Genomic DNA, 57,347 nt, shown 5'->3' with positions numbered 1-57,347 from the left:
GCCTTGATACGCCTGTGGTGGCGCCGCAAGAGTATGAAGAGCTTCCTGAACTCACTGAGGACATGCTGGCACGCGCGAAAGTCAACAAAGGGGGAAGACCCGTCTCACCCAACCCCCGCAAATTGATATCGCTGCGCCTGCCTGCCGATGTCATTGATCGCTGGAAGGCGACGGGTGCCGGTTGGCAGACGCGCATGGCGGAACGGTTGAACAAGGTTCATTGGCCTGAGTGATGGCTACGTAAAAAATGAGCAAGAAGCTATCACCAGAGCAAGTCAAGCTGTTGAGGCACATGATGAAAGACATGACCCATCGATAAACAACACTTCGACCAACTGGTCAAAGGCGTGAAAGAAATGAAGCGCCACATCGCCGGAAAAATCGTGCGCGGCGCCATTGTGGAAGAAGTGCCTACGCCTGATGTACGCGTCATCCGCGAGGCCGCTCACATCAGTCAAAGTCAGTTTGCCAAGTTGATTGGCGTGAACCTGCGAACCTTGCAAAACTGGGAACAACATCGCACGCGCCCGACCGGGCCGGCGAGAGCTTTGCTCAAGATTGTGGCGTCCAATCCCAAAGCTATTGAGGCTTTGCATACTTCATAACACAGGGGGTCGAAGGCAGCGAGAATGGGTGGCTTTTACGAAGGTCAAGTGGCGACGCAAAAATCAATGCGAGTAAGGACGACACAAATATGCGGTGGCTGACAGTTGTTTATACGTATTTGTGATTTGGCCAGTAAAAAAGCGCTTCTTCTCGCCTTTAGTTACTTATGCCAGCAATTCATATCACTACTGAAGACCTAGCGATTGCTTCTGCTGTTGCCGCAGTGTTTTCTGCCTTGTACGCTTGGCATAGCGCACGCATCGCAAAAAGAGCACTCGGGATTGTTGAGCAAGACCATATTGAACGTCATGCTGGTATTGCTGGATATCTTATTGATGGCGTGTCATGGGAGTCTGCAGAAACTGGAATATTTGTCGCGTTGGCCTGTTCGCTTTCAAACTCAGCCAGCGCTCCCAATTCCATAGCTCGTGTCGAATTACATCTTCATGTGTTCGATAGTTCAGGTGCCACCTCCACTGTAATTCTTAAACCAGTCAGTCGAGATGCACCTTTACTTTGGGAGTTGCCATCAATTTCCGTCCCTATTAACTTGCAGGCCCGAAGCACCTTATCCGGATGGCTGGTGTACCAAATTCCTCTGCGAGTTTCGCAAGCGTTGTCAATTGATAGATATGAGCTAGTTTTTTCAACTTCGACGGGAGAACGTATCACTCTCGAAACGTATCTTCTCAAAAGGATCGAAAATGCTAAAGGGTAAGCTTGATTCAAAGCGATTCGTTCCAATCGTGAGTGACGGTGGAATCGGGCATCCGGACATTGCGGACGGTCGAATAATCCCCGTTCTCGTAATTGACTGTGTCAATCACCCGCAGCTCTATGACCTTATCCTCATCCATGAGCACACACCTCCTGGCGACGTAATCATCAAGTGGGGACGTAATTTGTTTCATAAGAAGCACGCTTATTTGACGCTTGAATTCCAGCAGCCGGTAAAAAATAGCATAACTATTTGCTTCGCCCTTTCCAATCAGACCATCTTGGTGGACGGAATTATTAGGTCCCGAGGCGTGTACCTTCAACCCCTTCAGTCAGGATGCAAAGTGTCGGACGGCCTTCAAAAACCCAAAATTTTGATTGAGGTTCCGCCAAGCGCAACATTCCCTAGCTGGGACAAACTTCATCGCGCAGCACTACTAAAGAGATACGCTGGAACGGGTCTGTCAAACGCGCAACTTAAAGAGTTGGTTGAACAGCGCATGCAACACTCCGCGGAATTGTGGATGGCTCGAAGGTCAAAAATGCAAGGCGAGCCACAACAAGAAGCTTAAGAGGCGCAGTTCAGCAAGGGTTAAAGCAGTCCTAACCAGTACTCATCCCTGCTACATACGCCACCCGGCGTATAGCCCGTTCCCCCTCCGGTCTCCAGAATCACTTCATCGCTTCGTAAGTGCCCTCCAGCGGCTTTTGCAGAGCGAAAAATGATTGACCACCTACCGGAGAAGCTTCTCATGCAACGTCGATTTACCCTCAAGGCGCTGAGCGCCGCCTTCGCCCTGGCAGGCCTGTCTGTCCTGCCAGCCCATGCCCAGTCGGGTGGCACCATCAAGGTGGGCATTTTGCACAGCCTGTCGGGCACCATGGCCATTTCGGAAACCGTGTTGAAAGACACCGTGCTGATGGCGATTGACGAGATTAACGCCAAGGGTGGCGTGCTGGGCAAGAAGCTGGAGCCCGTGGTGGTGGACCCGGCTTCCAACTGGCCCCTGTTTGCTGAAAAAACCAAGCAGTTGCTGGGGCAGGACAAGGTCGCGGTGATCTTCGGCGCCTGGACCTCGGTGTCGCGCAAGTCGATGCTGCCCGTGCTCGAGGAAATGAACGGCCTGCTGTTCTACCCGGTGCAGTACGAAGGTGAAGAGCTGTCCAAAAACGTGTTCTACACCGGCGCTGCACCGAATCAGCAGGCGATTCCTGCGGTGGACTATTTGATGAGCAAGGAAGGCGGCGGTGCCAAGCGCTGGGTGCTGCTGGGCACCGACTATGTGTACCCCCGTACCACCAACAAGATTCTGCGCGCCTACCTGAAATCCAAGGGCGTGAAAGACAGCGACATCGACGAGAAGTACACGCCGTTTGGTCACTCCGATTACCAGACCATCGTGGCTGACATCAAGAAGTTCTCCGCCGGGGGCAAGACCGCCGTGGTGTCCACCATCAATGGCGACTCCAACGTGCCGTTCTACAAAGAGCTGGGCAACGCCGGCCTGAAGGCCAAGGACGTGCCAGTGGTGGCCTTCTCGGTGGGTGAAGAAGAGCTGCGCGGCGTGGACACCAAGCCGCTGGTGGGCCACCTGGCGGCCTGGAACTACTTCATGTCGATCAAGAACCCGACCAATGACGAGTTCATCAAGAAGTGGTCGGCCTACGCCAAGGCCAAGAAGCTGCCGGGCTCCGACAAGCCGCTGACTAACGACCCGATGGAAGCCACTTACATCGGCATCAACATGTGGAAGCAGGCAGTCGAGAAGGCCAAGTCCACCGATGTCGACAAGGTCATTGCCGCCATGGCCGGCCAGACCTTCAAGGCTCCGAGCGGCATCGTGAGCAAGATGGACGAGAAAAACCATCATCTGCACAAGTCGGTGTTCATTGGTGAAATCAAGGCCGACGGTCAGTTCAACGTGGTCTGGAAGACCCCCGGCCCCGTGAAAGCCAAGCCATGGAGCCCCTACATCGAAGGCAACGACAAGAAGCCTGACGAGCCGGCAAAAGGCATGAGCGTCGCCACCAAGTAAGAGAGCGCCACTCCAAAGCCCACACGGGGTTTGGCGGTGCAAGCCGCACCTGGTTTGCAGAAAACAGGTGCGGCTTTTTACTGTCGGGGCAGGGTTCTGGTCACGGGCTCGGGGTCATGGATTGCGGGTCAGGCCCGCAATGACAACTTCTTCTTTTTGTCATCCCGGACCCGATCCGGGATCCACGACCCCGGCCCCGCCCACAACGGAAAGGAAGGGTCGGCAACCCCACTCTGACCTGCTTCTTGCACTAACCCGGTGCAGGTTTATCAAGGAAGTTGCAGCCTGGGCGTAGCGGTAGCGGGCATTGGCTGGCTGCTGAGCCCACCCTACAGGTTCTTTCCATCATGATGATTCGCACACTTCTTCTATCTGCTACGTTATTTATAGCTGCCGGCGCGCATGCCCTGAGCGCGGACGAGGCAAAAGGCATGGCGCTGGGCGACACCGCAGCGCGGGTGCAAGCGCTGAACAAGGCCGCTGCCAATCCTGACGGCAAGACCGCAGCCTTCATCCAGGCGCTGGCGGACGATGCCGTCAAGACGGCAGGCGACAAGGTGTTTGTGATCAAGAACGACAAAGGCTTTGACCCGGTGACCGGCGCAGAGTTGGTGGTGCCCGCAGACGCGGAAGATGTGATCAACAACAACCTGATGCGCGGCGAGTTGGACAATGCGCTGGCCGCGCTCAAGCTGTTTGCCAGAGACCCGAAGGTGCGCGCCGACGCGATCAAGACACTCGCCAGCAGCAGCGAAGAATCACGTCTGCCGCTGATAGAAAAAGCCTATGCGCTTGAGGCCGTGCCCGCGTTGAAGGACCAGCTCGAGACGGTCAGGGCCACCATCCTGCTCGGCAGCAGTGACAAAACCAAGCGCCTTGAAGCTGCGGCGCGCCTGTCCGGCAGCAACAACCCGATCAGCAAGACCGTGCTGATCGCGCGCCTGGCGGAAGAGGACGACGCCGAAGTCAAAAGTGCGCTGCAGGCTTCGCTGCGCAAGGTCGAGTCTGCATTGGCCTGGGGCGACAAGCTGGGCGCTGTGTTCAGCGGCATCAGCCTGGGCAGCATCTTGCTGCTGGTGGCGCTGGGCCTGGCCATCACCTACGGCCTGATGGGCGTGATCAACATGGCGCATGGCGAGCTGATGATGATTGGCGCCTACGCCACCTACGTGGTGCAGGGCCTGTTCCAGAAATACCTGCCCGGGCTGTTTGACTGGTATCTGCTGGCGGCGGTGCCGGTGGCCTTTATGGCCTCGGCCTTGATGGGTGCGGCGTTGGAGCGCGGCGTGATCCGCTTTCTCTATGGCCGGCCGCTTGAGACACTGCTGGCCACCTGGGGCATCAGCCTGATGCTGCAGCAACTGGTGCGCTCCATTTTCGGCGCGCAAAACGTCGGGGTTGAAAACCCGGTATGGATGAGCGGCGGCGTGCAGGTGCTGGGCAACCTGTCTTTGCCCTTCAACCGGCTGGTCATCATCGGTTTTGCCATTGCCGTGTTGCTGGGCATGGCGTGGCTGATCAGCCGGACGCGCCTCGGCCTGTTTGTGCGCGGCGTCACACAGAACCGGCCGATTGCTTCCTGCATGGGCGTCAACACCGCGCGTGTGGACACCTATGCGTTTGCGCTGGGCTCGGGCATTGCCGGGCTGGCGGGCTGTGCGCTAAGCCAGGTCGGCAACGTCGGGCCAGACCTGGGCCAGGGCTACATCGTCGATGCCTTCATGGTGGTGGTGCTGGGCGGTGTGGGCCAGCTCGCCGGCACTGTTTATGCTGCGATGGGTCTGGGCATTCTGAACAAATTCCTCGAAGGCTGGACCGGTGCGGTGCTGGCCAAGATTGCGGTGCTGGTGCTCATCATCATCTTCATCCAGAAGCGGCCGCAGGGCATCTTCGCGATGAAGGGCCGGAGTGCGGAAGCATGAGTACACCCCAAGTTCCCGTTGTTCTTCCTGCCAAAGGCCCCATGCTCACCCGTGTCGGCTTGAGCGCTTTCATGGTATCGCTGCTGCTGGTCTGCGCGCTGGCCCCCGTGCTCAACCTGCTGGTGCCCGAAACCAGCATGTTCCACATGAGCACCTACGCGGTAGCCTTGCTCGGCAAGATCATGTGTTACGCCATCGTCGCGTTGGCCATGGATTTGATCTGGGGCTACACCGGCATTTTGTCGCTGGGCCACGGGCTGTTTTTTGCGCTCGGCGGCTATGCGATGGGCATGTACCTCATGCGCCAGATCGGCCGCGACGGCAACTACAAAAGCGATCTGCCCGACTTCATGGTGTTCCTCGACTGGAAAGAGCTGCCCTGGCACTGGACTTTCAGCGACAGCTTTGTGGCCACGCTGTTTTTGATTGTGCTGGTACCCGGCATCGTCGCCTTTGTCTTCGGCTACTTCGCCTTTCGCTCGCGCATCAAGGGGGTGTACTTTTCCATCATCACGCAGGCCATGACTTTTGCCGCCATGCTGCTGTTTTTTCGCAACGAGACGGGTTTTGGCGGCAACAACGGCTTTACAGACTTCAAGCGCATCCTCGATACGCCGATTGCCACACCCAGCATGCGCATGGGCTTGTTTGTGATCACCGGGCTGACCTTGCTGGGTTTCTTCCTGTTTGCCAAATGGCTGGTGCGCAGCAAGTTCGGCCGGGTATTGCAGGCGATTCGTGATGCCGAGACCCGCGTGATGTTTTCGGGCTACAACCCCATAAGCTACAAGCTCACAATTTGGACCATTTCCGCCGTGATGTGCGGCATTGCGGGTGCGCTGTATGTGCCGCAGGTGGGCATCATCAATCCGAGCGAGATGAGCCCCGCCAATTCGATTGAAATGGCGATCTGGGCGGCGGTCGGCGGGCGCGCCACGCTGATCGGCCCCATCCTCGGCGCCTTCATCGTCAATGGTGCCAAGAGCTGGCTGACTGTCGCTTACCCCGAGTACTGGCTGTACTTTCTGGGCCTGCTGTTTATTGCAGTGACGCTGTTTTTACCGAATGGCGTGGTCGGTCTGGTCAAAAAACTCAGGAAGGGAGGCGCTAAATGACCCCTGACCTTCTTGAGCAGGGCGCGCGCCGTGTTCAGCAACGCCTGGCGGCATTGGAGGCCAGCAAATCCAATACAGAGTCGGGCGGGCGCAACCCCAGTGGCGGGCGTATCGCCACCCCGGGCGAAGTAGACACCACCCACGGCAGAATTTTGTACCTGGAGGACGTGAGTGTCAGCTTTGACGGCTTCAAAGCCATCAACAAGCTTTCGCTCGATATCGCGCCGGGTGAGCTGCGCTGCATCATCGGCCCCAACGGCGCCGGCAAAACCACGATGATGGACATCATCACCGGCAAGACCCGCCCCGACGAAGGCACGGTATTTTTTGGCAGCACGATTGACCTGCTGCGCCACACAGAGCCACAGATTGCGCAACTCGGTATTGGCCGCAAGTTTCAGAAACCCACCGTGTTCGAGCAGCTCACGGTGTTTGAAAACCTCGAACTCGCCCTGAAGACCAACAAGGGCCATGAGCGTGATGTTTGGTCGTCCCTGTTCTTCAGGCTGGATTCCATGCAGAGCGACCGGCTTGCCGAAATCCTGGTGACGATCCATCTGGCCGACAGCGTCAACCGCATGGCCGGCAACCTGAGCCACGGGCAAAAACAGTGGCTGGAAATCGGCATGCTGCTGATGCAGGACCCCAAGCTGCTGTTGCTGGACGAGCCGGTAGCTGGCATGACCGACGAGGAAACTGCGCGTACCGCTGAGCTCTTTCTTACGCTCAAGGGCAAACATTCGCTGATGGTGGTTGAGCACGACATGAGTTTCATCAAGACGATTTCGGAAGTCGTCACTGTGTTGTGTGACGGGTCGGTGTTGGCTCAGGGGACGCTGGATCAGGTGCAGGCGGATGAACGGGTGATTGAGGTGTATCTTGGTAGATGAAGACGCCCCCCGGTGCGGCTTCGCCGCCTCCCCCCACTGGGGGGCGACCCCTGTGGCCCGGCGAAGCCGGTTCCACGCGGTCACTGGCTTAGGAGTACCTTGCGCATGCTGACTGTCAAAAACGTCAACCAGTATTACGGCGGCTCCCACATCCTGCGCGACGTCAGCCTCGAAGCCCATCCCGGCAAAGTGACGGTGCTGTTGGGCCGCAACGGCGTAGGCAAGACCACGCTGCTCAAGTCACTGATGGGCCTGGTGCCGATCAAGACCGGAACTATCGAGTTCGATGGCAAGCCCATCCAGAACGCCACACCGTATGAGCGCGCCCGCGCCGGTATTGGCTTTGTGCCTCAAGGCCGTGAGATATTCGCCCGCCTGACGGTCGAGGAAAACCTGTGCATGGGCCTGGCCTACAAAAGTGCCGGCACGCCGATTCCCGCCGAACTGTACGAGCTGTTTCCGGTGCTCAAACAAATGCTGAGCCGCCGTGGTGGCGACCTGTCGGGCGGGCAACAGCAGCAACTGGCGATTGCCCGTGCGCTGGCGGCCAAACCGAAGTTGCTGATCCTGGACGAGCCGACCGAGGGCATACAGCCCAGCATCATCAAGGACATTGGCCGCGTGATCCGTATGCTGGCTGACCGTGGCGACATGGCGATCCTGCTGGTCGAGCAGTACTACGACTTTGCTTCAGCCCTGGCCGACGATTACCTGGTGATGGAGCGTGGTGCGTTCATCGGACGCGGCCTGGGCAAGGACATGCAGGTCAACGGGGTGCGGCAGCTGGTGGCGATTTAGGGTGTTGTCATGCCGGACCTGATCCGGCATCCATACCGCATAAACCACCTGTCAGGATTAGTGCGCATGGATTGCGGGTCAAGCCCGCAATGACAAACGCCGCGCTCACTTCGATCTGAAAATAATTTCCTTCATGCGCTGAAGCCGGGGCGCTACCACCGGCACCGTCAGCATGGTGCTGGCAATCGCCATCAGCAGCAGGGCGGTAAACGTTTCATTGGTGATGATGCCTTTGTCCAGCAGGATGTTGGCAAAAATGATCATGATCAGCGCCTTGGTTTGCAGTAGCCAGCCGATGATCGCGCTTTCGCCCGGTGCCCACTTGAGAATCTTGCCGGCGATGTGAACACCGATGAGCTTGCCGGCCACAGAAGCCGCCAGCAGCACGGCGGCGGCCACAAACACTGCCTCGCCGCCGACCGACCAGTTGGTGCGCAGCCCTGTGCTCAGGAAGAACACCGGCATCAGGACCAGCAGCACATGATGCCGCAACATGTCCATGTGCTCCTGGTTGAACCACTCCGCGTCCATGATGGCGCCCGCCAGGAAGGCGCCCACCATGAAGTGCAGGCCCGCCCAGTCGGCGCCCAGCGCGCACACAATGAGCCAGATCAGTCCGGCGTACCAGCGGTCGCGCTCGGGCAGCCAGACCATGAGTTTGCGAAACAAAAAGCTCAGGAGCGCAAAAGCGGCCAGAAAACTGGCCTGCCTGCCGACCCTCTCCCAGTCCATCAGAACCAGCGCCAGCACGCCCCAGATGGCGATGTCGTCCAGGCTTGCATACCGCAGGATGCGCTGGCCAATCGGCTGGCGCAGGATGGCGAGTTTTTCCATCAGCAAAATCAGGATAGGCAGCGCGGTCACGGAACAGGCCATGCCCACACCCATGACGAATTGCCAGCGCATGCCCTGCGGGCCGACCCAGCCGTCGTATATCAACATGCCGGCAGCGGCCGCGCAACCGAACAGCAGCGGCATGCCCAGCGCCAGGCCAGCCGTGATGCTGCTTTCACGCCGGTGAGCCCATGCCTTTTTCAGATCCAGTTCTATCCCCGCGATCCAGACAAACACCATGACGGCCCACCATGCCACGCCGTTGAGTGACTGCACCACGGGCGCACTGAACACGAAGGCGTAGTAGTCGGGGTAAATCTTGCCGAGAATGCCGGGCCCCAGCAGGATGCCGGCAATGATCTGCACCACCACCAGAGGTGCGTAGTAATCGGTTTTGAAGAGGCGCCAGATCAGGTAAGGCACCGTGAAGATGATCGCCATCGCGATCAGGTAAATCTCCGTAGTGGTCATGGCCGCATGCATGGCTTCCCTCGCTGTTGTTTTTTAAGGCGCGGGTCTTGCGCCGGAGCTGATGGTAACCAGCCAGGCGGCGTGACGGGGGGGCGCCATCACGGCAGTCAGATCAGCGTCGCGCTGCCTGGTACAGCGGCATCACTGTCGGCAGCAGGGACTGGATCTGCTGTACCCGGCTGCTGTCGCTCGGGTGGGTGCTCAGGAAGTCGGGCGCGCCGCCGCCGCTGCTGCTGGCCGTGCCCATTTTTTGCCAGAGCGTCACGCCGGCTTGCGGGTTGTAGCCTGCGCGCGCCATCAGCTCCAGGCCGATACGGTCGGACTCCGTTTCGTGAGCGCGGCTGAAACGGCTGGCGACCAGCGCTTGGTAGGCGGCGCCGGTGATTTGTGATGCGCCGCCGCCCAGGCCCAGCAACTGGGTGCCGATGCCGATGGCGGTCTGTGCGGCGGTGGCCTGCGAGACCTGCTCGCGTGAATGTTCGCGCAGGGCGTGTGCAATTTCGTGGCCCATCACTACGGCAATTTCCTCGTCGCTCAGTTTAAGCTTGCGCACCAGGCCGGTGTAGAACATGATTTTTCCGCCGGGCATGCAAAAGGCATTGAGTTGTTCGCTTTCGACGATGTTGACTTCCCACTTCCATCCGGGGGCGTCGCTGCGGAAGACTGCGGTCTGGGGCTGGATGCGTGCAGCGACGGCACGAACCCGCGCCAGCATTGCCACGTCGGTATTGAGTGCGCCTTTGGCCGCTGCATCTGCCTTGAGTTTGGCGTAGGCCTGCTCGGCCATGGCGTTGAGTTCTGCGGAGGACACCAACAGTAGCTGGGAGCGGGAGGCGCCGACGGTGCCGCTTTCAGTGGTGCTGGAACAACCTGCAAACACCAGTGTCAGGGCCATCACAAGAGGGGTCAGCACGGAAGTTTTCATGGGTTCTCGCAGAAGGAAGTTGGCTGCAGGGCGGCCGCAGCCGGGAATGCCCATTGTGCGCAAGTCCGGCTCACAGCAAGTAGGACGCGCGAGCCAGACCTCGTAGGTACCAGCCTCCAGTTGGCGCTGTGGCTTGAAGGAATTTTCCGACACGGGCGCGCGCGTTTGCCTGTTGCCGCCAGGGTCGCGGCGCGTCTAGGATTAAGTTTCATTTTCAAGAACGGAACCCATCATGAGCATTCTCGGCAAAATCTTCGGCAAAATTTTTCCTTCGGCACGCGCTGAAACCCCGGCAGCCCCTGCAGACGCTGCCGGGTCATTGTCCCCTGAGGAGGCCGCAGCTGCATCAGCCGCGTCGGATGTGGCTTCGCGAGCCGCAGGCGCCGCTGCTGCGGCTTCCGCCGCGATGGCCGAGGTGGATGTGAAGGCCTTGCTGGATGACATGGCCAGCAAAAATGCGCAAAAACTCAACTGGAAGACCTCGATCGTCGACCTGATGAAGTTGCTGGATCTGGACAGCAGCCTCGGCGAGCGCAAGGAACTGGCCAAAGAACTCGGTTACTCCGGCGACCTGAACGACAGCGCCACCATGAACATCTGGCTGCACAAACAGGTCATGAACAAGCTGGCTGCCAACGGTGGCAAGGTGCCTGCCGAACTGCGCGACTAGGGCCTGTTCGCACTGTTTATGCAAGATGCGTTGCGAGTCAAAATGGTCATGCGCGAGGCGCAAAATGCAGCCGGGCTCGCGCCCGGCAAGGCTTTGCAACACTGCGCATGGTCATTTTGGCCGCAACCCGAAGGGAACGGGTGAAAACAACGCCACTCCGCGTTCCACTCCTAACCCAGACGCCCAGTCTGGGTGTCGTCGCGCGCCTTGATTGGCACTGTTTTCACCGCGTTCGCACTTGTATAAACGGTGCGAACAGGCCCTGAGCGCTCAGGCCGACCAGATGCGCGGACTGGGCGCCGCCTGATCCCATAAGTGCCGGCGCCAGCTTTTCCAAACCTGTTTGAGCAGGCCCATGGCGGGTTCGACCAGCGGCGCAAGCACGCGCACGACCACCACCTGGGCATCCGGGCTGGTGGCGCCTGCGCTATTGACCAGGGCGTGTGTCCCCATCACTTCACGCGCCACCTCCAGTGCCTGCTCGCGGCGTCCGCGGTCCAGTTTGCTGCCGCTGGCAAAAAACAGGGTGGCCATGCAACGCTGGCCGGCCAGCCCCAGCGGGCTGTCCATCAATAACCGATCATCCGCGCGGATGCGCGCCCGCTCCAGCCAGACGCCGGGCAGCTCGATGTGCTGGCAAAAACTGCCTTCAGTGAAGGGTTGGCTGGCGCTCGGCAAGCCCAGCGCGGTCACGTCCCAGCCCATCAGTTCAGCGCCGGGCGCCAGATCCAGTGTCAAGTGGTTCTCCGCCAGGCAGCCGCTGTAACACAGGGCCTCCATGGGCAACCATTCGGCGCGTGCACCGGCCTCCAGCCGGATGCGGGTGCGCTGCAGCGCGGTGTCACCGAGTGATTTGTAAAAGCGGGTGGCGCCAGGCGTGGTGATCAGGCCGTGGCTGCCGGTGGCGGCCGTGACCGCGATGTCCAAGGTGTCGCCGCCGACCAGACCGCCCGGCGGATGCACCAGCACGTTGTGGCAGACCGCGTCGCCTTCAGGGTACAGGCTTTGCAGAATGCGCAAAGGGCCGTCGTGGCGGAAGTGAGCGACTGTCTTGCCGGCTTGCAGCGAGTAGTCAAGGGAGAGCGTCGCGTTCCAGGCCATCGGTCGAGTTTAACTGCCGCTGCGGCAGGGATCGATGAGATAATTGCTATTAAATTTATAGCTGTTAGCCCAAGACTGGTATGGGCTAGAGGCATATTTTGCTTGAAAATATGGTGAAAAATGGATATTGACCCGGATGGGGTGGTCAGCCCGCAAGCCGGGGGGTGCCCGGCGGCAAGTAACTTTCTAAAGGCGACCCGAGGGTCTGGGTTCCTCCGCTGGGCTACGGGTAGCCTGCGGTGCTTGGTTCGGCCCGACGGGTGGGGACGAAGGCAGACATCCCAATACAAATACCGAACTCCCATCCGGAGTGCAGCAAGCGCGCAGCGCTTGCTGCACGGGAATCCCAATAGACCGTCATGTTTGCACGCGAGCGCAGCGCACGCGGCCACATGAGGTCCCCCGCCATCGCCCAGCGGGGCGAGGGAGGGGTCAGGGGAGGGAGTGGGGAGTTGGTTCCTGCCCGCAGAACGCAAACCGGGGACGCAGCGTGACGCTTGATAAAAAGTCAGGCCGTACGCAAACGCGGCGCTGGCAACAGTCCCGCATGTTGCCAGGCCCGATCCAGCACGGCGGGTGAGTGGGTCTCTTCCGGAATCAGCAGGTAGTCCTTCGCCCGCATGCTCCGGCCGACGCCGACGCGGCTGGTCAGCACGGTCATGGGAATGGCCAGCAACAGCGGCAGGCCGACCGGCAGTAGCCAGACCAGGGCGCGCACGTCGATGGCGGCGATGCCGAGGGCCAGCACCGCGATGATGCCGCTCATGGGCGCAAACCGCAGCAGCGCGTCGCGCCAGGGCACGGCGGCGGCTTCACGCGGCGGTGACTTCCAGTCCAGCTTGAGGCCAGTGATGGCCGCCATCACAAACAACGAGTGGGCCAGCATGCGGATCGGCGCCTGCAGCAGGGCAATCACGGTTTCCAGGGCGGCGCTGCGCAGCAGGCTGAAGCGCCCGCCAAAGGCCTGGGCCTCTCCCTTGAGCAGCACGGCAGCAATGCCAAGCACGCGCGGCAGGAACAGCATGGACAGCGTCCAGGCCCAGAGCGCGGCGAGTTCGGTCGGCACCAGCATCCAGTCCGTCATGATGTGGGAGCCCGACAGCCACAACGCCGTACCCAGCGTCAGGAAACACAGCCACAGCGGCGCCGACAGGTAGGACATGGCGCCGGTGCCGAACATCGCGCGGTGCACCGGGTGCAGGCCGGGTTCAGCGATCAGCCGCGAGTTCTGCAGGTTGCCCTGGCACCATCGGCGATCCCGCTGCAGTTCGGCCAGCAGGTCGGGCGGTTGCTGCTCGTAGCTGCCGACCAGGTCAGAAGCCAGCCAGACGTGGTAGCCAGCGCGCCGCATCAGCGCGGCTTCGACAAAGTCATGCGAGAGAATGCCGCCGGCCATACCGCCCGTGCCCTGGATGGGCGCGAGCGCGCAATGTTTCATGAAGGGTTCGACGCGCAGGATGGCGTTGTGGCCCCAGTAATGGGACTCGCCGAGCTGCCAAAATTGCATACCCAAGGTGAACAGACGGCCCGTCATGCGCGAGGCGAACTGCTGCGCGCGTGCATGCAGGGTCACATGGCCAATGGCCTGTGTGGCGGTCTGGATGATGCCGGCGCTAGGGTTGGCTTCCATCAGCTTGACCATGTTGAGCAGGCAGTCGCCGCTCATCACGCTGTCGGCGTCGAGCACGATCATGTAGCGGTAGTCCTTGCCCCAGCGGCGGCAGAAGTCGGCGACGTTGCCGGCCTTGCGGTGGGTGCGGCGCTGGCGCAGGCGGAAGTAGACCTCGATCAGTGGCTGGCCGGCCTGGGCCGCAAGCTGCATGCGCAACTCTTCCCAGGCGGCGTGTTCGGCCTGCTGGGTCACCAGGTTGTTGCTGTCCGACAGCACGAACACGTCGAAGGCGGTCGCGTGGCCGGTGGCGGCGACCGATTCGCAGGTGGCGCGCAGGCCCGCAAACACGGTGCGCACGTCTTCATTGCAGATCGGCATGATGATGGCCGTGCGGGCCGAAGCGTCCAGGCGGTCGCTGGCCACGCCGCGCGCGGTCAGCGCGTACTTGTCACCACGCAGGGTCACGTAAAAACCCATCAGTGCCGTCATGAAACCGGTGACGACCCAGGCCGACAGCAGGCCGAACAGCGCGATTTTCCCGTACTCAAGCCAGGCGTTGTCATAGTCGGGCTGCATGTCGGCAAACAGGGCGGTGGCAAAGGCGGTGCTCAGCACGGTGAGTGCCACCAGCACGGCGCGCCGGCGTTTGGCGGCGTGTTGCCACGGCGCCATCGCGCTGGCGGCGGGGGCCGGGCGCGCAGTGCCGGTCAGGCGCAGCAGGACAGCCGTGCCCAGGCTGTTCCAGAAGCCGCGCCAGGGGCGGGGGGCCATGGAGCTGCGGTTGATCGGCGGCGTGGTCACCGAATTGGGATGCCGTTCTTCGCGCAACCTGCTGCGTCGGTTCATGGCGGGTGGTGGCGCGTTGGGCACTAGGGGGTAACGAGGGTGGTCCATGTTTCGCTCACTGTGTGGTTGTCGTGTTGAAGAAAGGCGCGCAACTCAACCGGTTTGGCCGGGTTGATGCGTTGCACGCGCAGGGTCATGCGCCATTGGCCGTTGACCGGGTTGCGGTAGGCGTTGCTTTCAACGACGCGGCCGTTGGCGTCGCTGGAGACGACAGCGCGCACCGGCGCGTCGTCCTTGAGGGCATCAAGCGCCGGGCCGGTAAAGTCGATGACGTAGGAGATCGCTTGCTGCAGCGTCGACGCGTCGAGCTGGTTGAAACCGATGCCGCGGCGCGACTGCGTTGCCCAGCCATTGGGCGGGCGCTGCTGTTTGTCACCCTGCCAGGCCAGTTGGTAGGCGAAGTTGAGCGATTCGCCGGGTTGCGGCAGGCGATCTGGCACCCAGTAGGCCGCCACGTTGTCGTGGGTTTCGTCGGGTGTGGGGAGCTGCAGCAACTCGACCCGGCCAGGCCCCCAGTCACCGAGGGGCGTGACCCAGGCGCTGGGTCGCGACTCGTAACGTGCCTCGGTGTCCTCATAACTGCCGAACAGGCGGTCGCGCTGCATCAGGCCGAAACCCTTGAGGCCTTTCATGGCAAACGAGGTCGCCACTGGCGCTTTGGGGTTCTGCAGCGGGCGCCACAACCACTCGCCTTCGGTGCTGGCCATCATCAGGCCGTCGGAATCGTGGACCTCGGGCCGGAAATCGCCAGCGCGCGGCTGGCTCTCGCCGAAGAAAAACATGCTTGTCAGCGGCGCCAGGCCCAGCGTGGCAACGCGCGGGCCGGCGCTGATGCGCATGAAGACACGCGCATGCACCTCGGTCACGGTCTGCTCGCCGGGACGAATGTCGAAACGGTAAGCGCCGGTCATGCGCGCTGAATCGAGCAGCGCGTAGATGGTGATCTGCTTCGCGTCGACCGCAGGTTTTTCCAGCCAAAAATCGGTGAAACGCGGAAACTCCTCGGGCCGCCCTCCCGCGCCGGCGGTGTCCACCGCCAGACCGCGCGCCGACAGGCCGTAACGCTGACCAGCGCCCAGGGCGCGGAAATAACTCGCGCCCAGGAATGCCACCAGTTCGTCCTTGTAGGCGGGCGAATTCAGTGGCGTGTGGACACGAAATCCGGCGTAGCCGAGGTCGCCCCAGCGTGAGGGCTGCAGCTTGTTCTTGCCGAAGCTGAAGTCGCGCGCATCGTAGGGCAGCGGTTTGTTGCCGAGGGCAGACAGTTCATGGATGCGGACCGAATCGCTCTGGCGGCCCACATGGAAAAATTTGGCCTCATACGGCAAGCCGTCGGCGCGCCACAAAGCCTTGTCATCCTTGAAACGGATGTCACGCAGGCCGTCGTAGGTGAGGCTGGCCAGGTCTGCGGGCAGGGCCTGGCGCTCCGGCTGGTAGGGCGTCTGGGCGCGTTGCTGGGCGAGTTTGCCGACATCGTCCAGCGTCCAGGCCTGGGCAAAACCGGCGAGCAACAGGCCTGCCAACAGGACCGCGTTGCGGACGATCCGCGCCATGCGGGCGCGGGCTGAAACAGGGGTCAAAAGCAGAACCATGCGCTGACAAGGGCAAACCCTGTGCCAGGCAGGAAAAAACTAATTAAATCAATGACTTAAAAGCATTTGAAGCAAAACACCACGTGTGCAGCCTGAAAGATTGCGGGAAAACCCTTATTTTTGTCGCCGTCGAGCGACATTCTTTTTCCCGCCAAGAAAATTATTGTTTGAAATCAGGCACTTGGCCCTGTCGCTCATCAGCGACAGCCTCAGGGACAGTGGCGACAGATTCACTTTTGAAGTGGCTCGGCGTCAGTCCGTGTTTTTGCATCAGCCGGTAAAACTCGGTGCGGTTGCGGTCGGCCAGGCGGGCGGCGTCGGCGACGTTGCCGTCGGTCAGCTTGAGCAGGCCGACCAGGTACTCGCGCTCGAAGCGCTGGCGGGCATCAGCCAAGGTCAGCACCTGCACACTGGGCGAGCGCAGGGCGCGCTGGATTAGGGCCAGCGGGATCAGCGGCGTGCTGGCCAGCGCGCAGACCTGCTCGACCACGTTGTAGAGCTGGCGCACATTGCCCGGCCAGGCGGCGGTGGTCAGGGCCTTGAGCGCTTCCGGCGCGAAGCCGCTCAGGCGCTTGCCATATTTGCCGGCCAGCTTGACCAGGAAGTGGTTGGCCAGCAACGCAATGTCCTCGCGCCGCTCGGCCAGTGGCGGCAAGGTCAGCGTGACCACGTTGAGACGGTAGTAGAGGTCGGTGCGGAACTGGCCCTCGGCCATGGCAGCGTCCAGGTCGCGGTGGGTGGCCGACAGGATGCGCACATTGACCGGAATCGACTGGCTGGAGCCCAGCGGGCGCACCACGCGTTCCTGCAGCACGCGCAGCAGCTTGACTTGCAGCGCCAGCGGCATGTCGCCGATCTCGTCGAGCAGCAGGGTGCCGCCTTCGGCCGCCTGGAACAGGCCCTTGTGGTTGGACGAGGCATCGGTGAAGGCGCCCTTAACGTGGCCGAACAGCTCGGACTCCAGCAGCGCCTCCGGAATCGCGCCGCAGTTGACCGCGATAAACGGCTGGGCCGCGCGCGGGCTGGCCTGGTGGATGGCCTGCGCCAGCAGTTCCTTGCCGGTGCCGCTTTCGCCGCGCAGCATCACACTCGCATCCGAACGCGCCACCATCCTGGCTTCGGCCAGGGTTTCAGCCATGCGGCTGGAGCGGCTGACGATGCCGCTTTGCCAGGTTTCTTCCTGGCCGGCCCGCGTGGCGGGCGCCGGCGCGCTCAGCGCCAGGGCCAGGGCGATCTTGTCCAGCAGGGCCTTGCCGTCAAAGGGTTTGGTCAGGTAGGTGAAGACACCGCGTTCGGTGGCTTCGACGGCATCGGGAATCGTGCCGTGCGCGGTCAGCAAAATCACCGGCAGCGAAGGGTGGCGCGCGCGGATGTCTTCAAACAGTGCCAGCCCGTCCTTGCCCGGAAGCCGCACATCGCTGAGCACCAGCTGGGGCCGTGCGATGTCGAGCTGGGCCAGCGCGGCCTCGGCCGAGGCCACCGCGCTGACGCGGTAACCCGCCGCATTCAGGCGCATGGTCAGCAGGCGCAGCATGTCGGCGTCGTCGTCGACGACCAGAAGATGCGCGCCAGTGGCCGTTGCGCTCATGAGCCTGGCGGCCGGGTGCTGCGGCTGTTCCGTGAGGACGCTGGGGCAGCCGGTGCGGCCGGTGGCCGGCTGGTCAGGCTGCGTTCGATTTCCTTGAGCGCGTCCAGCTTGTCCTGGGTCTCCCCGAGCCGGCGCTGCAGCTCGCGCACTTGCTGGCTCTGTCGGTCCAACTGGTCCTCTACCCGCCGCTGCTCTGCATACCGGGTGCCGAGCAGACGGGCCAGCACGTGCAGTTCGCGTGCCTCTCCCGTCTGGTTGGCCAGCACGCGCTGCAGCAGCTCCTGCGCCCGCACCAGGTCATAGAGCTGGCGCGTCTGACTCAGGGCCATGGCCAGGCGCACCTGGTCGGCCGGCACGCCGGGCTCGTTCAGGCGCGCGATTTCCTGGACCAGTTCAGGCCCCTGCAGGCCCCGCACGCGTTCGGCGTGTTCGAGCAGCAGTGCCACGGCAGCGCGGACGGGCGGCGGGGGCGGGCTGGCCACCACCTCCGGTGTGGTCGGCGGCGGCGCCACCGCCATCGTCTGCGCTGGCACTGGCGTCTGCACCGGCAGGGTGCAGCCGGCGGCGAACAGGCCGGCGGCCAGTGCCGCTAAAAAGGCCAGGCGCTTGCCGTGGCGGGTATCAACGCTTGAAAGCATGGGGAAGTTCAATCCTGAAATGGGCGCCGGGGCCGTCCGGCAGCAGTTGCACCTGGCCACCATGCGCAGCAATGTACTCCTGCACGATGGACAGGCCGATGCCGCTGCCACGCACGGCCTGGGGCGGTTGCTGGGAGCCGCGGTAAAAGGGTTCAAAAATGCGTGCCCGGTCATCAAATGAAATGCCCGGACCTTCATCATCAATGTCGATGCGCACGGCCTCAGCCAGACGACTCAATCGCAGGTTGATGCGCCCCTGCGTGGGGGAGTAACGGATGGCGTTGGACAACAGGTTGGCGAGCACGGTTCCCAGCTTGTCGCGGTCAATTTCCGCCTGCACGGCCTTGCCCTCAATGTTGACCTGCAGCTCACGCGCGCGCCACTGCAGTTGCTGGGCCTGGACCTGTTCGGTGATCAGTTGCAGCAGGTCGGTTTTCTCGCGCCGCAACTGGCGCGCTTCGAAGGCGGCGGCATTGAAGCGCAGCAGGTCCTCGATCTGGCCCTGCAGCAGGCCGGTGTTGTGGCGCAGGATTTTGGCGATCTCGCGCTGATTGTTGCTGAGCTCGCCGGCCACGCCGTCTTCGAGCAGCGAGACGCCTTCGCGCAGCGAGGCCAGCGGGGTCTTCAACTCGTGTGACACATGACGCAGGAAACGCGACTTGTCGGCGTCCAGTTCGACCAGCCGCAGGCGCAGCCATTCCAGGCGCTGCCCGACCAGTTGCAAATCGGCCGGGCCGTCGATCGCGATGGCTTCGTCAAGGCGGTTTTCACCGAGGCCGATGATGGCTTTTTCCAGGCGTCTGAGCGGCCGGGTCAGCAGGATGCCGAAGGCCAGCGCCAGCATCACCGCAAGCCCGATGGCGCCGATGACCTGCTGGGTGAGCTGGCGGCGGCGGGTTTCCAGTGTGTCGAGCAGACTGCGGTTCTGCGCCGCGATGGCCTGGCGCACCTGCTGGGCAATCGCGGCGTTGACAAGATCGAGCTCGCGAAACTCCAGCGCGACCTGGCGGTCCCGGTCCAGGGCGGTGTCGGGCGCGCCGTCGAGCAGGGCGATGATGGCCGCCAGGCGCTGGGCCCAATCGGTCACCTGTGTAGCGGGCACGCCCTGCGTCGCCAGCCGCATCAATACCTCGCGCGCTTCGGTGGCGGCTTCGTCAAAGCGGCGGCGCAGCAGGCGGTCGCCGAGCACCAGCGACTGGCGTGCCGTGCGCTCCATGGCCACACTGCGCTCCGTCAGCGATTGCGCGTCTGCGCTCAGGTCCAGCGCGCGGGCGGCGCTGTCGCGGCTTTGCAGGGTCAGTTGCTCCAGTGTGAACAGCGCGCGCAGCGAGGCCGCAGCCAGCAGCGCGGAGATCAGCAAAAAGGCGACCACCAGCAATTGCCGGAAGGAAACGTGCTTCAGCATCCTGGGTCAGTTTGGGCCATGGCGGCGCCGGGCTCAGGCCGGCAGGGCTGCGTCCTCGTGCCGCAGCACCTGGCCGCGCAACGAGCGCTGCGAGGTTTCCGTGATGGTGACGTCAATCATCTGCCCGATCAGCCGGGGGGAACCGGTGAAATTGACGACGCGGTTGCATTCGGTGCGGCCCATCAGCTTGGATGCATCCTTGCGCGAGGCGCCTTCGACCAGGATGCGCTGCACCGTGCCCAAGCGGCTGGCGCTGATGGCGCGCACGTTGTCGTCGATGGCGGCCTGCAGACGCTGCAGGCGGGCGAGCTTGATCTCATGCGGCGTGTCGTCCGTCAGGTTGGCGGCAGGTGTGCCCGGCCTGGGACTGAAGATGAAACTGAACGAGGTGTCGTAACCCACGTCGTCAATGAGCTTCATCATCTTGTTAAAGTCGTTGTCGGTCTCGCCCGGGAAACCAACGATGAAGTCGCTGCTCATGGCCAGGTCCGGCCGGATGGCGCGCAGCTTGCGGATGGTGCTCTTGTATTCCATGACGGTGTAGCCGCGTTTCATCGCCATCAGGATGCGGTCCGAGCCGTGCTGCACCGGCAGGTGCAGGTGATTCACCAGCTTGGGCAACTTGCCATAGGCATCAATCAGGCGCTGCGTGAATTCATTCGGGTGGCTGGTGACGTAACGGATGCGTTCAATGCCGGGAATGTCGGAGACGTATTCGAGCAGCGTCGCAAAGTCTGCGATGTCAGCCGTGTTTCCCATCGGTCCGCGGTACGCATTGACGTTCTGGCCCAGCAGGGTGACTTCACGCACGCCCTGGTCGGCCAGGCCGGCGACTTCGACCAGCACGTCCTCAAACGGGCGCGAGACCTCTTCGCCGCGGGTGTAGGGCACCACGCAATAGCTGCAATATTTGGAGCAGCCTTCCATGATGCTGACAAAAGCGCTGGCGCCTTCGACGCGGGCCGGCGGCAGATGGTCGAACTTTTCAATCTCGGGAAAGCTGATGTCCACCTGCGACTGGCCCAGACGCATGCGCCTGCTCAGCAGGTCGGGCAGGCGGTGCAGGGTCTGCGGGCCGAACACCACATCGACATACGGCGCGCGTTCAATGATGGCCTCGCCCTCCTGACTGGCGACACAGCCGCCCACGCCGATCAGCACGCCTTTTTTCTTCAGGTGTTTGACCCGGCCGAGGTCGCTGAAAACCTTCTCCTGCGCCTTTTCACGCACCGAGCAGGTGTTGAACAGGATCAGGTCGGCCTCGTCCACATTGCTGGTGGGCTCGTAACCCTCAGCCGCGTGCAGCACGTCGGACATCTTGTCGGAGTCGTACTCATTCATCTGGCAGCCGAAGGTTTTGATAAAGACTTTTTTGGACATGGTATTTGCTATCGATGTGATAGCTGCTTGCGCAACTGCGGTATGGGCTGAAGGCCGATTTGGCTGTAGAACCAGCGCAACTACTGCTTGTAGCGCGGCAGCTGGTTGTAGGGCGTCTTGCCGTCGTCCTGCGGGGCGGTGACCGACTCGAAGCCGAAGCTGAAATTGCGCGTGTTCAGGCCGGCGCGTTTTTCCTTGGCTTCCTCGGGGTTGAGGATCCACACCTCATAAACCTGTCCGCTGCTGTCGCGCGTGTAGTTGACCAGCAGTTCCTGGCCCAACAGGCTGCCCGACAGTACATAGTTGTTGTTGATGTTGCGGATACGGGCGCCCGGCGACAGCCGGTCGGGCTTGCCGTTCAGGCTGATTTCTGGCGGGGCCCGCACCACCAGCACACCGCGCAACGCGGTTTTTGGAAAGTTGCGTACGCTGGGCACCTCGTCGGTCTGTGCCAGCGCGGGCAGGGCCAGCAGGCTGGACAGCGCCAGTGCGGCGGCAAAGGTGGTGAAATTCAGGCAGCGTTTCATGGTGTATATCCAGAGGCTGTGATGTGAGCTCGCCCCAGGAAGCGTGGTTCCGGGGCTGAAGAATATGTGGTGGTGATAGGTGGACTTGAACCACCGACATCAGCATTATGAATGCTGCGCTCTAACCAACTGAGCTATATCACCGCGCGACCGAGATTATAGCGGCTCTTCCGTAAGTCTAATTGTTCAACCACAGGGCGCTGGCCTAGATTCCGGGGCAAACTGTTGGCGGCCCTGATGGGTGAGGGTTTGGACTTGACCCGCTTTCCTAGACATATTTCAGCTTCCAGTGCGAAGCTGCTCGAATGCCAGCGGGCTCAGCAGGTCAAGATGACTGTGCCTGCGGACTCGATTGTAGAAACCCTCGATGTAATCGAACACGTCTGACCTGGCATCGCCCCGTGTTCGATAGATCTGACGTTTGACTCTTTCCTTCTTCAGGCTACTGAAGAAGGATTCAGCCACCGCGTTATCGCAGCAGTTGCCCCGCCGGCTCATGCTGGGCAGCAAGGCGTTGTCTTTGCACCAGCGGTTGAAGTCATCGCTGGCAAGCCGGCTACCTTGGTCCGAATGAATGATCACCTCGGCCTTGGGCCTTCTGCGCCACACGGCCACGGTCAAGGCTTCATCGGTTTTGGCTCGCATCGACTTCGGCATGGCCTTCCAGGCGTAGTAGCGGCTGCGCTGCACTCGTAGCACCCGGCACATGCTCTTGAGGCGGAACTGTCCGTGGTACTCGGCCATGAAGGCGTACCTCACCCGGACACTTTGGCAAAGTACGCGGCGGCCTTATTTAAAATATCGCGCTCCTCGCTGGTTCGCTTGAGTTCGGCCTTGAGCCGGGCAATTTCACTTTTCAGCAAGGCGGCTTCACCGCTGCCAGCACCTTGCCGCTCCTTGGCTTGCCGGACCCAAAGGGATAGGCTTTTATCCGATACCCCGAGCCGGTTGGAAACCTCCACCACGCCGTGGCCCCGCTCAATGACTTGTTTGACTGCCTCAGCCTTGAACTCGGTCGTGTAGCTGACTCTCGACTTTCTCTCCTCTCTAATTTCGACCCTATCAGGTGTCTATTAAAGCGGGTCAAGTCCAGTTTTAATAAAGGCTACGCAGCTGCCTTGATCATGTCGGCGGCTTTCTCCGCAATCATGATCGTCGGCGCATTGGTGTTGCCGGACGACACGGCCGGCATGATCGATGCATCGACCACACGAAGACCAGTCACCCCGTGAACTTTGAGTTCATGGTTGACTACCGACATTGGGGACTGGCCCATTGCGCAGGTTCCCACTTGGTGGTGATAAGAGACGACGGCGCTTCGGCAGTACTCGGCTAGGTCTTTGTCGCTCGTCTTTTCCGGCCCCGGGAAGACTTCCCTGCCCCGCCATTCAGCGAGTGCAGGCTGATCGGCCACTTTGCGCATCGCCTTGATGCAGGTCACCAAGGTCTTGATGTCGTAATCAGTGGCCAGCACATTGGGGTCGATGTGGAGAGGGTCGCCGACCTTCCCGCCAGTCAGGCGAAGCTCGCCCCGACTTGTCGGCGTGACGCCAGCGGCACTAAGGGTGAATGCATTGGCCGGGCCTTCCTGTCCAGGTGCGTAATACGGCACGTGGAAGAACAGAGGCTGCATGTCGGGGCCGGGCAACCTCTCGTCGGACTTGGCAAACAGCTGCCCATGAAGCACCGTGATAGTCGGATCATTAGGCGCGGGAATCGGTTTCTTACTTTCGTAGATGACCGGCAGCAACGTGTGGTCGTGCAAGTTCTTTCCAACGCCCGGCAAGTGATGAACGACAGGAATACCGAACTGCGAAAGCTGCTTGCTGTCGCCGATCCCGGAAAGCAACAGTATCTTCGGTGACTCGAGCGTCCCACCGCTCAGGATCACTTCCTTGCGCACCGAGACATTGTGCACTTTTCCATCCTGCTCATAGACCACACCATTGCAGCGTTTGCCAGTAAACGCCACCTTGTGCACACGTGCATTGGTAATGACAGAGAGGTTGCCCCGGTCCAGCGCCGGACGCAGGAAGGCGACTGCAGTGCTGTGGCGCTTGCCATCCTTGGTATTCAGGTGATTGAAGCCCGCGCCCAGGATTTCGGCTCCGTTGTGATCCGTGTTCAAGGGATGCCCGGCTTGAACCGCCGCGTCGACCATGGCTTTGGTCACGATGTGCGGTGTGTACCGGGTTGTGACCTGCAGGGGCCCCCCCTGGCCGTGAAACTCATTCGCCCCCCGGTCGTAATTTTCGGATTTCTTGAAGTACGGCAAGATGCTTTTGTAGTCCCAGCCCTTGTTGCCGGCTTTGGCCCAGCCGTCATACACCGAAGAATGACCCCGCACGTAGATCATGCCGTTCAGCGAACTGCTGCCACCCAATGTCTTGCCGCGCGGCCAGTAGAGGGGGCGGTTGTGGGCATGCTTTTGCGGAGCCGTGTCATAAGCCCAGTCGTAGGGAGTTTTCCACAACTCGATCAGCCGGATCGGGGTGGATATTTTTTCCGAGTTGTCCGGACCGCCTGCTTCGATCAGCAAGACGCGGATATTCGGATTTTCGGTGAGGCGGTTCGCCAGCACGCAGCCTGCTGACCCGGCACCAACGATGACGTAGTCGAAGCTTCCGTTTTTATCCACGGCAGCATTGATTTTGGCGCCCACCATGAGGCCGCCGACCATCAGCGTTCCGCTAGCGATGCCTGCAGACTTGATGAACCGGCGTCGTGTAAACGGCACCTCGTCTTTCGTGATTTTTGATTGCTCTTGCTTTGTCATTTTGTCTCCAATGGGTAATTTTGAAATGCATGGCTTGAAAGTTCGGTGAGTGCTGGTCTCCTTGCTGTATCAGGAAAAAATGACTTGCTGCGCGGTGTATTCCTGCTGGCCTTCTTCCGCAAACTCAACCCCGAAGCCTGATGATTTCGTGCCGCCGAACGGGGCATTTGGCTGAATGGCGCCATGTTTATTGATCCAAACGGACCCACACTCCATCCGGCCAGCGACATGCTTGGCATGCTCAATATCGCGTGACCATACGGATCCCCCCAAGCCGTTCTGGCTGTCGTTGGCGGCCTTGATGGCCTCTTCAACATCGCGATAGCGGATCACCGGTAAAGCCGGGCCGAACTGCTCGTCGTCCACCAGGGCGTCGCCGTTCTTCAGGCCTGCAATGATGGTCGCCGGGAAGAACAGGCCGTCGCCGACTTCTCCGCCCAGCAGTAGTTCACCCTTTTTCCGGGCATCGGTCACGAGGCTCGCCACCTTGTCGAACTGCATACGGTTCTGTACCGGGCCCAACATGTTCTGCTCGGACATGCCGTCACCCATGGGGACCGACTTGGCAAAGGCAACAAGATTTTCGCAAACATCGTCATGAATGCTCTCATGCACGTAGAGCCGCTTCATCGCTGCGCAGGTCTGGCCGTTGTTGATGAAGCTACCCCAGAAGAGGCCCTCGGCGATGGCTTTGGGATCGCAGTCAGGCAGGACAATTCCAGCGTCATTGCCACCCAGCTCAAGAGTCAGGCGTTTCATCGTCGTGGCAGCGGACTGCATCACTTTCCGGCCTGTCGCACAGGAGCCGGTAAAGACGATTTTGCGAATACCGGGATGTGCTGCCATGGCTGCGCCAATGCCGCCCAAGTGGTCATCGCCCGTCACGCAGTTGATCACGCCGGTAGGCAAGACTTCATTGAAGAGTTCGACCATGCGCAAGGTCGCCAGCGGCGTGAACGGCGAGGGCTTAAGCACCACGGTGTTGCCGGTTCGAAGCGCCGGCAGGATGTGCCAGATGGCAATCATGACGGGAAAGTTCCATGGTGTGATCGATCCCACAACGCCGAGTGGCTTGCGGTGTAGCTCCACCCGGCCTTGTCCGTTGTCCTGCAGAACCTTCATGGGCAGGGACAAACCGGACGTGTAGTTTGCCCATGCGCCGGCACCGCCCATTTCCCAGCGTGAACCGAGACCGTTGAGCGGCTTTCCCTGCTCCAGGGTGATCAGCGTCGCAAGCTCATCGGAGTGGGCATTGATTTTTGCAGCGACGGCCAGGCAGGCTGCCTGCAATTCATCATCGGATTGTCTGGACCAACTCGCGAACGCTTTTTGCGCGGCGGAAACTGCCGAGTCCAGGTCGGTATTTGACGCATTTGGTGCTGTGCCGATGACCTGGCCAGTGGATGGATTTTTTACCTCGAAGGTGGTGGCGCCGGGAACGGCGCGGCCTCCGATAGTCATTTTCGCAACGTACATCAGGGACTTTCTGTGTTGGTAATCGTTTAAAGGTGGCTGGTACTTCAACGGTGAAGAGTGACCACACTTTAGGATTCCGGTCCCCGGACGTCTTGGAGCAAAACGTCATTCGTGATGGACTAGAGCGTCAGCAAGGGTTTACGATATGTCCCGGCGTGACACCGTACTTTTTGCGAAATTCACGGTAGAAAAATGACAGGTCATTAAAGCCGCAGCCATAGGCGACAGAGGAGACTAAGCGCGTATGCAAAGAACCGACCTGCAGCTTCAGGCGGTCATGCGACGCACTCAGGCGGGTATTGAGAATGCTGCGGCTCGGGGTTTCTCCAAGGCTCTGAAACAGGCGCTGGAGAGATCGTGGCGGCACATTCAATGTTGTAGCCAAGCTCACAGCATTGAAAGCGGGATCCGGAAACCGTAGTGAGATTTGCTGTAACGCGGCGCTCAAGAGCGTGTGGTTGCCTCTGAGCCTTGCGGGCACACCATGGCCGTAGCGCTCATGCAAGAATGACCCGAACACAGCCATGAATGCTTCTTTCAAATGGCCACTTTCATGGTTGGCAGGTTCCAGCATCTTTACCAAGATCGCCCGCATAGCCAGGCCCAGCGCATCCTGCTTGAGGATGCCAAGAGTGCTTTGAATTTTGGTGCCAAACCGAAGGCGCATCTCGTCCCTCGGCAAGTGCACCGAAATCTGCTGCGAACGCAGTCCCGCATAAATGAAGTCAGACGGCTTGGTCGAGTCGATGAGCGCGACGTCCCCCGGCTTCATCTGGAATTGTGTGCTCTCCTGGCACATGACAGCCCGGCCGTGATCCTGGAAAATCAGGAAATAATTCTCTCCGGGATCGCGCCTGATGCACTGCGCGTCTCGGCTGATGCGGTTGATGTTCTGACTGACGATGACAGCGTCCTGTCCTCCAAGCCGCGTGGATTCAGTACCGCCGCGAACGGAGTGTTGTCCATCCATCGGGACAACCGCGAATCGACCGCAGATTTTGTGCAAACGGTCCGTCATGGCATCCAGCGGGAGTACCTCATCGATTAGTGGGCTCAGAGCGTCCAAAGTCCAACTGACTGGATATGGGGAAACTGCGGGTTTTCCGCGTGCGGCAAAGCCCGATGACTCTGCAGCGTCCGAGACGTAAGGCGCAATAGATTTCACAATTTCTCTCCTAGTTTCTTAGGATATGGCTGGTCTGATCTTGCCCCTGTTTTCCGTACTCCTTAAGCCACCATTATACGGACTTCCTGTCTTGCTGCTGGGCCGCGATCCAGCGTTGCTCGAACGTCATCGGACTGACATAGCCCAACGTCGAGTGCAATCTCTTGTGGTTGTAGAAATTGAGCCAGTCCATCAGTTCGTCCATGGCCTCACGCCGAGTGGCAAACCGTCTGCCGTACAGTCTGCCGACCTTCAGCCGTCCCCACAGACTCTCGGTGGGTGCGTTGTCCCAGCAATTGCCCTTGCGGCTCATGGATGATTTCATCGCGTAGCCTTTGAGCTCGTTTTGAAACTCATGGCTGCAATACTGGCTGCCCCGGTCTGAGTGAAAGATCAGCCCAGGTGCCGGATGGCGCCTGAACCACGCCATACGCAGCGCATCGGTGACCACGCTGGTCTGCATATGATCCCTCATGCTCCAGCCCACCACTTGGCGGCTAAACAGGTCGATCACGCCGGTCAGATACAGCCAGCCTTCATCCGTGGCGATGTAGGTGATGTCGCTGCTCCACACCTGGTTGGGCGCCTCAGGTGTGAATTTGCGATCCAGCAGGTTTGGCGCAATCGGCAGGCTGTGTTTACTGTCCGTGGTGACGACAAACTTTCTCTTGCCCCGGGCCTTGATGCCGTGGCGCTGCATCAGCTTTCGCACACGCTCCTTGCCCACCCGAATGCCCCGAGCCAGTAGTTCCTTCCACATCTTGGGCCAGCCGTATTCCTCCTTGCCCTCGGCATGAATGGCCTTGATGTGGACCAGCAGGGCCTCGTCACTGATGCGTTTGTTCACCTCCGGCTTACTGGGCTTGGTGCAGTCTTTGCGGCGCCAGCGTTCAAAGTAGCCACTGGCGCTGACCTCCAGCACCTCACAGGTCAGCGTGATGGGCCAGCGCGCTTTGTGCCCGGCTATCCAGGCGTACTTCACAGGGCTTCCCGCGCGAAGTACGCCGTGGCCTTTTTTAAGATGTCGCGCTCCATCTTCACCCTGGATAACTCTGCCCGCAGTCGGTCCAGCTCCATTTGTTCTGGGCTCACAGGCTTGTCGCCTGCGCCTTTGAGTTGGCCTTTACCGCTGAGGCGAACCCAGTTGCCTAGAGTCTGCACCGGCAGGCCCAATATCTTCGGAGTCACAGGCACCGCCTCCAGCTTGAGTTCCAGGGTGTATTTGCCCCGGGCTTGTCCGTCCTTTCTCTTGCTCATTTCGCCATCTCCAATGTCTAACTTTGACCATCAGCTATGGAGTACGTTTTTCGGGGGCAAGATCAGTATGAGACAGATCAGATGTTTTGGGGAATTTGTACACGCTTCTTCGCAGTGATGAAATACAGCAGCGGGCCAAACGAGCCTGACACCATGCTCAATGCCAGCCAAGGCCAAGGATTGCGTCCGGTATTTTGAGCATCACGCCACATCCAGTACATGCAGATGCCGACGGCGATGAGCAGGTCTGCCAACACTTGCTGTGTGCCAAAGTTTGCAAACTGCTGTGTGAAAAGTGCCCAGTAGCCCACTTGCCAGAGCGATGCCATACTCAGCACCGTAAATGGGATCAAGACCAAGGCGACGATAAATTTCAGCATGAGATGTTCCTTTCAAAGAGGGCCCTAGTGTGCGTCGCGCTGTGAATGGGGGCAACTACGTCGCAGGTAATTGCGCAGGCCTTAAGCGGTGATTCAATGAAGGCATGGACACCTTAGCCAGCCCCACTCTGCGAAACACTTTGCAAACCGCGCGCAAATCGCGCCGCTTGAGCCAACTGGAATTGGCGCTGCGCATGGGGGTTTCGCAGAGGCATGTGAGCTTTGTGGAGAGTGGCCGTGCGCAGCCAAGCCGTGAGCTGCTGCTGATTTGGCTGCAAGAGCTGCAAGCCCCGCTGGCATTGCGCAATGTGGCGTTGCAGCAGGCGGGGTTTGCGCCGGCGTATCGTGGTGCAGAGCTGGGGGATGCGGTGCTCGCGCCTGTGCGCGAGGCTTTGGGGCGCTTGCTGGCCGCGCATGACCCGATGCCTGCACTGGTGATGGATGCCGCTTGGAATGTGCTGCAAATGAACCGTGGTGCGCGCTGGATGACTGTGGCGCTCATGCCTTCGCTCGCTCAGCTTCCGCCCGATGCACCGTTCAATTTGCTCGATGCCATGCTTCATCCTGAGGGCATGACCCGCCACCTGACGAATCTAGAAGAAGTCGCCCCCGCGATGCTCGCGCACCTGCGCGACGACGCGAGCATGATGCCTGACATCTCGCCGCGAGTGGAGCAATTGGCCGCGCAGTTTCAGCAGCGCTTGGGAAAAAGGTTGTTGGCGCAGTGGCCAAGGCAAATCGCACCGGTGCTGACCACACGGTTTGCTACTGCGCATGGCGAGTTGGCGTTTTTCAGCATGTTCTCTACGTTTGGTACACCGCAAGACATCACGCTCGCATCACTGCGGGTAGAGCATGTGTTTGCTGCTGATGTGGCTACTCGGCAGGTAGTAGAGCGCTGGGTGGTTGGGTGAAGCGGGGCCTCGGTGGCGCAGCACGATGTCTCCAGTGACCTAACATGATGTGGCCGAACACCTATCTTGGCATTCTCAATTTAGAGGACGGAATAAACCGGAAACCCATCCGTTGATTCCGAGGCCGCACAGGCAGCGCGGTGAGCCCCCCGCTGAGCTATCGATTTGTAAACAGGGGCTTGCGTTTATTCACAAAAGCGTCCATGCCCTCTTTCTGGTCGTCGGTGGCAAAAGCCGCGTGAAACAGGCGCCGTTCGAACATGATGCCGTCGGCCAGCGTGCCTTCATAGGCACGGTTCACCGCCTCCTTGGCAGCCATCACCGCAATCTGGCCATAGTCGCAGATCTGCAAGGCCGCGCCCAGGGCTTCGTCCATCAGCTTGTCCAGCGGCACCACGCGGCTGGCCAGGCCGCTGCGCTCGGCTTCCGCCGCGTCCATCATCCTGCCGGTCAGCACCAGGTCCATGGCTTTGGCTTTGCCCACGGCGCGCGGCAGGCGCTGTGTGCCGCCAGCACCCGGGATGATGCCCAGCTTGATTTCGGGCTGGCCAAAGCGGGCGTTGTCAGCGGCAATGATGAAGTCGCACATCATCGCCAGCTCACAGCCGCCGCCCAGCGCAAAGCCGCTGACCGCCGCGATCACTGGCTTGCGTATGCTGCGGATCTGCTCCCAGTTGCGCGTGATGTAGTCGTTTTTGTAGACATCGGCAAAGCCGTAACTGGCCATGGCGCCTATGTCGGCGCCGGCTGCAAAGGCCTTTTCGCTGCCGGTCAGAATCATGCAGCCGATGTTGTCGTCCGCATCGAAAGCCTTGAGCGCCGCGCCCAGCTCGTCCATCAGCTGGTCGTTCAGCGCATTGAGCTGCTTGGGCCGGTTCAGGGTGATGATGGCCACGCGGCCCTCGGTTTTGGTCAGAATCATCTCGTAGGTCATGGCGCTTTCCTTTTTTGCTGCTGAATCATGCCATGCTGGCAGCACGCGCAGCCAAGGGAAAACATTAACCGACCAATCGGTCGGTTAATGCTAAATTCCATTCATTCAAAGCAGGAGACATGTATGAGCGATGCCCCTTCCGAACCGTCGGTGCTGTTTTCCATTCAGGGCGGCGTCGCACTGGTCACGCTGAACCGGCCGCTGGCGCTGAACAGTTTCACCCGCCAGATGCACCGGCAGCTATGGGATGCGCTGGACAAGGTGGATGCCGACACCGCGATACGTGCGCTGGTGATCACCGGCGCCGGCCGCGCCTTCTGCGCCGGGGCCGATCTGGCGGAGTTCGACTTTGAACCCGGCCCGGACCTGGTCAAGCGGGCTGACCCCGGCCCCATCATCGACCAGGCTTTCAACCCGACGGTCAGGCGCCTGCAGGCGCTGCGTGTGCCGACCATCGCCGCAGTGAACGGCGTGGCCGCTGGCGCCGGCGCTTCGCTGGCCATGACCTGCGACCTGGCGGTTGCCGCGCCGACCGCCAGCTTTATCCAGGCCTTCAGCAAGATTGGCCTGGTGCCTGACGCAGGTGGCTCGTGGTTTCTGGTCAAGCGCCTGGGCCTGGCGCGCGCCATGGGCCTGGCCATGCTGGGTGACAAACTCAGCGCAAAAGACGCGAAGGACTGGGGAATGATCTGGGATGTGGCAGGCGAAGGCGAAAGCTGCGTGGACAAAGCCATGCAACTGGCCGCGCGCCTGGCGCAGATGCCGACCCGCGCTTTGGTGGCTACCCGGCATCTGCTCAGCGAAGGCGCGAGCCGCGGGCTGGAACAGCAACTCGATCATGAACGTGACACGCAGTCGGCGCTGGGCCAGACCCATGACTACATCGAAGGTGTGACAGCCTTTCTTGAGAAGCGCGCCCCGGCGTTCAGGGGCAACTAGCCATGGATGCAAAACAGCTGGCCCAGGCAGTGGGCGAAGCCATGTTTGCGGCAGACAGCGCCTCGCGTGACTTCATGCAGATGGAACTGCTGTCCTGCGAGCCGGGACGCGCGCTGATGCGCATGACCGTACGTGAGGCCATGCTCAACGGCCACAAAATCTGCCATGGCGGCCTGATATTCACGCTGGCCGACTCCACCTTTGCCTTTGCCTGCAACAGCCACAACTTGGTGGCGGTGGCTGCGGGCTGCAGCATCGAATTCCTCAAACCCGGGCAGCTTGGTGATGTGCTGACCTGCGAAGGCGTGGAGCAGACGCTGCAGGGCCGGCATGGCATTTACGACATGAAGGTCAGCAACCAGCGCGGCGAGGTGATTGCGATGTTTCGCGGCAAAAGCGCGCAGATAGCCGGAAGCGTGATTGCGGGGCCATCGGCATGAAAATTTTCCCCCTGGAAGCGATAGAAAAGGCGAGCCTGGACGAGCTGCGTGCATTGCAGCTCAAACGTCTTCGGGCCACGCTGCAACATGCTTACCGCCACTCGCCGGTGTACAAGGCCAAGTTTGACGCTGCCGGGGTGCACCCCGATGATTGCCGCTCGCTGGCCGACCTGGCGAAGTTTCCCTTCACCACAAAAGGCGACCTGCGGGACAGCTACCCTTTTGGCATGCTGGCGGTGCCACGCGAGCAGTGTGTGCGGCTGCATGCATCCAGTGGCACTACCGGCAAGCCTACGGTTGTTGCCTACACAAAAAACGACGTGGACATGTGGGCCGGTTGCGTGGCGCGCAGCATTCGCGCGGCCGGTGCGCGTCCGGGCGACCTGGTGCACATCAGTTATGGCTACGGCCTGTTCACCGGTGGGCTGGGTGCGCATTATGGCGCCGAAAAGCTGGGCCTGACGGTCGTGCCCTTCGGCGGCGGACAGACCGAGCGCCAGGTGCAACTGATCACCGACTTCAGGCCCGACATCATCATGGTCACGCCCAGCTACATGCTTGCGATTGCCGACGAGTTTGAAAAGCAGGGCATGAGCGCTGCAGACACCAGTTTGCGCACCGGCATCTTCGGCGCAGAGCCCTGGACCAATGACATGCGGCATGCGATTGAAAAACGCATGGGCATAGCTGCGGTGGATATCTACGGCCTCAGCGAAGTGATCGGCCCCGGCGTAGCCAGCGAGTGCGTTGAAACCAAGGACGGCCCAACCATCTGGGAGGATCATTTTTACCCTGAGATCATCAACCCCGATACCGGTGAGTTGCTGCCCGACGGCGAGCTCGGCGAGCTGGTGTTTACCAGCCTCACCAAAGAGGCGTTACCCATCATTCGTTACCGCACGCGCGACCTGACGCGGCTGCTGCCGGGCAGCGCCCGCAGCATGCGCCGCATGGAAAAAATCACCGGCCGCAGCGACGACATGATGATTGTGCGCGGCGTCAATGTGTTCCCCACGCAGATCGAGGAGCTGATCCTCAAGCGCGCCGAACTCGCGCCGCATTACCAGTGCATCCTCACGCGCGAGGGCATGCTGGACTGCTTGCGTGTGGTCGTGGAAACGCGGCCCGGCCTGAGCCCCGACAGCCCCGATGCGCAGGCCGCAGCGCGCCTGCTGCAGCATGAGATCAAGGCCTACGTGGGCACCACCGCCGAGATCGAGTTGCGCGCCGAGGGTGGGGTCGAGCGCAGCCTGGGCAAGGCCAAGCGGGTGCTGGACCGACGGGGCTAAGCAAGTCGGACCTCTGGTCTGCGGCTTCCGGACGGTCGCGGGTAAGCACCTCTCGACGTTGAGCCGCTTTAGTTTTAGACTGAATTCCACGACAACAGGTGTGGAGATTTCGCATGGTTAACAAGCAAGCGATTTATCAAAAAACCCTCAAAGGATCGGAGGCGATTGCAAACCGGCAATCGGGGATTGCCCCCAAGCTGCGCTCGCTGCTGATCATGGTGGATGGCAAGCGGACGCAGGCGGAGTTGACTGTCATGGCCGCAGCGCTTGGCGATCCGGAGCGCCTGTCCGAGCTGGAAGCCGAGGGACTGGTGGAGCCATTCTTCGTGGAAGACAGAACCCTGCCGGCCGCGCTCGAGCCCGCAGCCCAGCAGACGGAGACTGAGGTTCCGCAGCGTGTAGCCAACCTGGCGCAGGCGCAGCGCTTTTCGTCGCATTTGCTGGAACACACCGTGGGCCCCATGGCCGAGCCGCTGTGCATCAAGATCGAGAAGGCGAGCAACCTTGCCGACTTTGTCGATGTGATCAAACGGGCTCGGGAAATTGTTCGGGAAGTCAGGGGCAGCGCCGAGGCTGAGCGTTTTATCGCCCAGATCGAGGCGCAAATGCCTGTTGGCTGAGCCTCTCGATCAGGAGGCGGTCCCTAACCACTTCTCCACCAGGCCGGTGTCCCTGCTCACGAGCCGCCAGGTGGTCGTGTTCGGCGGCAACTGCAGTTCGAGGCGAAGCAGGCGTTTGTCGCGTGCAATCCATGCCATGATTTTTTTGCCGGGGCTGACGTAAAGCGACAATTGCTCCAGTTTGTCAATGCGCCAACCCTGGCCGGGAGTTGCAGCGGAGTGCCGACTTTTCCCGGCTGGCGGCGTTTCGATGCCCAGCCATTCGTCGCCGGCGGAGAATCCGGCGCGTTCGGCCGCACCGCCGCGTAAGACCGTTTTGACATGCACGCTTCCCGCAGATTCCTGGACACGCAGCCCCAGCGCCTGAGCCAGTTGCGCGGGCTCTTGCAGCACGGCCACACCGTGGCGCTTGAGCAAGTCTTCCAGGGGCAGCTCGCTGGTGCCGTGTATCCAGGCCGCGATTTCAACCGCGTAGGAACGGCCACTGACTTCCTGCAGCGCGGCCGCAAAGGCCGCTTCGCTCATGGGGCCCGCCTTGCAGCGCAGCCACAACGCGCGCATAACCTCGTCCAGATTCGCCGGCCCGCCGACGCCGCTTTCACTGCGCAGGCTCAGGTCAAAACACAGGGCCACCAGTGCACCTTTGGTGTAATAACTGACGGTGGCGTTCGGTGTGTTTTCGTCCTGGCGGTAATACTTGACCCAGGCGTCGAAGCTGGCCTGCGCGACCGACTGCACCAGTCGTCCCGGCGTTTGCATCACCTGGTTGATGGTCTTGTTGAGCAGCCGCAGGTAGCCCGCGTCGTCGAGCAGGCCGGCGCGGCGCAGCAGCAGGTCGTCGTAGTAACTCGTGAAACCCTCAAAAAACCAGAGCAGCTCGGTGTAGTTCTCGCTGTCGTAGCGGTAGCTGGCAAACTCTGCCGGTCGCAAACGCTTGACGTTCCAGGTGTGAAAGTACTCGTGGCTGATCAGGCCGCGCAGCGTGGTGTAACCCTCGGGCAACTTGCCCTCGCCCAGGCGTGGCAAGTCCTTGCGGTTGCAGATCAGCGCGGTGGAGTTGCGGTGCTCCAGGCCGCCATAACCGTCGTCCACCGCATAAAGCATGAACAGATAGTTTTTGTAGGGCGGTTTTTTATTGCTATGCCAGAAACGGATATGCGTCTCGCAAATTTTCTTGGTGTCGGCCAGCAAGCGGGGACCGTCAAAACCGGCGGTGGCGCCAGCTACCACAAAGCGGTGCGGCACGCCGCAGGCGCTGAAACTCCCGTTCCAGAAGGGGCCCATCTCCACCGGGCAGTCCACCAGTTCGTCGTAGTCCGCAGCCAGGTAGCTGCCGAAGCCCAGCTTGTTGATTTTCAGTGAGCTGAGCCCGGTGGCGACCGACCAGCCGGCCGTGGCAGACGATGCCGCCACATCCAGCAGGTGCGGCGCCTGCGACTGGCCCTCGACGCGCAGGCACAGCGAGCTGCCGTTGAAAAAACCGCGATGTGCATCCAGACAGGCCGTGCGCACCGAGTTGTCGTTGGCGTACACCTCATAAACCAGTTGCAGCGGTTTGTCGGGGTTGCAGCGAATCTCCCAGCTGCATTTGTCGAGTTGCCGCAACTGCGTCTGCGGCAGCGCCCTTGTTCCCTGCCTGGCGCGCAGCCCCTGCAGATTTTTGGAGAACTCACGCACCAGGTAGCTGCCGGGAATCCACACCGGCAGGGCCAGCCGCTGCAACGCGGCGGGCTGGGCTATGCTCAGCGTGATACGAAACAGATGGGCATGAAGGTCGGCAATCTCGACGCGGTAACGAATGGCTGCAGACGGAGGCGGTGGGGGCGTGGCACGTTGCTTGGGCATATGGGTGGAAAGAATACCTGAATACGCGGCCACCTTTTTGCGGCAGCGCGGTGTGTCGCCGGTGGCCTTGCCGTGCTATCAAAAAAATAGCTACTCGTGCCCGTCAGTAAAGGGCCGAAGGCATTTTTTGTTGATACTTTTTTGATGCAGCAGTGCTTATTGCACTTTGGCGTCGTTCAGGTATTTTTCAACCTGCTGCGCGCTGACGGCGCCGGGCACACGCGTACCGTCGGCAAAGATCAGCGTGGGGGTGCCAGTGATGCGGTGCTTTTTGCCAAACTCGATGTTGCGGGCCAGCGCACTGCTGTCGCAACTTGCTGGTGCCACTGGCTGGTCGCGCACCATCAGGTCCTGCCAGGCTTTGCCTTTGTCTTTGGCACACCAGATGTTTTTTGATTTTTCTACAGAATCGGGGCCCAGGATGGGGTACAAAAACATGTAGACCGTCACATCCGTCACCTTCTGCATGTCGCGTTCAAAACGCTTGCAGTAGCCGCAGTTCGGGTCTTCAAACACGGCCAGCTTGCGTTTGCCGTTGCCACGCACGACGGTGAATGCGTCCTTCAACGGCAGGGCGTCAAAAGCCACCGCGTTGAGCTTGTCCACGCGCTCCTCGGTCAGGTTGCGCCGCTGTTTGGTGTCTATCAGGTTGCCCTGAATCAGGAAGTTGCCCTCGGCATCGGTGTAAAAAATATCGTTGCCATTGACCCGGATTTCGTACAGGCCGGCCATCGGCGCCTTGCTGACTTCTTCGATGGGAGGCAAGCTCGGCAGCCGTTCGGCGAGGTTTTTGCGGATCACCGCTTCCTGCGCGACAGCGGTGCCCAGGCTCCATGCCACCAGGCCGCAAGCCGCGATGTTTCTGAGCAATTTCATTGTTTTTCCCCGTCTTTGTTAAATCTGACCCATCGCCCGCCGTGTGGCCCATTGCTTGAGCGGGCCGCTTTTTGCAAAACCCGTCATGCCCCAATTGCGCAGCGCCTGCCAGTGCACATCGGTGTGCGCAAACAGGCTGTGCAGGCCGTCAGTCACTGCGCCCATGGCCGCGACATCGGCCTTGCGCGCACGCTCGTAACGCCGGAGCAACTTTTCGTCACCCAGGCCGCGCCAATACTCACGCGCATGCACCACCGCTGCCAGCTCCGCCGTATCGGCCAGCCCCAGGTTCAGGCCCTGGCCGGCCAGCGGATGCACCGTATGGGCGGCATCGCCGGCCAGCGCCCAGCCCGGCCCGACCCAGCGATCAGCGGTCGACAGCGCCAGCGCCCAGCTCGACCGGCTGCTGGCCAGTTGCAGGCGCCCGGCCTCGGCACCACAGGCGAGTTGCACCGCCGCCGAAAATTCTTCCGGGGAAAGCTTTTCCAGAGAAGTCGCACGCGCCACAGAGACAGACCAGACCAGCGCCACAGAGTTCCCGTGTTCGCCAGCCATCGGCAAAAGAGCCAGCACTTCGCCGTGCTTGAACCACTGGCGCGCCACGCCCAGGTGCGGCTGATCGCTCAGCAGGCGCGCGGCGATGGCTTTTTGCGGGTAGGACTTGACGGTCCAGGCGGCACCGAACTCGTTGCGGCTGCTGCTGGCCTTGCCTTCACAGACCACACTGAGCGCGGCTTGGACCGGTGCCGGCACGGTTTCAATCTGCGGCTGGTAATACACGGCCTCGGCCAGTTGCTGCTCCAGCGCCGGTACATCGACAATCCAGGCCAGCGCTGCGCCGTTGCCGCCTTCTGCGGTGAATTCGAGCCGACCTCCGTCGTCGCCCCAGACCTGCATCTGCCTGACAGCGGTTGCCGAGTCCGCGTCGGGCCAGGCCCTGAGCGACTCCAGCAGTTGCCGCGATGCGCTGTTCAGCGCATAGGCACGCACATCCTGGGGGGACGGTACGGCCAGCTTGCCGGCGGCGACGGGATGGGCGACCAGCGCCACCCGCAGGCGCTCGCGGGCCAGCAGCAAGGCCAGGCTACGGCCGACCACCCCGCCGCCGCAGATACAGACATCAAAGGGTTTGGACATGGCCTATTTTAGAAGGCGGTGCAAAATCACCTGCTTGTAGGGATTGAATTGAAACTTTGAAGGACACCTCAAGTGAGTGAATCATCGAGCGAAACGTCTGGTACGGCCGACGTCCACGCGGCCATCACCGCCTTGTGGGTATACCCCGTCAAATCCTGCGCCGGCGTGCAGGTTCAGGAAGCCATCCTGACCGAGACCGGCCTGGAGTTCGACCGCGCCTGGATGGTGGTGGACGAGCAGGGCGAATGTGTGACCCAGCGCGAGTTGCCGCGCATGGCGCTGATCCGCCCGCAGCTCAAGACCCAGGACATGGTGCTGCGCGCGCCCGGCATGCTGGCCTTGCACATCGCGCTTGACCAGGTGCAGGAGCCGGTTCGCGTGCGGGTCTGGGACGACGAGGTGAAGGCCTATGACATGGGCCCGATTGCGGCCCAGTGGTTCAGTGATTTTCTGGGTGAGAAGCTGCGCCTGGTGCGCTTTGACCCTGAGCAAAAGCGTCGCTCCAGCGTGCGCTGGACCGGCCGCGTGGAAGCGCTCAATCAGTTCAGCGACGGCTACCCCTTGCTGGTGCTCAGCGAGGCCTCGCTGGCCGGGCTCAATGACAAGTTGCAGGCCGCAGGCGGGGCGCCCGTCGGCATGGAGCGTTTCCGGCCCAACATTGTGCTGGGCCCTGCTTCCGCTGGCGCTGCGGACGCGCTGTCCGCCCACGACGAAGACCGGCTGGGTGAACTGTGCATCAGCACAAAACAGGGCCTGGCCCGACTCAAGCCGGTCAAGCCCTGCGCGCGTTGCCCAATCCCCAACATCGACCCGGCCACCGCCGTCAGCAGCCCGGAGGTCAATGACATGTTGCAGACCTACCGGCAAGACCCGCGACTGAACGGCGCTCTGAGTTTCGGCATGAACCTGATCCGGCTCGATGGGGACGACCATCTGCTTCGGGTTGGGCAGGCGGTCCGCGCCAACTACCGTTTTGATGAATACTTTTCAGCCTGAGCGGGCCATCGACTGATGGTCGCGGTCCCTCGGAAGGAAATCTTGCTCCCGAGGGCGACGGGCGCGTCAACTCGGGCTCCAGAAAACGGATAGGACGGCGCGTACGCTCCGCCATACCGGCCAACAGGTCGGACAGGGCTTGCGAGAGTGCGGGCCCTTCCATCAGACGCTCGCTGAGAAGCACACCGGCCACATGAAATTGCAGCAGCACCTCGGGCTTGAGGCCTTTGAGCGGCATCAGGCCCGCTGCAGCAGGGTGAGCCATAGGCCTGACAGGCGGTCACCCGCGCATCGCATACACTTCTCAGCCTGTTTTCTAAGGTTTGTCATGAGTTTGAAGTGCGGTATTGTAGGTTTGCCTAACGTCGGAAAATCCACCCTGTTCAACGCGTTGACCAAGGCGGGAATTGCGGCTGAAAATTACCCCTTTTGTACGATCGAGCCCAATGTCGGGATTGTGGAAGTACCAGACCCGAGGCTTGGCCAGTTGGCGGCTATCGTCAATCCGGAGAAAATTCAGCCCGCCATCGTCGAATTTGTCGATATTGCCGGTCTGGTGGCCGGTGCCAGCACCGGTGAAGGCCTGGGCAACAAGTTTCTCGCCCATATCCGCGAGACCGACGCCACGGTGAACGTGGTGCGCTGCTTTGAAGACGACAATGTGATCCACGTCGCCGGCAAGGTCGATCCGATCTCCGACATCGAAGTGATCCAGACCGAGCTCTGCCTGGCCGATCTGGCCGCCGTCGAGAAGGCGCTGCACCGCGTGACCAAGCTGGCGCGCTCGGGCGACAAAGAGTCCATCAAGCTGGTGATCATCCTCGAAAAATGCCAGGTGGCGCTCAACGACACCAAGCCGGTCCGCACGATTGACTTCAGCAAGGAAGAGCTGCCGCTGCTCAAGCAATTCTTCCTGATCACTGCCAAGCCGGCGATGTTCGTGGCCAACGTGGCCGAAGACGGCTTTGACAACAACCCCTTCCTCGACCGCCTCAAGGCTTATGCCGCCGAGCAAAAGGCGCCGGTGGTCGCGATCTGCGCCAAGATGGAAGCCGAAATGGCCGACATGGAGGAGGAGGACAAGAAGATGTTCCTTGCCGAAATCGGCCAGAACGAACCCGGCCTGAACCGCCTGATCGTCGCCGCCTACAAGCTGCTGGGCCTGCAGACCTACTTCACGGCCGGTGTCAAGGAAGTGCGCGCCTGGACCATCCATGCCGGCAACACCGGCCCGCAGGCCGCCGGCGTGATCCACACCGATTTTGAAAAAGGCTATATCCGCGCCCAGACCATCGCCTTTGACGACTACATCGCCAACAAAGGCGAGCAGGGCGCCAAGGATGCGGGCAAGATGCGCAGCGAAGGCAAGGACTATGTCGTCAAGGATGGCGACGTGATGAATTTCCTGTTCAGCAGCTAAATGTGTACACCCCTGCCTGGGCTCACTGCGTGTAGCCCATCCTCCCCTTGCAGGGGACGCCTCCTGTCGCCCGGCGGAGCCGACTCGATGGTGGCGCTTGAAAGGACCGGGCAGATCGCATGACAGAACCCGTCCGCCTCGCCAAAAGCCTGGCGCAAATGCTCAATTGTTCACGCCGCGAGGCTGAGCAGTACATCGAGGGTGGTTGGGTGCGTGTCGACGGCGTGGTGGTGGAAGAACCGCAGTTCCGCGTGGGGGCCCAGAAGATAGAACTTGACGGCGATGCCAGCCTGCTCGCGCTGACACCGGTGACCTTGTTGCTGCACAAGCCGGCCGGTTACGAGGCTGGCCTCGACGGTGCGTCAGGCAAGCCCGCTGCGCCCGCCCTGCAACTGCTGACCCCGGCGAACCGGTCGCCGGACGACCGTTCCGGCATCCGGCCGCTGAAAAAACACTTCAGCACGCAGACGCTGGCGACCCCGCTGGCCACGCTGGCCAGCGGCCTGCTGGTGTTCACCCAAGACTGGCGTGTGGCACGCAAGCTCAGCGAAGACGCCTCGGTGATGGAGCATGAAGTGATTGTCGAAGTCGCTGGCCAGCTAGTGCCCGGCGGCCTGGAGCGGCTCAACCGCGTCGAACACGGCTTCACTTTCAATGGCATCCTGCTGCCGCCGGCCAAGGTGAGTTGGCAAAATGAAACGCGGCTGCGTTTTGCCCTCAAGGGCGAGCGGCCGGGGCAGATCGCCTACATGTGCGAGACCGTGGGCCTCAGCGTGCAGGCCATGAAGCGCATCCGCGTCGGCCGTGTGCCGATGAGCAGCCTGTCACCCGGCCAGTGGCGTTATCTGCTGCCACATGAACGCTTCTGACCGTCGTCCTTCGACAGCTCAGGACGAACGGAATACAACGCGTGGGGGCTCATATAGCACCCGGAAAGGCCCAGATCAGCGCGCCCGTCATCATGAAATATCGCGCGAACTTGCCAATCGCCATGTAGGCCACGCAGGGCCAGAACGGAAACTTGAGCCAGCCGGCCACCGCGCACAGCGGGTCGCCCACGGCCGGTAGCCAGGCCAGCAGGCAGGCCTTGGGCCCGAGCTTTTCGAGCCAACGGACGGCGCGGCCATGGTGCGAGGAGTGCGAATACTTGTCGACCACCTTGTGCGCGCCATAACCCAGCCACCAGTCGAGTGCGCCGCCCAGGGTGTTGCCCGCCGTGGCCACCAGAACGGCCGGCCAGAACATGAGGGGGTTAAGCTTGACCAGGCCGAAGACCACCGGTTCCGAGCCCAGCGGCAACAGCGTCGCCGAAATGAAGGACACCACAAACACCGTGCTCAAACCGTACTCCGGCAGTGCCAGCGCTTCTATCAGGTGTTGTAGCCAGAGTTCCATCTGCAGCGAGTATAGGGAGCGCGGCAGTGCCGATGCTGTAGGGCGTACGCTTACAACGCCGTGTGCAAATTTCGATTGCTGAAATTTTAGGCAGCTACAATCATCACTCGTTTTCCAGCTCTCACCATCCCCGTACGTCCATGAACATCGGCCCCCACGTTTTGGCAAACAATCTGTTTGCAGCGCCGATGGCCAGTGTCACGGACCGGCCGTTTCGGCGCCTGTGCAAAACCCTGGGCGCCGCTTATGCGGTCAGCGAGATGGTGACCTCACGGCGCGACCTTTGGGACACGTTGAAAACCTCGCGCCGCGCCAACCACGACGGGGAAGTGGCGCCGATTGCAGTGCAGATCGCCGGCACCGACGCACAGATGATGGCCGATGCCGCTGCCTACAACATCGACCGTGGCGCCCAGATCATCGACATCAACATGGGCTGCCCGGCCAAGAAAGTCTGCAACAAATGGGCCGGTTCGGCCCTGATGCAGGACGAGCCACTGGCCCTGGCGATTGCCGATGCGGTGGTGGCGGCATGCGCGCCGCGCGGTGTGCCAGTCACGCTGAAGATGCGCACCGGCTGGGCCGAATCGCACAAAAACGCCGTCACGCTGGCGCGCGCCTTCGAAAGCGCCGGCGTGCAGATGCTGGCGGTGCATGGGCGCACGCGGGCCCAGGGCTACAAGGGCCAGGCCGAATACGACACGATTGCTGCCGTCAAGGCTGCGGTACGCATTCCGGTGGTGGCCAACGGCGACATCGACAGCCCCGAAAAAGCCCGCGATGTGCTGGCCTATACCGGCGCGGACGCTGTGATGATTGGCCGCGCGGCCCAGGGCCGGCCGTGGATCTTTCGGGAAATCGCACATTTCCTGGCGACCGGCACGCATCTTGCGCCACCGCTGGTGGCCGAAGTCAAACGTCTGCTGCTTGATCACCTGCTGGACCATTACGAACTCTACGGAGCGTTCAGCGGCGTGCGCAGCGCGCGCAAACACATTGGCTGGTATGTGAAGGCGCTGCCGGGTGGCGAGGCTTTTCGCAGCCACATGAACCTGCTGGAAGACAGCGAGGCGCAGTGGCAGGCGGTTGCCGATTTTTTTGATGCGCTGGGCGACCGCATGGACCGCATGCCCGTGGCCAGCGAAGTGAATGAACAACAACAGGACAGGCAGGGGGAGCTCGCATGAGCAAGAAACAGATCGAAGAATGTGTGCGCAGCAGTCTTGAAAGTTATTTCAAGGATCTGCGCGGCACCGAGCCCGACGGCAGCATGTACGAGATGCTGGTGCGCGTGGTTGAAAAACCTCTGCTCGAGGTGGTGATGCAGCATGCCGATAAAAACCAGTCACGCGCCGCAGAGTGGCTGGGCCTGAACCGCAACACGCTGCGGAAAAAGTTGCTTGAGCACAAGCTGATCAAGTAAGCGCTCATCCCGCACCCGTCCCTGAAGAAACACATGAACGCGACCCCGCCCGCCGCCTCTAAAGTGATTGACATGAAGGCATTGATTTCCGTCTCCGACAAAACCGGCATCCTCGAATTTTCACAGGCACTCCATGCCTTGGGCATCAAGCTGCTGTCCACGGGCGGCACGGCCAAGCTGTTGGCTGACGCTGGCCTGCCGGTCACCGAGGTTGCCGACCACACCGGCTTTCCTGAAATGCTCGACGGCCGGGTCAAGACGCTGCACCCGACAATCCACGGCGGCCTGCTGGCGCGCCGCGACCTGCCCGAACACATGGCTGCGCTCAAAGCGCACAACATCGACACCATCGACCTGCTGGTGGTCAACCTCTACCCGTTTGAAGCCACCGTGGCCAAGCCCGGTTGCACACTGGAAGCCGCCATCGAAAATATCGACATTGGCGGCCCGGCCATGGTGCGTTCTGCCGCCAAGAACTGGAAGGACGTGGGCGTGCTGACTGACGCTTCGCAGTACGCCGGTGTGCTCGCAGAACTCCGGGCCGAAGGTCAACTCACCGAGGCGACCAAATTCACGCTGTCGGTCGCCGCCTTCAACCGCATCAGCCAGTACGACGGCGCGATCAGCGACTACCTCTCTAGCATCCAGGCCGACGGCGCGCGCAGCCTGTTCCCGGGCCAGGCCAACGGCCGCTTCATCAAGGTGCAGGATTTGCGCTACGGCGAAAATTCACACCAACAGGCCGCGCTGTACCGCGACGTCTATCCCGCCCCCGGCTCGCTGGTCATGGCAACGCAACTGCAGGGCAAGGAACTCAGCTACAACAACATTGCTGACGCCGATGCAGCCTGGGAATGTGTCAAGAGCTTCACAGAGTCCGCCTGCGTCATCGTCAAACACGCCAACCCCTGCGGCGTGGCGGTTGGTGCCGATGCGCTGGCGGCCTACAGCAAGGCCTTCAAGACCGACCCGACCTCGGCCTTCGGCGGCATCATTGCGCTGAACTGCACGCTGGACGAAGCTGCGGCGCAGCAGATCGCCAAACAGTTTGTCGAGGTGCTGATGGCGCCCGCCTTTACGCCCGAGGCACTCTCGGTGTTCAAGAGCAAGGTCAATGTGCGCATTTTGCAAATTTCCTTGCCGCCCGGCGGCGATACCGCCTGGAAGCAGGGCCGCAACCTGATGGACCTCAAGCGCGTCGGCTCGGGGTTGCTGATGCAGACCGCCGACAACTACGAACTTGCGCTGGCCGACCTGCAGGTGGTCAGCAAGCTGCAGCCGACACCGGCGCAGCTACAAGACCTTTTGTTTGCCTGGAAGGTCGCTAAATACGTCAAATCCAACGCTATCGTGTTCTGCGGCGGCGGCATGACACTCGGCGTGGGCGCCGGCCAGATGAGCCGCATCGACTCAGCCCGCATCGCGTCCATCAAGGCCGCGAATGCCGGCCTCGATCTCGCCGGTTCGGCCGTGGCCAGCGACGCTTTTTTCCCCTTCCGCGACGGGCTTGATGTGGTGGTCGACGTCGGCGCGACATCCGTGATCCAACCGGGCGGCAGCATGCGCGACGAGGAAGTGATTGCGGCGGCTGACGAGCGCGGCGTGGTGATGGTGCTCAGCGGCGTGCGGCACTTCCGGCACTGAGTTTGGCGTTTTCTAAGCCAAAAGTGGCCTCAGCCCATATCCAGTGGGTGTGTGCAGCTACTGAATTGATAGTAATAGCCGCACCGTCTGTGATCCCGGCCTTGATCCGGCTCCCTGTGTGGGAGTGGGGAGTCGCTCTTACTGTCCGGGGCCACAACAGACGCAGCGTGACGCTTGTAAAAGCTCAGCGGCCCGCAAAAAACTGCGCAGCCGCATCCACTGTGGTTTCAATGTCCGCCGCCGTGTGCGCCGAACTGACAAAGCCGGCTTCGTACAGAGCCGGCGCGTAGTACACGCCCTTGTCCAACATGGCATGGAAAAATCGGTTGAAGGCCGGGCTGTCGGTGGTCATGACGGTCGCATAGTTCTGCGGCAGCTTGTCCAGCAGGAAAAAACCGAACATGCCGCCTTCGCTGTCTGCGCAAAAAGTGACGCCAGCCTGCGTGGCGACTTGGGTCAGGCCGTCGGTCAGGCTGCGTGTGCGTTGACCCAATGCCTCATAAAACCCGGGCTTGGAAATTTCACGCAGTGTGGCCAGGCCGCAGGCGGTGGCGACCGGATTGCCCGACAGTGTGCCGGCCTGGTAGACCGGACCCAGCGGTGCAAGTTGCTCCATGACGGCGCGGGTGCCGCCGAAAGCGGCCAGCGGCATGCCACCGCCTATGACCTTGCCAAGCACCGTCATGTCGGGCTTGAAGCCCGGAATGCTCTTTGCATAGATGCTTTGCGCGCCGCCCAGGGCGACACGAAAGCCGGTCATCACTTCATCAAACACCAGCAGCACACCATGCTGGGTGCACAGCTCCCGGCAGCGCTTCATGAAAGGCACGCTGGCCCGCACAAAGTTCATGTTGCCAGCAATCGGCTCGATGATCAGGCAGGCGGTACTGCTGCCGTGCAATGAAAAGGCTTCTTCAAGCTGGGCAATGTGGTTGTATTCGAGCACCAGCGTGTGCTGCACCACTTCGGGTGGCACGCCGGCGCTGGTCGGGTTGCCGAAGGTGGCCAGGCCGGAGCCGGCCTTGACCAGCAGGGCGTCGGCATGGCCGTGGTAACAGCCCTCGAACTTGATGATCTTGCTGCGGCCGGTGGCGCCGCGCGCGAGGCGGATGGCGCTCATGCCGGCCTCGGTGCCGGAGCTGACCAGGCGCAGCATCTCGATGGAGGGCACCAGCTTCACGATTTCTTCGGCCAGCTCGATTTCGCGCTCGGTTGGCGCGCCGTAAGAGAAGCCTTCCAGCACCGCCTTCTGGACGGCTTCGACCACGGCGGGGTGACCGTGCCCCAGGATCATTGGACCCCAGGAGCCGATGTAGTCGATGTAGCGTTTACCGTCGGCATCCCAGAAGTAGGCACCCTGTGCGCGCTGCACAAACCTCGGCGTGCCGCCGACCGCCTTGAAGGCGCGTACTGGGGAATTGACGCCGCCGGGAATCAGTGCCCGGGCGCGTTCAAACAGGACGGTATTTCGGGAGGTATCTAAGGAAGTATCTGAATTAGTGCTTGGTGCCATTGGTGGGTAGGTCAAAGGAGGGCAGAGCGGGGACTGTATCAGCGCTGGAGGCTTCATCCCCATCGTCATCGTCTTCGACCGGGGTGTCGTCTGTCTGGGCCCAGAACAGGCGGTCGGGAACGATGTGGCCCATGCCGGGGTGAAAACCGGCATCCAGGCTGTGATCCAGGTAGGTCAGGGCTTCGCTGGTAGCGGCCTGCAGGTTGTGCCCGTTGGCCAGCAGCGCCGTGACGGCGGCGGTCAGCGTGTCGCCGGCACCGGCAAACACGGCTTCAAAACGTTCGAACTTTTCGCTGTAGAGCACGGCCTGCGGCGTGGCCAGCACGTTGTCGATGAACTGATCGGGCAGGGGGATGCCGGTGACCAGCGTGTAAGGCACACCGAATTCGGCAGCAGCCTTGGCGATATCGCGGGCCGACGGGCTTTTGTCACCGGCCCAGTCCGGCAGCAGCCAACGCCACAAGCTGCTGTGGTTGCCCACCAGCACGGTGGTTTGCGGCAGCAACAGTTCGCGAAAGGCGTCGAGGTAATTGTCGATGGCTTCTTCGTTCCACCACGACAGGTTGGGCATGTAGGCGATCAGGGGCACATCGGCATAGTCTGATGCAATCTCGGCGATGGCGCTGATGTTTTCTGGGTTGCCGACAAAGCCGACCTTGATGGCACTGACAGGCATGTCTTCGAGCGCAGTGCGGGCTTGCTCGGTGACGGCTTCTTCATCGAAGGAGATGTGGTCGAAAATCTCGGCGGTGTCGCGCACATAGGCGCCTGTAACGACAGCCAGCGCGTGCGCGCCGGCCGATGTGATGGCGCTGATGTCGGCCGTCAAGCCTCCGGCACCACTGGGGTCGTTGGCATTGAAAGTCATCACGCAGGCGGGAGCTGTTTCGCCGTCCTCTGCTTCCATTTGCGGGGTGTCCAGAGGAGGTGGGTTGGGGTTTGCCATAGGCTGGATTTTGACCTGTACGCGAATAAGCAACGCCGCCTCGATACAATTGTTGCATTCTATTCGAAGGCAACTTAAGCTGTGACTCAATCAATGACCTGGATGTGTTTAATCTGTGGGTGGATTTACGACGAAACGACGGGGGCGCCGGAACACGGTATTGCGGCAGGCACGCCGTGGGCCCAGGTTCCCATGAATTGGACCTGTCCCGAATGCGGGGCTCGAAAAGAAGACTTTGAAATGGTTCAAATCTGAATGACCAGGTCGGTTGTCTAAACAAACACGCAGCAGACGTCTGTCTGTCTGTCTGTCGGCTACGTGTCACAAGGAGCACAGTCAGTGAGTATTCCCAGTTCAGGGCTCAAGGTGTTGGTCATTGACGACAGCAACACCATACGGCGCAGCGCAGAGATATTCCTGAAGCAAGGCGGCCATGAGGTGCTGTTGGCTGAAGATGGTTTTGATGCGCTCTCCAAAGTCAACGACTACCTGCCGGATCTGATTTTTTGCGATATTTTGATGCCGCGTCTGGATGGCTATCAGACCTGCGCGATCATCAAGCGCAACCCAAAATTTTCAACTGTACCGATTGTGATGCTGTCCTCAAAAGACGGCGTTTTCGACAAGGCGAGGGGCAGGATGGTCGGTTCTCAAGACTACCTGACCAAGCCGTTCACCAAAGACCAGTTGTTGCATACCGTGCAGGAACTGGGTAATGCAAAACAAGGAGTAGCGTAATGGCAATCAAAAAAATTCTTATCGTGGACGATTCCAAAACCGAATTGATGTTCATGACCGATCTGCTGGGCAAGAACGGTTTTTCGGTGAAAACCGCTGAGAACGCCGAAGACGCCTTTCGTCGGCTTGCCGAGGAAAAACCTGACCTGATCCTGATGGATGTGGTGATGCCCGGTCAAAATGGGTTTCAGCTCACGCGCGCCATCGCCCGGGATCCTCTGTATGCCGACGTACCCATCATCATGTGTACCAGCAAAAACCAGGAAACCGACCGTGTCTGGGGCATGCGTCAGGGTGCCAAGGACTACATCACCAAGCCGGTGGACGCCGAGGACTTGATGGCAAAAATCAAGGCGCTGGGCTGACGCTTCACCGACATCACTAAAGCATGGCCAACCGACAAGCACTTAGAGAACTGCAAAGCCGCCTGGCCGACAGGCTGCAAGCCGCAAAAACGCAGGGTGTTTCGGCTTCCTGGCTGGCGGTGGAGGCGGGAGGCGACAAATACCTGTTTCCCCTGAATCAGTCCGGGGAAATTTTCCCCTGGGTTAGTGCGCAAAACGTGCCTTACACCCAGGCCTGGTTTGCCGGGGTTGCCAATTTGCGTGGTGGCTTGTATGGCATTGTCGACCTGGCGAGTTTTGTCACTGGCAAAATGCCGCCGCCGCGCAGTGAACTGGCGCGCACGGAGTCCCGGCTGGTTGCGCTTAACAGTGCGCTTGAAATCAATTGCGCGTTACAGATCGACAAGCTGTCCGGCTTGCGCAATCCGGAGGCGTTTACAGACTTTGCCGAAAAGTCGCCCGAAGCGCCGGATTTTTTTGGCCACAGTTATGTCGATGCCAACGGTGCCACCTGGCAGGAGATCAACCTGCAGTCCCTCGCGCAGCAAGCCCATTTTTTGACCATCAGCGCTTAGCGCTTTCAGTTTCTTCCCCCAGAAGGCTCACCATGTCTGTCATTGAAAAAATCCAGAAGCTATTCAAAACAAAGCAAACGCCGCCCGAGGACAGCATGGATGGTGTTTCCCTGGATATGTCAGTCGACCCACTCGCCACTGGCGCCCATGAAGCGCAGGGCAACACCGCTACAGCGATGTCAACCCAGACCGACGTGGGCAGCGGCCCCGAAAGCCAGTCCCTGAATGACACGCCTGACAACGTAGAGCTTTTGTCGCTGCCTTTGCTGGGTCGTCGGCCCATGGGACAGCACCAGCGTGTTCTGGTGATTTTGCTGGCCTTCTCCGTCATTGTGCTGGGCTCGGTGACATTCGTTGCCCTGACCCAGGCGGACAGAGTCGCGCAGCAGATGGCGGCCACCGGGGAATCTATGATGCAGTCGCAGCGGCTGGCTAAATCCGTTTCGCAAGCGCTGGTGGGCAGCGCACAGGCTTTTCCCGACGTGCGTGAGAGTTCTGATGTACTGGCTAAAAGCGTGCGCGGGTTGAAGGCGGGGGACGGTTCCTTGCGGCTTGAGCCCGTAAGCACCGAACTGATGCCGGACGTGGAAACCGTGACGCCCCTGATGGAGCGCGCTGAAAAGAACGCGTCAACCGTGATGAGCCAGCAGGCGATTTTGACCCAGGTGGGTAACGCCTTGCGCACCATCAATCGGCAGTCGTCGGACCTGCTGGAAATTGCCGAAACCGTTTCTTCTCTCAAACTTCAGCAGAATGCGGCTCCCGCAGAAATTTCTGCGGCCGGCCAGCTTGTGATGTTGACGCAGCGGATTGGTAAATCAGCCAACGAATTCCTGACCATGGAAGGTGTGAGTCCTGAGGCCGTTTTCTTGCTTGGCAAGGACTTGAACTCGTTCAAAGAAATCGCCCAGGGCCTGCAGGAAGGCAGCCCCGAGTTACGTCTGACGGGCTCCAAGGACCCGCAGACACGCGAGCGACTTGAGGCGTTGATGGCGCTGTATGAGCAGACGCGCGTGCAAGCCGGTGCCATCTTGGGTAACTTGCAGGGCCTGGTGTCCGCGCGAGAGGCTCAAGCGTCTATTATTTCTGACAGCGAGCCCTTGCGTCGCGGATTGGAAGATATCCAGGGCAAGCTGTCATCGCAAACCGGCCTGGGTGTTGGCGCCCTGACAACTCTGGCAGTGGCTGCGGCGTTTGCGCTGCTGTGCGCGGCGGGTCTGGCCCGTTTGCAGGTGCTGGACAGCCGGCAGCGTCAGGGCATTGCCGAGGGTCAACGGCTGGAAGCCAAGGGCCAGGAGCAGGACGCCAAGCGTGTCAATGACGCCAACCAGGCGGCCATTTTGCGATTGATGAATGAGTTGCAGACCGTGGCCGAGGGTGACCTGACCCAGGAGGCGACAGTGACCGAAGACATCACCGGCGCTATTGCTGACTCGGTGAACTACACGGTAGAAGAGTTGCGACAGCTGGTCGGTAACGTGCAAAACACGGCGACTCGGGTGGCACAAACCACGGCGCAGGTTGAAAGTACCTCGACCGAACTGCTGGCAGCGTCGACCGAGCAGTTGCGCGAAATTCGTGAAACCGGCCAATCAGTGCTGGACATGGCGACCCGAATCAACCAGGTGTCCAGCCAGGCGCAGGAATCGTCCCTCGTGGCGCGTCAGTCGCTGACCGCAGCCGAATCAGGTTTGCAGGCGGTGCAAAACGCGATCGGCGGTATGAACTCGATCCGGGACCAGATCCAGGAAACTTCCAAACGGATCAAGCGCCTGGGTGAATCGTCCCAGGAGATTGGCGAGATCACTGAGCTGATTTCCGACATTACCGAACAAACCAACGTTCTGGCGCTCAATGCGGCCATTCAGGCGGCGTCCGCCGGTGAGGCCGGGCGCGGCTTCTCGGTGGTCGCGGAAGAGGTGCAGCGGCTGGCTGAACGGTCTGCTGAAGCGACGCGCCAGATTTCTGCCCTGGTGAAAGCGATTCAGACCGATACCCAGGATGCGGTGGCCGCCATGGAGCGCTCCACGCAGGGTGTGGTTGAGGGGGCCAAGCTGTCGGACAGCGCCGGTACCGCACTGTCCGAGATTGACTTGGTGTCCCGCCGACTGGCTGATCTGATTGAGCAGATTTCCACCTCCGCTTCCCGTGAAGCGGAGTCAGCGAACGTGGTGGCCGGCAACATTCAGCACATTTTTGCGGTGACGGAGCAAACCGGAGAAGGTACCCGCTCGACGGCCCAGCAGGTGCGTGATTTGTCGCGCATGGCCGAAGAGTTGCGGCAGTCTGTATCGCGATTCAAGATTGCTTGATGGCAGGTCTGCATCGTCTTTGTCCGTGAACTCCGATTTATGAACCGGCCTGCCCTCTATGCAATCGAACGCTCCGAACTCAACAGCCGCTGAACTTGACTTGGCTGTCAATGATCTGGGCCCGCTGGCCTGGGTCTTAGACGAGCTGCGTAAGTCGCTGGATGGTTCTGCCAAGGCCTTGAAGCGTTTTGTCCGGGATGCTGAATTGGCGCGGGGCTCCGACCTTGCTGCGCTGGATGCCAGCCAATTGCGTATTGCGCGTCAGCAGTTGCATCAGGCCGTGGGCGCGCTTGAGATGGTGGGTTTGGGCGCACCGGCGCTGGTTTTGCGTGCCATGGAAGCGGCAGTGCAACGATTTATCCAGCGTCCTGAGCAATGCAGCCAGGATGCGGCGGCCAAAGTTGAGCTCGCAAGTTTTGCCTTGACGGAGTATCTCGAAGGTGTCCTGGCAGACAAACCAGTGTCCGCCGTTTCCCTGTTTCCGCAGTACCGTGATGTTCAAGGCCTGGTAGGGGCTGATCGCATCCATCCTGCTGATCTTTGGATATTCGAGTTGCGCTGGATTGAGCCGGTCATGGATTTGCCTGTCAATGCGCGGGCTTACGATGAGCCATCCAGGCAGTTGCTGGATCAGCTAGTCCTGAAAATCATGCGCACCGGTGACGCGCAGGCGGCGCGAAGCTTCAGGGACATGTGCCTGGGTTTTGCCAAGGCGCAGCCCGGGGGGGAGCCTCGCGTGTTCTGGAAAATCGCGGCTGGCTATTCTGAAGCTTTGTCGCAGGGCCTCCTGCGTGTCGATATTTACGTCAAGCGCGCGGCCTCGCGCATCCTGCTGCAATATGCGTCGTTTGCCAAAGGCAGCACCAACGCTTCGGACCGTCTGGTACAGGATTTGTTATTTTTCTGCTCGCAGGCAGTCGCCAACCCTGCCGGCGCGGCACCGGTGCTGTCGGCGGTTCGTGCGAGTTATGGCCTGGACCGCTTCAAGCCGGTGGACTACGAGGCGGTGCAGTTTGGCCGCTTTGACCCGGCTTTGTTGGCGCAAGCCCGCAAGCGCATTGTCTCGGCCAAGGAAACCTGGTCATCGCTGACTGCCGGTGATCTTGGCAAATTCAAAACTCTGGCCGACCAATTCAGCCTGGTGACAGATTCGCTGGTCAAGCTGCATCCTCCCAGCGAGCCGCTCGCGCTGGCATTGTCGCGGGTGATCGAGACGACGGTTCGCTCTGGACAGGCGCCGCCCATCGAGCTGGCGCTTGAAGCGGCGACAGCTATTCTGTACCTGGAAGCGGCCTTTGACGACCTCGACCCCAATGATCCGCAACTGACCGTCCGGACAGCCCGGCTGGCGGTGCGGCTCGAAGGTGTGCGTAACGGCGGTGAAGCTCAGCCACTTGAGCCCTGGATGGAAGAGCTTTATCGCCACGTCAGCGACAAACAGACCATGGGCAGTGTGGTGGGCGAGTTGCGCATCTCTCTGAGTGAACTCGAAAAATCGCTCGACCTGTTTTTCCGAAATCCACAAGAGAAAGCGGTTTTGGCTGCGGTGCCTGGGCAGCTATCGCAGATGCGAGGTGTGTTGTCGGTTCTGGGACTCGATCAGGCCTCTCACGCAGTGCTGCGCATGCGCGACAGCGTGGAGCAGATGCTGGTGACTGAAGTTGATGAGCAACTGGCCCGTTCGGCTGGAACATTTGACCAGTTGGGCAACAACCTGGGTGCTTTGAGCTTTCTCATTGACATGCTCAATTACCAGCCTGCGTTGGCCAAAAAACTTTTTGTTTACGATGAAGTTAAAGGCGAACTCAAACCATTGATGGGGCGCAGCCGGGCACAGCCTGATGCCGCCACCATGACGGCGCACGGCGCACTCTCTCAGGAAGTGCTGGCCGTCGTACAGGATGCGGAGGCTGGGGTTTCGGCGGCAAATCTGAGCGTCAAGCTTGATGTTCTGGCGACCCATGCGGCATTGGCCGATCAGCCGGGCTTGGCGCAAACCGCGCGAGACGCTGCGATGGCCGTTGCCGGAAATACCCAGGCAGCTTCCGGTTCATTGACTGATTTGGTAGCGGCCACGGTGCAGACTGCCATGCCCGTTGCTGCGCCAGTGAGCGAGGAAAATTTTGAAGAAGACGACTTGCGAGATATCTTCCTGGAGGAAGCGCGCGAGGTCGCGGGGCAAGCGCAAGCCGCAATTTCGGCTCTGGGCAATCAACTCGGGGATATCGGCGAGCTGACGATACTGCGCCGCGCCTTCCACACACTCAAGGGCAGCTCCCGCATGGTCGGGCTTAACGAGTTTGGCGAGGCGGCCTGGTCCATGGAGCAGTTGCTCAATGGCTGGCTGGCTGAGCAAAAAACGTCGGATGAGTCGTTTCGGGCCTTGTGCGTTCAGGCCATGGACGGGTTTGTTGTCTGGATCGACGATATCTCAGCCAACCGTGATGCCCAATGGAAGTCTGGGCCATTTCGCGCAAGCGCCGATGCCATGCGAACGGAAGGGCGTTTTAATGCCATCGTGCTGCCGGAGCGATCTGCACCAGCAGCCGATCTTGCGCAGCCCGGTCCCGATACGCCGGTTGCTCAAGCGCCATCCGATTTTGACTTTGACTTCTCTTTGAATGACCCGACCCCCGCCCCGCCTGCTGTCACGCCGTTGGAGCAGCCGCTGGCTGATATCCAGGGCATTGACTTCGACAGTTTGTCAGCTCTGTCGGGACTGAGCGTTGATGCACCGGCTGCGGTTCCGGTGTCCGCTGACAGCATGTTCGAACTGGATTTTGGACAAGCGCCAGCGCCGGCGCTGGCGACTGAGGCCAATTCGCTTGAGCTTTCGACGACTGATTTTGATGCTCATTTCCTGACTTCCGCAGGCCCGCCACCCGACCCCGTTCCAGTGGCAAATGTTTTGTCCGAGGCCTTGCAGGTGCAGGTTGACGATATTTTTGATTTTGTTCCCGAGATGGTTGTTGAGCCGGCGTCCATCGTTACAGTTACATCATCAGCGCTCGACGTTGACGCCGAAATCCTTGCGCCTTTGGACGACCTTGCCGACCCCTTGTCCCTGGATATGAGCGGGGACGAGCAGATCAAGGTGATCGGCTCGCTGCGCATTGGTATTCCGCTTTACAACGTGTATCTGAACGAGGCCGACGAATGGTCTCGCCGGTTGGTGACTGAAGTCACGGAATGGACGATGGAGCGGGGGCAGCCTATTGGTGATTCGGCCCTGGCGCTCACCCATTCACTGGCTGGCAGTTCTTCCACGGTTGGATTTGACGCGCTCTCCGAAATGGCGCGCGCGCTTGAGCATGCGCTTCAGCAGTCGCAGATACAGCTGGGACATGGCGGCAACAGGCACGATCAATTGTTCATTGATGCCGCCGAGGACATTCGGCGTTTGTTGCACCAGTTTGCGGCCGGTTTCCTCAAGCAGCCGGACCCGAGAATCCTTCGGGCACTGCGCGAGATTGATTTTTCAGACCCTGTCAGCGAACCGGCACCGGTTGCCGATAGCGTGGCTTTTCTGTCGGGCGGGCAGGCTACTCAGCCTGTGGTCAAGTCCGTGGCGCCTACTGCGTCAGTAGCGTCAACAAGTGTGCCGGTAGCACCTGCCACCAGATTCATCATCACGGCGGTGACAAGTGCGCCGGTTTTTGTGTCCCCAGCGCCTCCAAAACCAGCACCTGCCGAGGTCGTTCTTTCACCTTCGCCTCCACCACCACCTGCCTTCACTCCAGTGGCCCTTGCTGCGCAGCCTGCCGTTTTCCGTGAAGACCTGGACGATGAGTTCGACGCGGTTGACGCGATCGATCCCGACCTGTTTCCGATTTTTGAGGAAGAAGGCGCTGAGCTGATGCCGCAACTGGGTGCAGCCTTGCGGCAGTGGGCCGCCCGTCCTGACAACCTGGGCGCACGCAATGAGGTCTTGCGCGCTTTGCATACCCTCAAGGGCAGTGCCAGGCTGGCAGGCGCCATGCGCTTGGGGGAGATGGCCCACCGTATCGAATCGGACATTGAGCATATGGGCTCCGACGCGGCTGCTTCGCAGAACTTTGACACCTTGCTGGCAACGTTTGATGCCATGCAGGCGAACTTCGAGGCCTTGCGACATCCCGGCACGTCCGAAACATTTGAACCGCTGCAGCCTTTGTCCCAGCCGGCCGCAGGCCACGGTCCTGAAGCGCTGGAAAACGCGCAGGGCACCGCCCTGGCGCCGGCCAGTGGTCGCAAGGTCGTGATGTCCATGGCCCAGGCGACGGCCTTGCAACCTTTGCGTCCGGCGGCTTCTGGGTCAATCCGGGTGCGTTCTCAACTGCTGGACCGCATGGTCAACCAGGCCGGCGAGGTCATGATCACACGCTCCCGCCTGGAGGCTGAGCTCAACCAGTTGCGCAGCTCGCTCAACGATTTGAGTGGCAACTTGAACCGCTTGCGTTCGCAATTGCGCGACGTGGAACTGCATTCCGAAACCCAGATGCAGTCGCGCTTGCAGCAGGCCAAGGAAGCGCAGCTCGGGTTTGACCCGCTGGAGTTCGACCGCTTCACCCGCGTGCAGGAATTGACACGCATGATGGCCGAGTCGGTCAACGACGTGGCGACAGTGCAGCGTACGCTGCAGCGCACGGTTGAAGCGACCGAGGACGATTTGATTGCCCAGGCGCGTCAGACGCGGGAGTTGCAGCGCGACTTGCTGCGTACCCGCATGGTGGAGTTCGAGGGCATTTCGGAGCGCTTGTACCGCGTGGTTCGGCAGGCTTCGAAGGAAACCGGCAAGCAGGTGCGTCTGGATCTGCAGGGCGGCACCATCGAGATGGACCGCGGCATGCTGGACCGCATGACGCCGGCTTTCGAACATTTGCTGCGCAATTGCGTAGCCCACGGCATCGAGGACCCCATGGCCCGCACCGGCGCGGGCAAGGACGCATCCGGCCTGATCACCGTGAGCGTGCAGCAATCGGGCAACGATGTGTCTGTCGAGTTCCGCGACGATGGCGCCGGGCTGAACCTGCAGCGCATTCGCGAAAAGGCCCAGGCGTCCGGTCTGATCGCACCGGGCCAGCAAATCAACGACGACGAAGCTGCCAACATGATTTTCATGGCGGGCTTTACCACCGCCTCCCAAGTGACCGAACTCGCCGGACGCGGGATTGGTATGGATGTGGTCCGCTCCGAGGTCAATGCCCTGGGCGGCAGGATTGAAACCACCACCGTGGCGGGCAAGGGCACCAACTTCAAGCTGGTCCTGCCGCTGACCACTGCTGTGACGCAGGTGGTGATGCTGCGCGCGGGCGGCTCTTCGGTGGGTGTGCCTGCCAACGTGGTTGACACTGTTCGCCGGATTTCCGCCAAGGACCTGCAGCAGGCCTACAACAGCGGCGTGTTGGACGTTGCCGGCGAGAGCGTTCCCTTCTTCTGGTCAGGCGCTTTGCTGCAGGCCTCGCGCCGCAGCAGCGAGCCGCAGGGTAAAACCGCGCCGGTGGTCATTTTCCGAAGCGCCGCCCAGCGGATCGCCCTGCACGTCGATGAAGTGCTGGGCAACCAGGAGGTGGTGGTGAAGAACCTCGGGCCTCAGCTGTCTCGCCTGCCGGGCCTGGCGGGCATGTCGGTGCTGGCCTCGGGTGCGGTCGTGCTGATCTACAACCCGGTGGCGCTGGCAACCGTGTATGGACAGCAGGCGCGTGGCTGGAGTTCAGACAGCGCCGAGCCGCACATGCTGGAGCAGTCTGCGGCCGGTGACGCGGGCGGTACAAGCATGGCCGTGACCTCGTCCATGCCGGTGGCGCCGCAGATCCCGCTGATCCTGGTGGTGGACGATTCGATCACGGTGCGGCGCGTGACCCAACGGTTGCTGCAGCGCGAGGGTTATCGCGTTTCCATGGCAGCCGACGGCCTGCAGGCGCTGGAACGGCTGCAGGAAGAGCGCCCCACGGTGGTGTTGTCGGACATCGAGATGCCGCGCATGGACGGCTTCGACCTGGCGCGCAACATCCGCGGTGACGTGCGCCTAAGCAGCCTGCCCATCATCATGATCACGTCTCGGATCGCCGAGAAACATCGCGAACATGCCAAGGAGCTGGGCGTCGATCACTACCTTGGCAAGCCTTACGCTGAAGACGAGTTGCTCAGCCTGATTCGCCACTACTGCAGCGCCGAGCTCGCAGCTTGAGATAAAAAAGTCGTAACTACTCAGCCCAACTTTAGGCAGACGTACTGGATTCAGCCGAAGCGGGGCTGAGGCGGTGCACCCTTGAAGGCGGCGACAAGGGAGTCAAAGATGTTCGCCCCTTGCTTGTGCATGGTCGCGGCATATGAGCGGA

Annotated in this window: 49 protein-coding genes, 1 tRNA gene and 1 pseudogene (1 of these 51 running past the window's edge); 27 read left to right on the top strand and 24 right to left on the bottom strand. The window is 60.9% G+C overall.

The features are described from left to right. From Q8O29_RS18495 to urtE, 9 genes are all read left to right on the top strand, one after another. A protein-coding gene (locus Q8O29_RS18495; RefSeq protein WP_305565490.1) for a BrnT family toxin crosses the window boundary here: on the top strand, window positions 1–233 show its 3' portion. 286 nt of this gene lie to the left of the window's left edge; the window shows 233 of its 519 coding nt (coding positions 287–519); its start codon lies off the left edge, out of view; the stop codon is at window positions 231–233. 123 nt (window positions 234–356) lie between these two features. After that, complete coding sequence (locus tag Q8O29_RS18490; RefSeq protein WP_305565488.1) at window positions 357–605, top strand: DNA-binding transcriptional regulator; 249 nt, start codon at window positions 357–359, stop codon at window positions 603–605. 167 nt (window positions 606–772) lie between these two features. Further along, window positions 773–1,324 carry a hypothetical protein gene (locus Q8O29_RS18485; protein WP_305565487.1) on the top strand — a complete coding sequence of 184 codons (552 nt, stop codon included), beginning with the start codon at window positions 773–775 and terminating at the stop codon, window positions 1,322–1,324. After that, window positions 1,311–1,895 carry a hypothetical protein gene (locus Q8O29_RS18480; RefSeq protein ID WP_305565485.1) on the top strand — a complete coding sequence of 195 codons (585 nt, stop codon included), beginning with the start codon at window positions 1,311–1,313 and terminating at the stop codon, window positions 1,893–1,895. The genes Q8O29_RS18485 and Q8O29_RS18480 overlap by 14 nt, the downstream gene beginning before the upstream one ends. A 180-nt stretch (window positions 1,896–2,075) precedes the next feature. Further along, window positions 2,076–3,359: an urea ABC transporter substrate-binding protein gene (gene urtA / locus Q8O29_RS18475; protein WP_305565483.1), complete on the top strand. Its 1,284-nt coding sequence runs from the start codon at window positions 2,076–2,078 to the stop codon at window positions 3,357–3,359. Between the two features lie 347 nt (window positions 3,360–3,706). Next, window positions 3,707–5,281: an urea ABC transporter permease subunit UrtB gene (gene urtB / locus Q8O29_RS18470; RefSeq protein WP_305565481.1), complete on the top strand. Its 1,575-nt coding sequence runs from the start codon at window positions 3,707–3,709 to the stop codon at window positions 5,279–5,281. Continuing rightward, complete coding sequence (gene urtC / locus Q8O29_RS18465) at window positions 5,278–6,396, top strand: urea ABC transporter permease subunit UrtC (RefSeq protein ID WP_305565479.1); 1,119 nt, start codon at window positions 5,278–5,280, stop codon at window positions 6,394–6,396. The genes urtB and urtC overlap by 4 nt, the downstream gene beginning before the upstream one ends. Continuing rightward, window positions 6,393–7,286 (top strand): urea ABC transporter ATP-binding protein UrtD, encoded by an 894-nt coding sequence (gene urtD / locus Q8O29_RS18460; RefSeq protein WP_305565477.1) that lies wholly within the window; start codon window positions 6,393–6,395, stop codon window positions 7,284–7,286. Before urtC ends, urtD begins: the two co-directional genes overlap by 4 nt. A gap of 105 nt (window positions 7,287–7,391) precedes the next feature. Then, window positions 7,392–8,084 carry an urea ABC transporter ATP-binding subunit UrtE gene (urtE, locus tag Q8O29_RS18455; protein WP_305565475.1) on the top strand — a complete coding sequence of 231 codons (693 nt, stop codon included), beginning with the start codon at window positions 7,392–7,394 and terminating at the stop codon, window positions 8,082–8,084. A 105-nt stretch (window positions 8,085–8,189) separates the two neighbouring features. On the opposite strand, the gene Q8O29_RS18450 is transcribed toward urtE, so the two are convergent. After that, a complete protein-coding gene (locus Q8O29_RS18450; protein WP_305565474.1) occupies window positions 8,190–9,389 on the bottom strand; it encodes a cation:proton antiporter in 1,200 nt (399 codons plus the stop codon). Between the two features lie 112 nt (window positions 9,390–9,501). Beyond that, window positions 9,502–10,302: a M48 family metallopeptidase gene (locus Q8O29_RS18445; RefSeq protein ID WP_305565472.1), complete on the bottom strand. Its 801-nt coding sequence runs from the start codon at window positions 10,300–10,302 to the stop codon at window positions 9,502–9,504. Between the two features lie 244 nt (window positions 10,303–10,546). Here Q8O29_RS18445 and Q8O29_RS18440 point away from each other — a divergent pair, with 244 nt between their 5' ends. Then, window positions 10,547–10,984 carry a DUF3597 domain-containing protein gene (locus Q8O29_RS18440; RefSeq protein ID WP_305565470.1) on the top strand — a complete coding sequence of 146 codons (438 nt, stop codon included), beginning with the start codon at window positions 10,547–10,549 and terminating at the stop codon, window positions 10,982–10,984. A 270-nt stretch (window positions 10,985–11,254) separates the two neighbouring features. Here Q8O29_RS18440 and Q8O29_RS18435 read toward each other — a convergent pair whose 3' ends face one another. The 15 genes and pseudogenes from Q8O29_RS18435 to Q8O29_RS18365 form a co-directional block, all read right to left on the bottom strand. Then, the gene (locus tag Q8O29_RS18435) at window positions 11,255–12,085 is read right to left on the bottom strand and encodes an urease accessory protein UreD (protein WP_305565468.1); all 831 of its coding nucleotides are present in this window, start codon (window positions 12,083–12,085) and stop codon (window positions 11,255–11,257) included. Between the two features lie 508 nt (window positions 12,086–12,593). Next, complete coding sequence (mdoH, locus tag Q8O29_RS18430) at window positions 12,594–14,543, bottom strand: glucans biosynthesis glucosyltransferase MdoH (protein WP_305565466.1); 1,950 nt, start codon at window positions 14,541–14,543, stop codon at window positions 12,594–12,596. Window positions 14,544–14,566: 23 nt separating this feature from the next. Further along, window positions 14,567–16,096 (bottom strand): glucan biosynthesis protein G, encoded by a 1,530-nt coding sequence (locus tag Q8O29_RS18425; protein WP_305565496.1) that lies wholly within the window; start codon window positions 16,094–16,096, stop codon window positions 14,567–14,569. A 199-nt stretch (window positions 16,097–16,295) separates the two neighbouring features. Beyond that, a complete protein-coding gene (locus Q8O29_RS18420; RefSeq protein ID WP_305565464.1) occupies window positions 16,296–17,723 on the bottom strand; it encodes a sigma 54-interacting transcriptional regulator in 1,428 nt (475 codons plus the stop codon). Further along, window positions 17,720–18,361: a hypothetical protein gene (locus Q8O29_RS18415; RefSeq protein WP_305565462.1), complete on the bottom strand. Its 642-nt coding sequence runs from the start codon at window positions 18,359–18,361 to the stop codon at window positions 17,720–17,722. Before Q8O29_RS18415 ends, Q8O29_RS18420 begins: the two co-directional genes overlap by 4 nt. After that, window positions 18,345–19,766 carry a HAMP domain-containing sensor histidine kinase gene (locus Q8O29_RS18410; RefSeq protein WP_305565460.1) on the bottom strand — a complete coding sequence of 474 codons (1,422 nt, stop codon included), beginning with the start codon at window positions 19,764–19,766 and terminating at the stop codon, window positions 18,345–18,347. Before Q8O29_RS18410 ends, Q8O29_RS18415 begins: the two co-directional genes overlap by 17 nt. Window positions 19,767–19,799: 33 nt before the next feature. Next, on the bottom strand, window positions 19,800–21,146 hold the full coding sequence (miaB, locus tag Q8O29_RS18405) for a tRNA (N6-isopentenyl adenosine(37)-C2)-methylthiotransferase MiaB (RefSeq protein WP_305565458.1): 1,347 nt from the start codon (window positions 21,144–21,146) through the stop codon (window positions 19,800–19,802). An 80-nt stretch (window positions 21,147–21,226) separates the two neighbouring features. After that, a complete protein-coding gene (locus Q8O29_RS18400; RefSeq protein WP_305565456.1) occupies window positions 21,227–21,673 on the bottom strand; it encodes a hypothetical protein in 447 nt (148 codons plus the stop codon). A gap of 67 nt (window positions 21,674–21,740) precedes the next feature. Beyond that, window positions 21,741–21,817, bottom strand: a tRNA-Met gene (locus Q8O29_RS18395). 135 nt (window positions 21,818–21,952) lie between these two features. Next, window positions 21,953–22,725 (bottom strand): annotated as a pseudogene (locus Q8O29_RS18390) (transposase). Between the two features lie 53 nt (window positions 22,726–22,778). Continuing rightward, the gene (locus Q8O29_RS18385; RefSeq protein WP_305565454.1) at window positions 22,779–24,449 is read right to left on the bottom strand and encodes a GMC family oxidoreductase; all 1,671 of its coding nucleotides are present in this window, start codon (window positions 24,447–24,449) and stop codon (window positions 22,779–22,781) included. Window positions 24,450–24,518: 69 nt separating this feature from the next. Next, entirely contained in the window at window positions 24,519–25,925 is a 1,407-nt protein-coding gene (locus Q8O29_RS18380) for an aldehyde dehydrogenase family protein (RefSeq protein ID WP_305565452.1), read from the bottom strand. A gap of 127 nt (window positions 25,926–26,052) precedes the next feature. Next, window positions 26,053–26,943, bottom strand: a complete 891-nt coding sequence (locus Q8O29_RS18375) for a helix-turn-helix domain-containing protein (protein WP_305565450.1) — start codon at window positions 26,941–26,943, stop codon at window positions 26,053–26,055. A gap of 220 nt (window positions 26,944–27,163) precedes the next feature. Continuing rightward, a protein-coding gene (locus Q8O29_RS18370; protein ID WP_371134277.1) for an IS3 family transposase occupies window positions 27,164–28,347 on the bottom strand; the annotation gives its coding sequence in 2 pieces (ribosomal slippage) (window positions 27,164–28,098 and window positions 28,098–28,347; 1,185 coding nt in all). A 77-nt stretch (window positions 28,348–28,424) separates the two neighbouring features. Further along, window positions 28,425–28,727, bottom strand: coding sequence for a DUF2834 domain-containing protein (locus Q8O29_RS18365; protein WP_305565447.1), 303 nt, complete (start codon window positions 28,725–28,727; stop codon window positions 28,425–28,427). A gap of 104 nt (window positions 28,728–28,831) precedes the next feature. Between Q8O29_RS18365 and Q8O29_RS18360 the strand changes: the two genes are divergently transcribed. After that, window positions 28,832–29,641 carry a helix-turn-helix transcriptional regulator gene (locus tag Q8O29_RS18360; RefSeq protein ID WP_305565445.1) on the top strand — a complete coding sequence of 270 codons (810 nt, stop codon included), beginning with the start codon at window positions 28,832–28,834 and terminating at the stop codon, window positions 29,639–29,641. A gap of 157 nt (window positions 29,642–29,798) precedes the next feature. Here the strand turns inward: Q8O29_RS18360 and Q8O29_RS18355 are convergent, their stop codons facing one another. After that, entirely contained in the window at window positions 29,799–30,575 is a 777-nt protein-coding gene (locus Q8O29_RS18355; protein WP_305565443.1) for an enoyl-CoA hydratase, read from the bottom strand. Window positions 30,576–30,698: 123 nt separating this feature from the next. Between Q8O29_RS18355 and Q8O29_RS18350 the strand changes: the two genes are divergently transcribed. The 4 genes from Q8O29_RS18350 to Q8O29_RS18335 all read left to right on the top strand — a co-directional run bounded on the left by Q8O29_RS18350 (window position 30,699) and on the right by Q8O29_RS18335 (window position 33,863). Then, window positions 30,699–31,514, top strand: a complete 816-nt coding sequence (locus Q8O29_RS18350; protein ID WP_305565441.1) for an enoyl-CoA hydratase-related protein — start codon at window positions 30,699–30,701, stop codon at window positions 31,512–31,514. Between the two features lie 2 nt (window positions 31,515–31,516). Beyond that, the gene (gene paaI / locus Q8O29_RS18345) at window positions 31,517–31,954 is read left to right on the top strand and encodes a hydroxyphenylacetyl-CoA thioesterase PaaI (protein ID WP_305565439.1); all 438 of its coding nucleotides are present in this window, start codon (window positions 31,517–31,519) and stop codon (window positions 31,952–31,954) included. Continuing rightward, window positions 31,951–33,243: a phenylacetate--CoA ligase PaaK gene (gene paaK, locus Q8O29_RS18340; RefSeq protein ID WP_305565436.1), complete on the top strand. Its 1,293-nt coding sequence runs from the start codon at window positions 31,951–31,953 to the stop codon at window positions 33,241–33,243. Before paaI ends, paaK begins: the two co-directional genes overlap by 4 nt. 113 nt (window positions 33,244–33,356) lie before the next feature. After that, window positions 33,357–33,863: a hypothetical protein gene (locus Q8O29_RS18335; protein WP_305565434.1), complete on the top strand. Its 507-nt coding sequence runs from the start codon at window positions 33,357–33,359 to the stop codon at window positions 33,861–33,863. A 9-nt stretch (window positions 33,864–33,872) separates the two neighbouring features. Here Q8O29_RS18335 and Q8O29_RS18330 read toward each other — a convergent pair whose 3' ends face one another. The 3 genes from Q8O29_RS18330 to Q8O29_RS18320 all read right to left on the bottom strand — a co-directional run bounded on the left by Q8O29_RS18330 (window position 33,873) and on the right by Q8O29_RS18320 (window position 37,721). Continuing rightward, window positions 33,873–35,708, bottom strand: coding sequence for a M61 family metallopeptidase (locus Q8O29_RS18330; RefSeq protein WP_305565432.1), 1,836 nt, complete (start codon window positions 35,706–35,708; stop codon window positions 33,873–33,875). Between the two features lie 156 nt (window positions 35,709–35,864). Further along, window positions 35,865–36,584, bottom strand: coding sequence for a DsbC family protein (locus tag Q8O29_RS18325; protein WP_305565430.1), 720 nt, complete (start codon window positions 36,582–36,584; stop codon window positions 35,865–35,867). An 18-nt stretch (window positions 36,585–36,602) separates the two neighbouring features. Then, window positions 36,603–37,721, bottom strand: coding sequence for an FAD-dependent monooxygenase (locus tag Q8O29_RS18320; RefSeq protein ID WP_305565428.1), 1,119 nt, complete (start codon window positions 37,719–37,721; stop codon window positions 36,603–36,605). A 72-nt stretch (window positions 37,722–37,793) separates the two neighbouring features. Here Q8O29_RS18320 and Q8O29_RS18315 point away from each other — a divergent pair, with 72 nt between their 5' ends. The 3 genes from Q8O29_RS18315 to Q8O29_RS18305 all read left to right on the top strand — a co-directional run bounded on the left by Q8O29_RS18315 (window position 37,794) and on the right by Q8O29_RS18305 (window position 41,006). After that, window positions 37,794–38,717, top strand: a complete 924-nt coding sequence (locus Q8O29_RS18315; RefSeq protein WP_305565426.1) for an MOSC domain-containing protein — start codon at window positions 37,794–37,796, stop codon at window positions 38,715–38,717. 328 nt (window positions 38,718–39,045) lie between these two features. Further along, on the top strand, window positions 39,046–40,137 hold the full coding sequence (ychF, locus tag Q8O29_RS18310) for a redox-regulated ATPase YchF (protein WP_305565424.1): 1,092 nt from the start codon (window positions 39,046–39,048) through the stop codon (window positions 40,135–40,137). 119 nt (window positions 40,138–40,256) lie between these two features. Then, window positions 40,257–41,006, top strand: coding sequence for an rRNA pseudouridine synthase (locus Q8O29_RS18305; RefSeq protein ID WP_305565422.1), 750 nt, complete (start codon window positions 40,257–40,259; stop codon window positions 41,004–41,006). A 49-nt stretch (window positions 41,007–41,055) separates the two neighbouring features. Here the strand turns inward: Q8O29_RS18305 and Q8O29_RS18300 are convergent, their stop codons facing one another. After that, window positions 41,056–41,532 (bottom strand): YqaA family protein, encoded by a 477-nt coding sequence (locus Q8O29_RS18300; RefSeq protein WP_305565420.1) that lies wholly within the window; start codon window positions 41,530–41,532, stop codon window positions 41,056–41,058. Between the two features lie 140 nt (window positions 41,533–41,672). Between Q8O29_RS18300 and dusB the strand changes: the two genes are divergently transcribed. The 3 genes from dusB to purH all read left to right on the top strand — a co-directional run bounded on the left by dusB (window position 41,673) and on the right by purH (window position 44,599). Next, complete coding sequence (gene dusB / locus Q8O29_RS18295) at window positions 41,673–42,719, top strand: tRNA dihydrouridine synthase DusB (RefSeq protein ID WP_305565418.1); 1,047 nt, start codon at window positions 41,673–41,675, stop codon at window positions 42,717–42,719. After that, entirely contained in the window at window positions 42,716–42,955 is a 240-nt protein-coding gene (locus Q8O29_RS18290) for a helix-turn-helix domain-containing protein (protein WP_305565416.1), read from the top strand. Before dusB ends, Q8O29_RS18290 begins: the two co-directional genes overlap by 4 nt. A 66-nt stretch (window positions 42,956–43,021) precedes the next feature. Then, window positions 43,022–44,599 carry a bifunctional phosphoribosylaminoimidazolecarboxamide formyltransferase/IMP cyclohydrolase gene (gene purH / locus Q8O29_RS18285; RefSeq protein WP_305565494.1) on the top strand — a complete coding sequence of 526 codons (1,578 nt, stop codon included), beginning with the start codon at window positions 43,022–43,024 and terminating at the stop codon, window positions 44,597–44,599. A 184-nt stretch (window positions 44,600–44,783) separates the two neighbouring features. Here purH and hemL read toward each other — a convergent pair whose 3' ends face one another. Together hemL and Q8O29_RS18275 are read right to left on the bottom strand one after the other, a co-directional pair. Beyond that, complete coding sequence (gene hemL / locus Q8O29_RS18280) at window positions 44,784–46,112, bottom strand: glutamate-1-semialdehyde 2,1-aminomutase (protein WP_305565414.1); 1,329 nt, start codon at window positions 46,110–46,112, stop codon at window positions 44,784–44,786. Continuing rightward, window positions 46,096–47,058 carry a bifunctional hydroxymethylpyrimidine kinase/phosphomethylpyrimidine kinase gene (locus Q8O29_RS18275; RefSeq protein WP_305565412.1) on the bottom strand — a complete coding sequence of 321 codons (963 nt, stop codon included), beginning with the start codon at window positions 47,056–47,058 and terminating at the stop codon, window positions 46,096–46,098. The genes hemL and Q8O29_RS18275 overlap by 17 nt, the downstream gene beginning before the upstream one ends. A gap of 81 nt (window positions 47,059–47,139) precedes the next feature. On the opposite strand from Q8O29_RS18275, the gene Q8O29_RS18270 reads away from it, so the two are divergent. The 6 genes from Q8O29_RS18270 (at window position 47,140) to Q8O29_RS18245 (ending at window position 57,196) form a co-directional block, all read left to right on the top strand. Continuing rightward, the gene (locus Q8O29_RS18270) at window positions 47,140–47,313 is read left to right on the top strand and encodes a rubredoxin (RefSeq protein ID WP_305565410.1); all 174 of its coding nucleotides are present in this window, start codon (window positions 47,140–47,142) and stop codon (window positions 47,311–47,313) included. Between the two features lie 84 nt (window positions 47,314–47,397). Continuing rightward, a complete protein-coding gene (locus tag Q8O29_RS18265) occupies window positions 47,398–47,796 on the top strand; it encodes a PleD family two-component system response regulator (RefSeq protein WP_305565408.1) in 399 nt (132 codons plus the stop codon). After that, window positions 47,796–48,161 (top strand): response regulator transcription factor, encoded by a 366-nt coding sequence (locus tag Q8O29_RS18260; protein WP_305565406.1) that lies wholly within the window; start codon window positions 47,796–47,798, stop codon window positions 48,159–48,161. Before Q8O29_RS18265 ends, Q8O29_RS18260 begins: the two co-directional genes overlap by 1 nt. Window positions 48,162–48,184: 23 nt before the next feature. Then, complete coding sequence (locus Q8O29_RS18255; protein WP_305565405.1) at window positions 48,185–48,715, top strand: chemotaxis protein CheW; 531 nt, start codon at window positions 48,185–48,187, stop codon at window positions 48,713–48,715. A 281-nt stretch (window positions 48,716–48,996) separates the two neighbouring features. Next, window positions 48,997–51,027: a methyl-accepting chemotaxis protein gene (locus tag Q8O29_RS18250; RefSeq protein ID WP_371134278.1), complete on the top strand. Its 2,031-nt coding sequence runs from the start codon at window positions 48,997–48,999 to the stop codon at window positions 51,025–51,027. Window positions 51,028–51,085: 58 nt separating this feature from the next. Next, window positions 51,086–57,196, top strand: coding sequence for an Hpt domain-containing protein (locus Q8O29_RS18245; protein ID WP_305565401.1), 6,111 nt, complete (start codon window positions 51,086–51,088; stop codon window positions 57,194–57,196). Window positions 57,197–57,347 lie beyond the last annotated feature (151 nt).

The organism is Polaromonas sp., from assembly GCF_030689685.1.
GTDB lineage: Bacteria > Pseudomonadota > Gammaproteobacteria > Burkholderiales > Burkholderiaceae_C > Polaromonas.
Note: the sequence above shows the minus strand (reverse complement) of the source record. Positions and strands in the feature narration are given on the sequence as shown.

Coding starts and splice junctions, on each gene's coding strand:
- Q8O29_RS18490 (WP_305565488.1), top strand. CDS start 357: ATGAAGCGCCACATCGCCGGAAAAATCGTGCGCGGCGCCATTGTGGAA.
- Q8O29_RS18485 (WP_305565487.1), top strand. CDS start 773: ATGCCAGCAATTCATATCACTACTGAAGACCTAGCGATTGCTTCTGCT.
- Q8O29_RS18480 (WP_305565485.1), top strand. CDS start 1,311: ATGCTAAAGGGTAAGCTTGATTCAAAGCGATTCGTTCCAATCGTGAGT.
- urtA (WP_305565483.1), top strand. CDS start 2,076: ATGCAACGTCGATTTACCCTCAAGGCGCTGAGCGCCGCCTTCGCCCTG.
- urtB (WP_305565481.1), top strand. CDS start 3,707: ATGATGATTCGCACACTTCTTCTATCTGCTACGTTATTTATAGCTGCC.
- urtC (WP_305565479.1), top strand. CDS start 5,278: ATGAGTACACCCCAAGTTCCCGTTGTTCTTCCTGCCAAAGGCCCCATG.
- urtD (WP_305565477.1), top strand. CDS start 6,393: ATGACCCCTGACCTTCTTGAGCAGGGCGCGCGCCGTGTTCAGCAACGC.
- urtE (WP_305565475.1), top strand. CDS start 7,392: ATGCTGACTGTCAAAAACGTCAACCAGTATTACGGCGGCTCCCACATC.
- Q8O29_RS18450 (WP_305565474.1), bottom strand. CDS start 9,389: ATGACCACTACGGAGATTTACCTGATCGCGATGGCGATCATCTTCACG.
- Q8O29_RS18440 (WP_305565470.1), top strand. CDS start 10,547: ATGAGCATTCTCGGCAAAATCTTCGGCAAAATTTTTCCTTCGGCACGC.
- Q8O29_RS18435 (WP_305565468.1), bottom strand. CDS start 12,085: ATGGCCTGGAACGCGACGCTCTCCCTTGACTACTCGCTGCAAGCCGGC.
- mdoH (WP_305565466.1), bottom strand. CDS start 14,543: ATGAACCGACGCAGCAGGTTGCGCGAAGAACGGCATCCCAATTCGGTG.
- Q8O29_RS18425 (WP_305565496.1), bottom strand. CDS start 16,096: ATGGCGCGGATCGTCCGCAACGCGGTCCTGTTGGCAGGCCTGTTGCTC.
- Q8O29_RS18420 (WP_305565464.1), bottom strand. CDS start 17,723: ATGAGCGCAACGGCCACTGGCGCGCATCTTCTGGTCGTCGACGACGAC.
- Q8O29_RS18415 (WP_305565462.1), bottom strand. CDS start 18,361: ATGCTTTCAAGCGTTGATACCCGCCACGGCAAGCGCCTGGCCTTTTTA.
- Q8O29_RS18410 (WP_305565460.1), bottom strand. CDS start 19,766: ATGCTGAAGCACGTTTCCTTCCGGCAATTGCTGGTGGTCGCCTTTTTG.
- miaB (WP_305565458.1), bottom strand. CDS start 21,146: ATGTCCAAAAAAGTCTTTATCAAAACCTTCGGCTGCCAGATGAATGAG.
- Q8O29_RS18400 (WP_305565456.1), bottom strand. CDS start 21,673: ATGAAACGCTGCCTGAATTTCACCACCTTTGCCGCCGCACTGGCGCTG.
- Q8O29_RS18385 (WP_305565454.1), bottom strand. CDS start 24,449: ATGACAAAGCAAGAGCAATCAAAAATCACGAAAGACGAGGTGCCGTTT.
- Q8O29_RS18380 (WP_305565452.1), bottom strand. CDS start 25,925: ATGTACGTTGCGAAAATGACTATCGGAGGCCGCGCCGTTCCCGGCGCC.
- Q8O29_RS18375 (WP_305565450.1), bottom strand. CDS start 26,943: ATGACGGACCGTTTGCACAAAATCTGCGGTCGATTCGCGGTTGTCCCG.
- Q8O29_RS18365 (WP_305565447.1), bottom strand. CDS start 28,727: ATGCTGAAATTTATCGTCGCCTTGGTCTTGATCCCATTTACGGTGCTG.
- Q8O29_RS18360 (WP_305565445.1), top strand. CDS start 28,832: ATGGACACCTTAGCCAGCCCCACTCTGCGAAACACTTTGCAAACCGCG.
- Q8O29_RS18355 (WP_305565443.1), bottom strand. CDS start 30,575: ATGACCTACGAGATGATTCTGACCAAAACCGAGGGCCGCGTGGCCATC.
- Q8O29_RS18350 (WP_305565441.1), top strand. CDS start 30,699: ATGAGCGATGCCCCTTCCGAACCGTCGGTGCTGTTTTCCATTCAGGGC.
- paaI (WP_305565439.1), top strand. CDS start 31,517: ATGGATGCAAAACAGCTGGCCCAGGCAGTGGGCGAAGCCATGTTTGCG.
- paaK (WP_305565436.1), top strand. CDS start 31,951: ATGAAAATTTTCCCCCTGGAAGCGATAGAAAAGGCGAGCCTGGACGAG.
- Q8O29_RS18335 (WP_305565434.1), top strand. CDS start 33,357: ATGGTTAACAAGCAAGCGATTTATCAAAAAACCCTCAAAGGATCGGAG.
- Q8O29_RS18330 (WP_305565432.1), bottom strand. CDS start 35,708: ATGCCCAAGCAACGTGCCACGCCCCCACCGCCTCCGTCTGCAGCCATT.
- Q8O29_RS18325 (WP_305565430.1), bottom strand. CDS start 36,584: ATGAAATTGCTCAGAAACATCGCGGCTTGCGGCCTGGTGGCATGGAGC.
- Q8O29_RS18320 (WP_305565428.1), bottom strand. CDS start 37,721: ATGTCCAAACCCTTTGATGTCTGTATCTGCGGCGGCGGGGTGGTCGGC.
- ychF (WP_305565424.1), top strand. CDS start 39,046: ATGAGTTTGAAGTGCGGTATTGTAGGTTTGCCTAACGTCGGAAAATCC.
- Q8O29_RS18305 (WP_305565422.1), top strand. CDS start 40,257: ATGACAGAACCCGTCCGCCTCGCCAAAAGCCTGGCGCAAATGCTCAAT.
- Q8O29_RS18300 (WP_305565420.1), bottom strand. CDS start 41,532: ATGGAACTCTGGCTACAACACCTGATAGAAGCGCTGGCACTGCCGGAG.
- dusB (WP_305565418.1), top strand. CDS start 41,673: ATGAACATCGGCCCCCACGTTTTGGCAAACAATCTGTTTGCAGCGCCG.
- Q8O29_RS18290 (WP_305565416.1), top strand. CDS start 42,716: ATGAGCAAGAAACAGATCGAAGAATGTGTGCGCAGCAGTCTTGAAAGT.
- hemL (WP_305565414.1), bottom strand. CDS start 46,112: ATGGCACCAAGCACTAATTCAGATACTTCCTTAGATACCTCCCGAAAT.
- Q8O29_RS18275 (WP_305565412.1), bottom strand. CDS start 47,058: ATGGCAAACCCCAACCCACCTCCTCTGGACACCCCGCAAATGGAAGCA.
- Q8O29_RS18260 (WP_305565406.1), top strand. CDS start 47,796: ATGGCAATCAAAAAAATTCTTATCGTGGACGATTCCAAAACCGAATTG.
- Q8O29_RS18255 (WP_305565405.1), top strand. CDS start 48,185: ATGGCCAACCGACAAGCACTTAGAGAACTGCAAAGCCGCCTGGCCGAC.
- Q8O29_RS18250 (WP_371134278.1), top strand. CDS start 48,997: ATGGGACAGCACCAGCGTGTTCTGGTGATTTTGCTGGCCTTCTCCGTC.
- Q8O29_RS18245 (WP_305565401.1), top strand. CDS start 51,086: ATGCAATCGAACGCTCCGAACTCAACAGCCGCTGAACTTGACTTGGCT.